At 64.5% G+C, this 55774-nt stretch carries 55 protein-coding genes and 1 pseudogene (1 of these 56 cut by a window edge); 32 read left to right on the top strand and 24 right to left on the bottom strand.

Translation table 11 applies throughout. The features are described 5' to 3' along the window. Positions 1-193: 193 nt before the first annotated feature. The 3 genes from XI09_RS40540 to XI09_RS40550 all read right to left on the bottom strand — a co-directional run bounded on the left by XI09_RS40540 (position 194) and on the right by XI09_RS40550 (position 2684). A complete protein-coding gene (locus XI09_RS40540; protein WP_271571916.1) occupies positions 194-637 on the bottom strand; it encodes an SRPBCC family protein in 444 nt (147 codons plus the stop codon). A 113-nt stretch (positions 638-750) separates the two neighbouring features. Further along, positions 751-1755, bottom strand: a complete 1005-nt coding sequence (locus XI09_RS40545) for an NADP-dependent oxidoreductase (RefSeq protein WP_271571917.1) — start codon at positions 1753-1755, stop codon at positions 751-753. Between the two features lie 74 nt (positions 1756-1829). Continuing rightward, positions 1830-2684 (bottom strand): oxidoreductase, encoded by an 855-nt coding sequence (locus tag XI09_RS40550; protein ID WP_271572161.1) that lies wholly within the window; start codon positions 2682-2684, stop codon positions 1830-1832. 174 nt (positions 2685-2858) lie between these two features. Between XI09_RS40550 and XI09_RS40555 the strand changes: the two genes are divergently transcribed. Continuing rightward, on the top strand, positions 2859-3410 hold the full coding sequence (locus tag XI09_RS40555) for a TetR/AcrR family transcriptional regulator (protein ID WP_271571918.1): 552 nt from the start codon (positions 2859-2861) through the stop codon (positions 3408-3410). Positions 3411-3423: 13 nt separating this feature from the next. Here the strand turns inward: XI09_RS40555 and XI09_RS40560 are convergent, their stop codons facing one another. After that, positions 3424-4113, bottom strand: a complete 690-nt coding sequence (locus XI09_RS40560) for a hypothetical protein (RefSeq protein WP_271571919.1) — start codon at positions 4111-4113, stop codon at positions 3424-3426. Positions 4114-4401: 288 nt separating this feature from the next. On the opposite strand from XI09_RS40560, the gene XI09_RS40565 reads away from it, so the two are divergent. Next, positions 4402-5373, top strand: coding sequence for a hypothetical protein (locus XI09_RS40565; RefSeq protein ID WP_271571920.1), 972 nt, complete (start codon positions 4402-4404; stop codon positions 5371-5373). Between the two features lie 84 nt (positions 5374-5457). Here XI09_RS40565 and XI09_RS40570 read toward each other — a convergent pair whose 3' ends face one another. Further along, a complete protein-coding gene (locus tag XI09_RS40570) occupies positions 5458-5655 on the bottom strand; it encodes a hypothetical protein (RefSeq protein ID WP_271571921.1) in 198 nt (65 codons plus the stop codon). A gap of 364 nt (positions 5656-6019) precedes the next feature. On the opposite strand from XI09_RS40570, the gene XI09_RS40575 reads away from it, so the two are divergent. The 3 genes from XI09_RS40575 to XI09_RS40585 all read left to right on the top strand — a co-directional run bounded on the left by XI09_RS40575 (position 6020) and on the right by XI09_RS40585 (position 6850). Next, positions 6020-6229, top strand: a complete 210-nt coding sequence (locus XI09_RS40575; RefSeq protein ID WP_011085938.1) for a cold-shock protein — start codon at positions 6020-6022, stop codon at positions 6227-6229. A gap of 99 nt (positions 6230-6328) precedes the next feature. Continuing rightward, positions 6329-6571, top strand: coding sequence for a transcriptional regulator (locus XI09_RS40580; protein WP_271571922.1), 243 nt, complete (start codon positions 6329-6331; stop codon positions 6569-6571). A 54-nt stretch (positions 6572-6625) separates the two neighbouring features. Next, the gene (locus tag XI09_RS40585; RefSeq protein WP_092188893.1) at positions 6626-6850 is read left to right on the top strand and encodes a hypothetical protein; all 225 of its coding nucleotides are present in this window, start codon (positions 6626-6628) and stop codon (positions 6848-6850) included. Positions 6851-6908: 58 nt separating this feature from the next. On the opposite strand, the gene XI09_RS40590 is transcribed toward XI09_RS40585, so the two are convergent. The 4 genes from XI09_RS40590 to XI09_RS40605 all read right to left on the bottom strand — a co-directional run bounded on the left by XI09_RS40590 (position 6909) and on the right by XI09_RS40605 (position 11299). Then, on the bottom strand, positions 6909-7100 hold the full coding sequence (locus XI09_RS40590) for a hypothetical protein (RefSeq protein WP_271571923.1): 192 nt from the start codon (positions 7098-7100) through the stop codon (positions 6909-6911). 365 nt (positions 7101-7465) lie between these two features. Further along, positions 7466-8743 (bottom strand): formyl-CoA transferase, encoded by a 1278-nt coding sequence (gene frc, locus XI09_RS40595; protein ID WP_271571924.1) that lies wholly within the window; start codon positions 8741-8743, stop codon positions 7466-7468. 66 nt (positions 8744-8809) lie between these two features. After that, positions 8810-10543 (bottom strand): oxalyl-CoA decarboxylase, encoded by a 1734-nt coding sequence (oxc, locus tag XI09_RS40600; protein WP_271571925.1) that lies wholly within the window; start codon positions 10541-10543, stop codon positions 8810-8812. Between the two features lie 60 nt (positions 10544-10603). Then, on the bottom strand, positions 10604-11299 hold the full coding sequence (locus tag XI09_RS40605; RefSeq protein WP_166819518.1) for a GntR family transcriptional regulator: 696 nt from the start codon (positions 11297-11299) through the stop codon (positions 10604-10606). A 349-nt stretch (positions 11300-11648) separates the two neighbouring features. Here XI09_RS40605 and XI09_RS40610 point away from each other — a divergent pair, with 349 nt between their 5' ends. The 11 genes from XI09_RS40610 (at position 11649) to XI09_RS40660 (ending at position 24720) form a co-directional block, all read left to right on the top strand. Then, a complete protein-coding gene (locus XI09_RS40610; RefSeq protein ID WP_271571926.1) occupies positions 11649-13778 on the top strand; it encodes an acetate--CoA ligase family protein in 2130 nt (709 codons plus the stop codon). A gap of 167 nt (positions 13779-13945) precedes the next feature. Continuing rightward, positions 13946-14788, top strand: coding sequence for an IclR family transcriptional regulator (locus XI09_RS40615; protein ID WP_271572162.1), 843 nt, complete (start codon positions 13946-13948; stop codon positions 14786-14788). Positions 14789-14897: 109 nt separating this feature from the next. Beyond that, the gene (locus XI09_RS40620; protein WP_271571927.1) at positions 14898-15866 is read left to right on the top strand and encodes a Bug family tripartite tricarboxylate transporter substrate binding protein; all 969 of its coding nucleotides are present in this window, start codon (positions 14898-14900) and stop codon (positions 15864-15866) included. Beyond that, positions 15863-16348 (top strand): tripartite tricarboxylate transporter TctB family protein, encoded by a 486-nt coding sequence (locus tag XI09_RS40625; protein ID WP_271571928.1) that lies wholly within the window; start codon positions 15863-15865, stop codon positions 16346-16348. Before XI09_RS40620 ends, XI09_RS40625 begins: the two co-directional genes overlap by 4 nt. Further along, positions 16348-17847: a tripartite tricarboxylate transporter permease gene (locus XI09_RS40630; RefSeq protein ID WP_271571929.1), complete on the top strand. Its 1500-nt coding sequence runs from the start codon at positions 16348-16350 to the stop codon at positions 17845-17847. Before XI09_RS40625 ends, XI09_RS40630 begins: the two co-directional genes overlap by 1 nt. Before the next feature lie 54 nt (positions 17848-17901). Further along, the gene (locus tag XI09_RS40635; RefSeq protein ID WP_271571930.1) at positions 17902-18702 is read left to right on the top strand and encodes an NYN domain-containing protein; all 801 of its coding nucleotides are present in this window, start codon (positions 17902-17904) and stop codon (positions 18700-18702) included. An 85-nt stretch (positions 18703-18787) separates the two neighbouring features. After that, the gene (locus XI09_RS40640; RefSeq protein ID WP_271571931.1) at positions 18788-20590 is read left to right on the top strand and encodes an adenine deaminase C-terminal domain-containing protein; all 1803 of its coding nucleotides are present in this window, start codon (positions 18788-18790) and stop codon (positions 20588-20590) included. A gap of 151 nt (positions 20591-20741) precedes the next feature. Further along, the gene (gene gcl, locus XI09_RS40645; RefSeq protein WP_271571932.1) at positions 20742-22526 is read left to right on the top strand and encodes a glyoxylate carboligase; all 1785 of its coding nucleotides are present in this window, start codon (positions 20742-20744) and stop codon (positions 22524-22526) included. Between the two features lie 12 nt (positions 22527-22538). Continuing rightward, a complete protein-coding gene (gene hyi, locus XI09_RS40650) occupies positions 22539-23324 on the top strand; it encodes a hydroxypyruvate isomerase (RefSeq protein ID WP_271571933.1) in 786 nt (261 codons plus the stop codon). A gap of 12 nt (positions 23325-23336) precedes the next feature. Beyond that, on the top strand, positions 23337-24224 hold the full coding sequence (locus XI09_RS40655; RefSeq protein WP_271571934.1) for a 2-hydroxy-3-oxopropionate reductase: 888 nt from the start codon (positions 23337-23339) through the stop codon (positions 24222-24224). Between the two features lie 112 nt (positions 24225-24336). Then, entirely contained in the window at positions 24337-24720 is a 384-nt protein-coding gene (locus tag XI09_RS40660) for a DUF1236 domain-containing protein (protein WP_271571935.1), read from the top strand. Positions 24721-24756: 36 nt separating this feature from the next. Here XI09_RS40660 and XI09_RS40665 read toward each other — a convergent pair whose 3' ends face one another. From XI09_RS40665 to XI09_RS40675, 3 genes are all read right to left on the bottom strand, one after another. Further along, entirely contained in the window at positions 24757-25134 is a 378-nt protein-coding gene (locus tag XI09_RS40665) for a VanZ family protein (RefSeq protein WP_271571936.1), read from the bottom strand. A 76-nt stretch (positions 25135-25210) separates the two neighbouring features. Next, positions 25211-25819 carry a thiamine pyrophosphate-dependent enzyme gene (locus XI09_RS40670; protein WP_271571937.1) on the bottom strand — a complete coding sequence of 203 codons (609 nt, stop codon included), beginning with the start codon at positions 25817-25819 and terminating at the stop codon, positions 25211-25213. 10 nt (positions 25820-25829) lie between these two features. After that, the gene (locus tag XI09_RS40675; protein WP_271571938.1) at positions 25830-26381 is read right to left on the bottom strand and encodes a thiamine pyrophosphate-binding protein; all 552 of its coding nucleotides are present in this window, start codon (positions 26379-26381) and stop codon (positions 25830-25832) included. 251 nt (positions 26382-26632) lie between these two features. Here XI09_RS40675 and XI09_RS40680 point away from each other — a divergent pair, with 251 nt between their 5' ends. The 3 genes from XI09_RS40680 to XI09_RS40690 all read left to right on the top strand — a co-directional run bounded on the left by XI09_RS40680 (position 26633) and on the right by XI09_RS40690 (position 28643). Then, the gene (locus XI09_RS40680) at positions 26633-27682 is read left to right on the top strand and encodes a hydroxyacid dehydrogenase (RefSeq protein WP_271571939.1); all 1050 of its coding nucleotides are present in this window, start codon (positions 26633-26635) and stop codon (positions 27680-27682) included. A gap of 115 nt (positions 27683-27797) precedes the next feature. After that, positions 27798-28238, top strand: a complete 441-nt coding sequence (locus XI09_RS40685; protein ID WP_271572163.1) for a flagellar basal body rod protein FlgC — start codon at positions 27798-27800, stop codon at positions 28236-28238. 192 nt (positions 28239-28430) lie between these two features. After that, a complete protein-coding gene (locus tag XI09_RS40690) occupies positions 28431-28643 on the top strand; it encodes a hypothetical protein (protein WP_271571940.1) in 213 nt (70 codons plus the stop codon). A gap of 3 nt (positions 28644-28646) precedes the next feature. Here the strand turns inward: XI09_RS40690 and XI09_RS40695 are convergent, their stop codons facing one another. From XI09_RS40695 to XI09_RS40710, 4 genes are all read right to left on the bottom strand, one after another. Further along, a complete protein-coding gene (locus XI09_RS40695) occupies positions 28647-29225 on the bottom strand; it encodes a GNAT family N-acetyltransferase (RefSeq protein WP_271571941.1) in 579 nt (192 codons plus the stop codon). Between the two features lie 6 nt (positions 29226-29231). Next, a complete protein-coding gene (locus tag XI09_RS40700; protein ID WP_271571942.1) occupies positions 29232-31589 on the bottom strand; it encodes an Orn/Lys/Arg decarboxylase N-terminal domain-containing protein in 2358 nt (785 codons plus the stop codon). A 101-nt stretch (positions 31590-31690) separates the two neighbouring features. After that, complete coding sequence (locus XI09_RS40705; RefSeq protein WP_271571943.1) at positions 31691-33007, bottom strand: hypothetical protein; 1317 nt, start codon at positions 33005-33007, stop codon at positions 31691-31693. Between the two features lie 341 nt (positions 33008-33348). After that, positions 33349-33828: an Lrp/AsnC family transcriptional regulator gene (locus XI09_RS40710; protein WP_028172194.1), complete on the bottom strand. Its 480-nt coding sequence runs from the start codon at positions 33826-33828 to the stop codon at positions 33349-33351. Positions 33829-33969: 141 nt separating this feature from the next. Between XI09_RS40710 and ald the strand changes: the two are divergent. Next, positions 33970-35084 (top strand): annotated as a pseudogene (ald, locus tag XI09_RS40715) (alanine dehydrogenase). A gap of 145 nt (positions 35085-35229) precedes the next feature. Here the strand turns inward: ald and XI09_RS40720 are convergent. From XI09_RS40720 to XI09_RS40730, 3 genes are read right to left on the bottom strand one after another with little or no spacing between them, the layout of a single operon-like run. Next, positions 35230-37140 carry a flavin-containing monooxygenase gene (locus XI09_RS40720; RefSeq protein WP_271571944.1) on the bottom strand — a complete coding sequence of 637 codons (1911 nt, stop codon included), beginning with the start codon at positions 37138-37140 and terminating at the stop codon, positions 35230-35232. Then, positions 37137-37784 (bottom strand): TetR/AcrR family transcriptional regulator, encoded by a 648-nt coding sequence (locus tag XI09_RS40725; protein ID WP_271571945.1) that lies wholly within the window; start codon positions 37782-37784, stop codon positions 37137-37139. Before XI09_RS40725 ends, XI09_RS40720 begins: the two co-directional genes overlap by 4 nt. After that, positions 37781-39274: an AMP-binding protein gene (locus tag XI09_RS40730; RefSeq protein ID WP_271571946.1), complete on the bottom strand. Its 1494-nt coding sequence runs from the start codon at positions 39272-39274 to the stop codon at positions 37781-37783. Before XI09_RS40730 ends, XI09_RS40725 begins: the two co-directional genes overlap by 4 nt. A gap of 171 nt (positions 39275-39445) precedes the next feature. On the opposite strand from XI09_RS40730, the gene XI09_RS40735 reads away from it, so the two are divergent. The 7 genes from XI09_RS40735 to XI09_RS40765 all read left to right on the top strand — a co-directional run bounded on the left by XI09_RS40735 (position 39446) and on the right by XI09_RS40765 (position 45737). Further along, positions 39446-40705, top strand: a complete 1260-nt coding sequence (locus XI09_RS40735; protein WP_271571947.1) for an ABC transporter substrate-binding protein — start codon at positions 39446-39448, stop codon at positions 40703-40705. A 90-nt stretch (positions 40706-40795) separates the two neighbouring features. Further along, entirely contained in the window at positions 40796-41698 is a 903-nt protein-coding gene (locus XI09_RS40740) for a branched-chain amino acid ABC transporter permease (protein ID WP_271571948.1), read from the top strand. Then, the gene (locus XI09_RS40745; protein ID WP_271571949.1) at positions 41695-42714 is read left to right on the top strand and encodes a branched-chain amino acid ABC transporter permease; all 1020 of its coding nucleotides are present in this window, start codon (positions 41695-41697) and stop codon (positions 42712-42714) included. Before XI09_RS40740 ends, XI09_RS40745 begins: the two co-directional genes overlap by 4 nt. 2 nt (positions 42715-42716) lie before the next feature. Further along, positions 42717-43472: an ABC transporter ATP-binding protein gene (locus tag XI09_RS40750; protein ID WP_271571950.1), complete on the top strand. Its 756-nt coding sequence runs from the start codon at positions 42717-42719 to the stop codon at positions 43470-43472. Next, a complete protein-coding gene (locus XI09_RS40755; RefSeq protein ID WP_271571951.1) occupies positions 43469-44182 on the top strand; it encodes an ABC transporter ATP-binding protein in 714 nt (237 codons plus the stop codon). The genes XI09_RS40750 and XI09_RS40755 overlap by 4 nt, the downstream gene beginning before the upstream one ends. Before the next feature lie 166 nt (positions 44183-44348). Further along, positions 44349-44567, top strand: a complete 219-nt coding sequence (locus tag XI09_RS40760) for a hypothetical protein (RefSeq protein WP_027546306.1) — start codon at positions 44349-44351, stop codon at positions 44565-44567. A 111-nt stretch (positions 44568-44678) separates the two neighbouring features. Beyond that, positions 44679-45737: a YeiH family protein gene (locus tag XI09_RS40765; protein ID WP_271571952.1), complete on the top strand. Its 1059-nt coding sequence runs from the start codon at positions 44679-44681 to the stop codon at positions 45735-45737. A 143-nt stretch (positions 45738-45880) separates the two neighbouring features. On the opposite strand, the gene XI09_RS40770 is transcribed toward XI09_RS40765, so the two are convergent. The 5 genes from XI09_RS40770 to XI09_RS40790 all read right to left on the bottom strand — a co-directional run bounded on the left by XI09_RS40770 (position 45881) and on the right by XI09_RS40790 (position 50686). Continuing rightward, positions 45881-46753 carry an ABC transporter ATP-binding protein gene (locus XI09_RS40770; protein WP_271571953.1) on the bottom strand — a complete coding sequence of 291 codons (873 nt, stop codon included), beginning with the start codon at positions 46751-46753 and terminating at the stop codon, positions 45881-45883. Continuing rightward, positions 46750-47655: an ABC transporter permease gene (locus XI09_RS40775; protein WP_442869657.1), complete on the bottom strand. Its 906-nt coding sequence runs from the start codon at positions 47653-47655 to the stop codon at positions 46750-46752. Before XI09_RS40775 ends, XI09_RS40770 begins: the two co-directional genes overlap by 4 nt. Continuing rightward, on the bottom strand, positions 47652-49073 hold the full coding sequence (locus tag XI09_RS40780) for an ABC transporter substrate-binding protein (RefSeq protein ID WP_271571955.1): 1422 nt from the start codon (positions 49071-49073) through the stop codon (positions 47652-47654). The genes XI09_RS40775 and XI09_RS40780 overlap by 4 nt, the downstream gene beginning before the upstream one ends. 181 nt (positions 49074-49254) lie before the next feature. Then, positions 49255-50028 (bottom strand): Crp/Fnr family transcriptional regulator, encoded by a 774-nt coding sequence (locus XI09_RS40785; protein WP_271571956.1) that lies wholly within the window; start codon positions 50026-50028, stop codon positions 49255-49257. 361 nt (positions 50029-50389) lie between these two features. Beyond that, entirely contained in the window at positions 50390-50686 is a 297-nt protein-coding gene (locus XI09_RS40790; protein WP_271572164.1) for a gamma-butyrobetaine hydroxylase-like domain-containing protein, read from the bottom strand. Positions 50687-50902: 216 nt separating this feature from the next. Here XI09_RS40790 and XI09_RS40795 point away from each other — a divergent pair, with 216 nt between their 5' ends. The 5 genes from XI09_RS40795 to XI09_RS40815 all read left to right on the top strand — a co-directional run. Further along, positions 50903-51676: a ferredoxin--NADP reductase gene (locus tag XI09_RS40795; RefSeq protein WP_271571957.1), complete on the top strand. Its 774-nt coding sequence runs from the start codon at positions 50903-50905 to the stop codon at positions 51674-51676. 102 nt (positions 51677-51778) lie between these two features. After that, positions 51779-53521, top strand: coding sequence for a fumarate reductase/succinate dehydrogenase flavoprotein subunit (locus tag XI09_RS40800; RefSeq protein WP_271571958.1), 1743 nt, complete (start codon positions 51779-51781; stop codon positions 53519-53521). A gap of 31 nt (positions 53522-53552) precedes the next feature. Further along, the gene (locus XI09_RS40805) at positions 53553-53786 is read left to right on the top strand and encodes a 4Fe-4S dicluster domain-containing protein (RefSeq protein WP_011085981.1); all 234 of its coding nucleotides are present in this window, start codon (positions 53553-53555) and stop codon (positions 53784-53786) included. Between the two features lie 2 nt (positions 53787-53788). After that, positions 53789-54766, top strand: a complete 978-nt coding sequence (locus XI09_RS40810) for a HEAT repeat domain-containing protein (protein WP_271571959.1) — start codon at positions 53789-53791, stop codon at positions 54764-54766. A 112-nt stretch (positions 54767-54878) separates the two neighbouring features. Then, a protein-coding gene (locus tag XI09_RS40815) for a fumarylacetoacetate hydrolase family protein (protein ID WP_271571960.1) crosses the window boundary here: on the top strand, positions 54879-55774 show its 5' portion. 277 nt of this gene lie beyond the right edge of the window; only the first 896 of its 1173 coding nucleotides appear in the window; it begins with the start codon at positions 54879-54881; its stop codon lies beyond the right edge, outside the window.

Genomic DNA, 55774 nt, shown 5'->3' on the forward strand with positions numbered 1-55774 from the left:
GGGCCGTCACCCGGGCTGGGCCATTCCTCACGGAACGGCACCATCATAAGCGCTCGCGCTAATACAAGGGTGGGCAAAGGCGCGCTCTTCGCGCGCCGTGCCCACCATCTTTGCGCGGTTGTGAGGGCGTTGGTCGGCACGCTGCGCTTTGCCCACCCTCCGATACTTTGCCCCTTCGCTAGCGCCTTCGTCGCTACTGGTTGATCTCCGGCTCGACCAGCCGCGCCAGATTGCGCAGCGATTCCTGCCAGCCGAGATAGCAGGCCTCGACGGGGATGACGTCGGGCAGGCCGGACTGCGTGATCTCGACCTCGGTGCCGACCGAGACCTTCTTCAGGCTCACGGTCACCTCGATCAGGCCCGGCAGGTTGGGGTCGTCGAACTTGTCGGTGTAGCGGAGGCGCTCGCCGGGAACGAGCTCGACGAACTCGCCGCCGAACGAATGGCCGTTGCCCGTCGTGAAATTCCGGAACGACATCTTGAACGTGCCCCCGACCTTGGGCTCGAAATGATGCACCGTGCAGGTGAAGCCGTTGGGCGGAAGCCATTTCGCCAGCGCGTCGGCCTCGAGGAAGGCGCGATAGACCTTCTCCGGGCTGGTGGCGAGAACGCGGTGCAGGCGGACAGTGCTGGGCATGTTCATTCATCCTCTTGCATTGACGGACCCGACATTAGCGTCTACGGCCCATTCATGTCCCGAGGACGACCGAGACGTTGCCGACCCGACACGACGTCCCGGATTTTCTTGCCTCACCTCATTTGTACGACCACCTTCCCCTTGGCCCGACCCTGTTCGAGATAAGCGAGCGCCTCCTTGGCCCGATCGAACGGGAATACCTTGTCGATGACCGGCCGGATGCGCTCTGCCTCGAGGAGCTTGCCGATCTCCGCGAGCTGGCTGCCGTCCGGACGCACGAAGAGGAACGAATAGGCCGCACCGCGCGTCCTGGCGCCGCGGATGATCTTGCGGCTCAGCAATCCGAACAGGAACTTCATGACAAAGTTCATGCCGCGGGCGCGCGCGAACGCGGCGTCCGGTGGGCCGACGAGCGAGACGATCGTGCTTCCGGGTTTCAGGATTCGCAGCGATTTTTCGATGGCATCGCCTCTGACCGTGCCCAGCACGGCATCGTAGTCCTTCAGCACGTCCTCAAATTGCTGCTTCTTGTAATCGACCACTTCGTCGGCGCCGAGGCTGCGCACCAGGTCGACATTGCCCGTGCTCGTGGTCGTGCCGACCTTCGCGCCGAGATATTTTGCGAATTGGATCGCGAAAGTGCCGATGCCGCCCGATCCTGCCGGGATGAATGCCTTCTGGCCGGGTCTGAGCTGCGCACGCTCCTTGAGCGCTTGCCAGGACGTCAGTCCGACCATCGGGATCGAGGCCGCCTGCACGTAGTCCAGATTGGCGGGCTTGAGCGCAGCAGCGCGCTCGGGCACGCGCGCGAACTCGGCGAGCGCACCGACGCCGCCGAGGTCGAAGATGCTGGCGAAGACGGCGTCGCCCGGTTTGAAGCGGGTCACTTGGCTTCCCACCTCCACCACGACGCCCGCGAGATCGCTGCCTAGCGTGGCCGGCAGCTCGAGCTTGAGGATGGGCTTGAACGTTCCTTTCGGAATCATGGTGTCGATCGGATTGAGGCCAGCCGCGTGGACCTCAACCAGGATTTCGTCGGGCCTGGGCATCGGCCGCGGCGTGTCGGCGAATGTGACCTGATCCGGCCGGCCGTATTTTTTCAGGATGAGTGCTTTCATGTGTCCCTGCGGTTGAGGTGCTCGGGGGCCTGGCCGTGATGACGGCAGTCCGCGCTTGCGGCGGCCGCCGCTTGTCAGAATGCCCGCGCGCGGCTGGCAGATGCCACCGTACCGGCATCAAGCCGCAGGTCCTTTCGAATTCCGGCATCCACCAGGCCGGCAGGGGCGAACCGGCGGAGCAATCGCAGGCGGCCCGCAAGGCGGCCGGCCGTGTACCGGATCTTCGGGCGCGCCGCATCGGCGGCTGCGAGGACGGTATCGGCGACGACGCCGGGCGGCTCGGCCGTCGCCATCACTTCGTTCACCCGCTTGCTGACGCCGTCACGGACGGCCCGATATTCATCGAGCTTGGCGTCGGGTTCGATGAAATTCGCATCGAACGGCGTCTTGGTGTAGGCAGGCTCGATGACCGAAACGCGGATGCCCCACATGCGCAGCTCGTGATCGAGCGATTCCGAATAGCCTTCCACGGCGTGTTTCGTGGCGGCATAGAGCGCGCCATACGGCATCGGCAGGAAGCCGAGCACGGAGCCGATGTTGATGATGCGGCCGCGTCCCTGGCGGCGCATGTGGGGCACGACGGCGCGCGTCATTCGGACGAGCCCGAAGAAATTCGTTTCGAAGATCGACCGGGCCTGATCGAGCGAGCTCTCCTCCGCTCCGGCAGGGGCGACACCGAAGCCCGCATTATTCACGAGCAGATCGATGCGGCCGGAGCGCCGGATCACCTCGTTGACGGCGGCGTCCACGGATTCGTCGCTGGTCACGTCCAGGGACAGCATCTCGAACGATCGTTTGCCGGCCTCGGCCCCGCGACGGCTGGTGCCGTAAACCTTGTAGCCGGCTTTCGCGAGCCGCTCTGCGGTTGCCTCGCCGATGCCTGACGAGGCGCCGGTCACGAGGGTGATCTTCCCATGGGGCTCAGCCATCTCTTCTCCTGATGATGCCGGGCGGCGGAGGGCGATCACATCGCGCACGCGGGCCGGCATCGGTTCGTTCCGGTTCGGTCTCTTTTTGATTACGATCGTAATCATTGCATAAGATGACGATCGTAATTATAATTGTCAAGGCTCCCCGGTCTTCCACGGCCAAAGGTCTGCGACATGCGCATCTCGAAGGAAAAAGCGGCCGAGAACCGCGATCGCATTCTCAAGGCCGCATCCCGCCTGATGCGGGAACGCGGCATCTCCGGGGTCGGCGTGGACGCGCTGACTGAAGCCGCCGGCATGACTCACGGCAGCCTCTACAGCCAGTTCGGTTCCAAGGAACGGCTCATTGAGGAGGCGATCGCCGCAGCGATCGTTGCGAAAGGGCGGGAGCTGCGTGACGAGGCCACGCTCGACGGCTATGTTTCGGAATACCTCTCGGCAGAACATCGCGACGAGCCGGGAAGCGGCTGTCCCTTTGCAGCGTTGTGTTGCGAGATGCGGCACCAGAGTAAGGGCGCGCGCGAGCGTTTCACGGCCGGGGTGAAGGGCATGGTCGGATGGCTGAGCAGCCGGATGGATAAAGGGACGAAGCTGAAGCGGCGCGATGACCAGGCACTCGCGACCTTATCCTCCCTGGTCGGGGCGCTCGTGCTCGCCCGGGCCGTGAACGATCCCAAGCTGTCGGACGATATTCTTCGCGCGGCCAGGAACGGGTTGGGCGGCTGACGGGGGCGTTCGCCTATGTCGCGGCGACATCCTGCGGTGTCATCGTGAACGCCAGTCGGTAGCGGCCGATTGCCGGATTGTCCTGGGCGCCCGCGGCGTGAAGCACTGAAGGTGAGAGCTGGTTGGCGACAACGCCTTCGACCGCATCGGGATCGTAACCGGACAGCAGCGCGATCCAGTCGGCGGCGCCGTCCTTGCCGCGGATCTGCTGTTCGGTCGTGGGCGAGCTCGTCCTGGGCGTGTCGGTCAGGAGGAGGTGGGCCCCTGTCAGTCCCGGCCTATGCGCCAATGCGCCGAGCGTCTCCGAGAGGTGCGCCTGCAACTCCGCCTCCCGTCCGACGGCTGGCGACAGCCTGATGGTCGCGAGCGAGGTCGCAACGCCGCCGCCGAAGCTCGCGACGATCCGGCACTGGCTGCGGACCATGCCGAGGTGATGCGGCATCATCCTGGTCGACCACGGTGTCGGCGCGTTGAGGCGGTCGAGATATCCGCGCGATGAGAGGACTTCGTACTGCTCCAGTTCGTAGAGCACGAAGAAGCCTTCCGCATCCGTCGTGCTGGTCCAGCGCGAGCCGCGCCGGAAGCCGGCAATGCTCATCCGCTCCGGGAAGTGTTCGTGCGAATGCCAGTCGCCGAATTCCGTGCGCTGCTCGGGGCGGACGTTCCACCACATCGCGACGGCTGCCTTTCCCAACAGTGACATCCTGACCTCGATCCTTTTCAACTCGTTGCTTGCATGCGCGCCGCGGAGAACCAAAGGACGCCTGCGATCGTGCTCAACACGTCCGGCGTCGCTCTCCACATGGCGTTCGCGCCTGGACCTTGCGCCATCTGCGTCTCTTGCTTGCAGTCACGTTCGATGCGCTCCGTTCACACTTCGAAACGATCGAGCCGAACTTTAGCTCTACTCGGAGAGTAGCCACCTGCCGACCGCGTACGGCGCCGGCGGCGATCTCGATGTGCATCCATCGTAACCGAGGAGACTTGCGACATGAAGCAGACAACGCTGCGTTACCGGGCCTTGCGCCGGGTCCGCGGCCTGCCGGCGGAGATGGCATCGAGACTGCTTGGAATGCCGGCCATCAGCCGGAAATTGGACAAGGCTTACGAAAAGGCACGCGCATCGCACAGGCCGTACCTCCCCAAACTCTCGCCGCTTGACACGGAAATCGTCGCCGGGCTGGAAAGGAACGGCGTCTATATCACCTCGCTCGAAGCGCTGGATCTGCCTGGCACGGACGCGCTTTTGACATCGGCGACCGGAATTGCGGACGCCTATTCCCGCCGCGCCGGAAGGGGCGAGTTCGGTGGCGAACATACGGTGCAGGTCGGCGCCGAAGACATGATGCGCCATCCGCATATCGTCCGCTGGCCTCTCCACGATCGCATCCTCGACATCGTCGAGACCTATCTCGGCCTGCCTGCTGCATGTGACACGCTGAACTTCTTCTATACCGTCGCCGACGGCAGGCAGGTGGCGGCACGCAGATGGCATCGCGATCTCGAGGACCGGCGGATGGTCAAGATGATCGTCTACCTGCACGATGTCGACATCGATACCGGCCCGCTCGAAATCCTGCACCGTCGCTTTCCGGGAAGCGACACGCTCGACGGTGCCAACTTTCCTGTCCTGACGCAGGAAATGCTGGAGGAAAGGCTCGGCGCGACGCTGCAAAGCGGCGACGTGACGACCTGCATCGGCAAGGCCGGCACGGTGATCTTCACGGATGTCGCCAGCCACTACCATCGTGGGCGCCCGGCGATCGCGCGTGACCGCTGCGCGCTGTTCTACAACTTCTTCTCGCGCACGCCGCTGCGGCCGTTCTTCTGCGAGCGGCACGTGTTCTCACGGCAGCAGCTTTCCGAACTTGCTGCCGGCCAGCCCGCTCGGGCGCGCGACTGCATGCTGTGGCACTCCAACGTGCCTCTGCTCGCCAGGATCGTACCCCCGGCGCGGCTCTAGAGATCAGCGGTCAATCCGATGGGCGCGGAGCGCGCCCCGTGAAACACGCCGTTCTCTCCCACCACTAAGCCCGATCGTGTTGTGTTACGTCGGCGCCCTCAGGCCCGGAGAGCTGAGCCACGCTTCGATCTGGATGGTGGTCTCGTCCTGCCGCACCCTTCGCAGCAGCATCTCGCGGCGCCGGCCGGGAGGGAGTGAGCGGGCCTCGTCGCGCAGACGGCTGATCTCATTGACGAGCCGCTGTTTGAGAGTTTGACTCTGTTTGAAGCGACGCCGTTCCATGGCAATGCTCCCCTTGTTCGGATAGGGCGGGAGCGCAACTGGCGTTCTCATCACCGATGAAAGCCACGGGCCGGGCGGTGATGAGGAACCATACCACAAACCCATGGCGTGTATGTCTACTAAGACACGTTGTTCGCCCGGAAGTGTCGCGAGCCTCAAACGTTCCGCCGGAGCCGGCGCGCAATTAAATCCGGCCCGAGCCTTGTAACTGACCGTGATGGGGTATAGCTTGTGGCCATTCGTTCAGCCGCTGTGCCTTGTTGAATGCGCCCGCGGGCTCCTTTTTCCAGAGACATCGACGAATTGAATCGATTCTGCGTGAGCGTCACGCGGGTTACGCGCATGCGCGCTTTGGAGAAGAAGAATGCCGACAGGAACAGTGAAGTGGTTTAACGGCCAGAAGGGCTTTGGATTCATTCAGCCCGACGACGGCGGCAATGACGTGTTCGTTCACGTCAGCGCGGTCGAACGGGCCGGTCTTTCGGGTCTCGCCGAGGGCCAAAAGGTCAACTTCGAGGCCAAGACCGACAAGATGCGGGGCAAGGTCAGCGCTGAGAATCTCTCGCTGGCTTAAGCTCTCCAGTGCCGTTTCACGGATGTACTGAAACGGCCATGCGACCCGCTCGATCCCTGGATTGAGCGGGTTTTGTCCGTTTGCCAAGCAGGGTGGAAGATGAGCGCCAGGAAGTCGGCAGAACCTTCGCCCGCAGGTATCGCGCGTTCCAACCGCCAACGCCTGGCGGCTGAAGAAGGCGCGCGGGCGATGGCAGATGCCGAACGGCAGTCTGCCGAACTCCGCAAGAACATGGCGCGGCTACGCGAGTTGCGGGAGGCCAAGGAAGCGGCCGACGCAGATATTCGCGCGTCGTTGCCGCCGCCCGTGCCGAAGAAGCGCGCGCGGAAATCGCCGCGATAGTCGGGTTCGATAGCGCCGACGATCATTCCAGGAGGGCCGGTCACATGCCAAAGAGTGCGGGTCGTGCCTAGGATCAAGCCGGACAACGGTGGGACTATCACCTTTTTTCTCGCGCTTGGCGCGGGTCGACAGATGTGCCGGCTTGCCACCACGTTTCAGACGCAGAAGCAGGCCTTCAGCTATCTCCAGAAGTACCGGACGGAGTTCGAGCGTATCGCGCGGATACGGCTGGCTTCCGGCGAACTCGAAGACGGGATCGTCGTGCTCTCGATGCTATAGGCCGATGCTATAGGCCAGGCGCGGGCGCCGATCGTGAGGCGCCCCTTCATGCCGCCCTCTAGTCGGAGCGACCACTCGGCTTGGCCGGCTTGGCCTCGCGGGCCAACCGCTCCGCTTTCAACCGCTCACGGTTCTCGTTGAAGGAGTGCTGGTCCTTCGCATAGTCGTTCATCGGCTTGTGCGTGTTGGCAGGCTTGAACGCCTTGTCGGCTTCACGCTTGGCGCGATCAGAGGATTGTTGTCTCAACATATCGACCTCGTTTGATCAACGGGCGTGGTCCTGGCAAGTGCCGGACGCGACGCCTCCCGCTCGCAAGCTGAGATGGATCGACTTGTCACCCTCGGGACGAGGAGGCGGACAATTCTGCAGCGTTGGGCAGGTATTCTGCGAGGCGCTCGGTCACTCGCTGTGGAGGCGGCTCGCTCGCATTTCCGAGAGCGCGCCGGCGAAAGAGAATAACGGCCGGCGCCAGCCTTGGTTCCTCGGGGCTAGTTCTTAATTCGGCGTCGGCTGGTTCATCGCGGCAAGCGTGCCGATTGCGGGATGCAGTCCCTCTCGCCGCCAACAAAAAGGCCGCCGAAACCGGCGGCCTTTCGTGTCTCTGATCGAACCGCTTACTCCGCGGCCTGCTTCTGCGGCGGGTCGAGCGCGCCGGAGTTGTGGATATCGGCGACCTGGTGATCCGAGAAGCCGAGCACGGAGCGCAGAATCTCGTCGGTGTGCTCGCCGAGCAGCGGGGAGCGCTCGACGTCGCTCGGGGAGTCCGACAGCTTGATCGGGTTGCCGACCGAGATGTACTTGCCGCGGGTGGGGTGATCGACCTCGACCACGGTGCCGGTCGCGCGCAGCGACTGGTCCTCGATGATCTCCTTCATCGACAGGATCGGGCCGCAGGGGATGTCGTCCTTGTTGAGGATCTCCATCGCCTCGAACTTCGTCTTCGTCATCGTCCACTGCTCGATGCGCGCGAAGATCTCGTTGAGGCGCGACAGCCGGGCCGGCGGCTTGGCGTAGTCGGGATGGGTCTTCCACCCGGGTTCGCCGATCACGTCGCAGATCTTCTCCCAGACCGGGGCCTGGGTGATGAAATAGAGGTAGGCGTTGGGATCGGTCTCCCAGCCCTTGCACTTCAGGATGCGGCCGGGCTGGCCGCCGCCGGAATCGTTGCCGGCGCGCGGCACGGCATCGCCGAACGGAATGCCTTCGCCGAACTGGCTGTATTCCTTGAGCGGACCGTGGGCGAGGCGCTGCTGGTCGCGCAGCTTGACGCGGGCGAGGTTGAGCACGCCGTCCTGCATCGCGGCAGTGACGCGCTGGCCCTTGCCCGAATGCGTGCGCTGGTAGAGCGCGGTGACGATGCCGAGCGCCAGATGCAGGCCGGTGCCGCTGTCGCCGATCTGCGCGCCGGTGACGAGCGGCAGGCCGTCGCGGAAGCCGGTGGTCGAGGCGGCGCCGCCGGTGCACTGCGCGACGTTCTCATAGACCTTGCAGTCCTCGTACGGCCCGGGACCAAAGCCCTTGATCGAGGCGACGATCATCTTCGGGTTGATCGCCTGGATCTTCTCCCAGGGGAAGCCCATGCGGTCGAGCACGCCGGGGCCGAAGTTTTCGACCAGCACGTCGCACTTCTTGATCAGCTCGGTGAGGACTTCCTTGCCCTTGGGGTTCTTGGTGTCGAGCGTGATCGAGCGCTTGTTGTGGTTCAGCATGGTGAAATACAGGCTGTCCACGTTCGGGATGTCCTGCAACTGGCCGCGGGTGATGTCACCCACGCCCGGGCGTTCAACCTTGATCACGTCGGCGCCGAACCAGGCGAGCAACTGCGTGCAGGTCGGTCCGGACTGGACGTGGGTGAAGTCGAGAATGCGAACGCCCGTGAGCGCTTTGGTCATCGTATTGCTCCGTCTACTCTGTCTGCCCCTGCACCCGCAGGGAATAAAGGGTTGAAGGGGGAGGACTTACTTTTTCTTCTGAAGGACGCTCTGCGGATTGAGGTTGCCGATGCGGCCGCTCTCCGAGCCCGCGGCCGGATCGATCACCGCGTTGATGAGCGTCGGCTTGCGTGAAGCCATCGCCTCGTTGACGGCGCGCTTGAGCTCGTCGGGCGAGGTGGCATTCACGCCGACGCCGCCGAAGGCTTCCATCATCTTGTCGTAGCGCGCGCCCTTCACGAACACGGTCGTCGCGGGATCCGCGTTGACGCTGTTGACGTCGGTGCCGCGATAGATGCCGTCATTGTTGAAGATGACGACGCAGATCGGGAGGTTGTAGCGGCAGATGGTCTCGACCTCCATGCCGGAGAAGCCAAAGGCCGAGTCGCCTTCCACCGCGAGCACGGGATGGCCGGTCTCGAGCGCGGCCGCGATCGCCTGGCCCATGCCGATGCCCATCACGCCCCAGGTGCCGACGTCGAGACGCTTGCGCGGCTTGTACATGTCGATGACGCCGCGGGCGAGGTCGAGCGTGTTGGCGCCTTCGTTGACGAGGATCGCCTCGGGATGGTCCTTGATCACGTTCTTCAGCACGCCGAGCGCGCCGTGATAGTCCATCGGCGACTTGTTGTTCATGAGCTTCGGCGCCATCTTGGCGACGTTCTCTTCGCGCTTGGACGAAATCGCCTTGGTCCAGTCGGCCGGCGGAGCGGTCCAGCCCGCACCCATCGCCTGGTTGAACGCCGAGACGACCGAGCCGATGTCGCCGACGACGGGCGCGACGATCTCGACGTTGGAGTCCATTTCCCTCGGCTCGATGTCGACCTGGATGAATTTCTTGGGCGCTTCGCCCCAGCTCTTGCCCTTGCCGTGCGAGAGCAGCCAGTTCAGCCGCGCGCCGATCAGCATGACGACGTCGGAGTCCTTCAGCACCGTCGAGCGGGCCGCGCCGGCGCATTGCGGATGCGTGTCGGGCAGGAGGCCCTTGGCCATGCTCATCGGCAGGAACGGCACGCCGCTCTTCTCGACGAAGCTCTTGATCTCCTCATCGGCCTGCGCGTAGGCCGCGCCCTTGCCGAGGATGATGAGCGGCCGCTTTGCGCTCTTGAGCACGTCGAGTGCGCGCTTCACCGACGCAGGCGAGGGGATCTGCGCGGGTGCCGCGTCGATCACCTTGACCAGCGACTTCTGGCCGGCCTCGGCGTTCATCACCTGGCCGAACAGCTTGGCCGGCAGGTCGAGATAGACGCCGCCCGGACGGCCCGAGACGGCGGCGCGGATGGCGCGGGCGAAACCGATGCCGATGTCCTGGGCGTGCAGCACGCGATAGGCCGCCTTGCACAGCGGCTTGGCGATCGCGAGCTGGTCCATTTCCTCGTAGTCGCCCTGCTGGAGGTCGACGATCTCGCGCTCCGAGGAGCCCGAGACCAGGATCATCGGGTAGCAGTTGGTGGTGGCGTGCGCGAGCGCGGTGAGACCGTTGAGGAAGCCGGGCGCGGAGACGGTGAGGCAGACGCCGGGCTTCTTGGTGAGGTAACCGGCAATGCCTGCGGCATAGCCGGCGTTCTGCTCGTGGCGGAAGGAGATCACGCGAATGCCGGCGGCCTGCGCCATGCGGCCCAAGTCCGTGATCGGGATGCCCGGCACATTATAGATGGTGTTGATGCCGTTCAGCTTGAGCGCGTCGATGACGAGATGGAAGCCATCCGTCAATTCCTGCTCGGTGCCCGGTGCTTCGGACTTGGTCGCGGTGTTCAGCATGGGCCTTGTCTCCCTGGTCTCAATACTGGGGCGAATGTTTCGCCCTTCTGGTGAACGTTGCTAGGTAAAGAGTTCCTGACCGTGCGCTTCGACGTAAGCGGCAAGGCCAAGGGTGTGGTCGCGAGCGCGCTTCTCGGCGAGCTCGGTGTCGCGCGCTTCCAGTGCTTCGATCATGCCGAGATGCTCGGGCAGCGAGGTCGCGGTGCGGTCCTTGCGTCCGATGGTCAGTTGCCGGTAGCCGCGCACGTGCAGCAGGAGGTCGTTGGTGAGATCGACCAGCACGGGGGATTCCGACAGCGAGATCAGCGCCTGGTGGAAGGCGATGTTGGCGCGCGAATATTCCTCGACGTGATCTTCGGGCAGGCGGTCCTTGCCGAAGTCCTTGAAGTAGTCGCGCAGCGCCGTGATGTCCTTCTTGCGCGCGGTGGTGGTGATGAGGCGGGCCGCCATGCTCTCCAGTGCCGCCCAGGCGCGGATCATGTCGACGATCTCGCTCTTGGTCCGGCGCACCACCATGATGCCCCGGCGCGGAACGGTTTTCACGAAACCGTCCTGCTCGAGCATCGCGATCGCTTCGCGGATCGGCGTGCGACTGACACCCAGGCGCTCGGACAGTGCGCGCTCGTCGAGCATCACCGGCTCGGGCGTCGAGTAGATGTCCATCTTGAGGATGGCTTCCTTCAAGGCGTCATACGCCTTGTTCTTGAAGCTGCTCTCCGGGGCAATACGAACGATTGCGATATCTGCCTCGGCCATGTTCGGCAACGCCTTGGTTGGTTTCCGTAGGGACACGACGAATCTCCTCCAGTGGGAGTCGTCTTTTACAGGATTATTAACGGGAAAGTTTTTGGCATACCACATGCCAGAATGTCAAGCTGCCTATTTTTTGCGGCATTCTAGGCGGTGCCGCAGCTTGACAAATTGGCTTCTGGCATACCAAATGCCATCGCCAGCCATTTTTGATCCAAGCCGGCGGAGTAATCTCAGGGCTTTATGCCACTCCGTTCCGCCGGATGGAACAGAGCGCGGCGAATGGCAAGCATCACGGGCAGCCGCAACACGCGCGCGCTTTGCAAAGAACGAACTAGGTCAAGGGAGAAGCCACATGTCCAATTCCAAAGATGCCGTCCGCAAGGTGCTCGACCAGGTCAAGGCGGACAACCGCACCAGCCTGACGGCGCCGGAAGGCAAGCTGGTCTGCGACGCCTACGGCATTCCGGTGCCGAAGGAGGGCGTGGCGAAGTCGGCGGGCGAGGCCGGCAAGATGGCGTCCTCGATGGGCTTCCCGGTGGTGATGAAGATCGTCTCGCCGGACATTCTCCACAAGACCGAAGCCGGCGGCGTCATCGTCGGCCTCAAGACGGCCGAGGATGCCGAGAAGGCCTATGAGACCATTCTCGGCAACGCCAGGAAGTACAAGGCCGACGCCAAGATCGAGGGCGTCCAGGTGCAGCAGATGCTGGCCGGCGGCACCGAGGTCATCGTCGGCTCGATCACCGACGGCTCGTTCGGCAAGCTGGTCGCCTTCGGCCTCGGCGGCGTGCTGGTCGAAGTGCTGAAGGACATCACCTTCCGCCTCGCGCCCGCGACCAGGGAAGACGCGCTGTCGATGCTCGACGGCATCCAGGCCCATGAGATCCTGAAGGGCGTGCGCGGCGGCGAGCCGGTCAACCGCACGGCGCTGGCCGACGTCATCGTCAAGGTCTCGCAGCTCGTCACCGATTTCCCCGAAATCGTCGAGCTCGACCTCAATCCGGTGTTCGCGACAGCGAAGAGCGCGATCGCGGCCGACGTCCGCATCGTCGTCGACTTCGCCTACAAGCCCAAGCCGAAGCCGCGCCCGACCGAGGAGATCGTCGCGGCGATGAGCCGCATCATGCAGCCGAAGGCGGTCGCCGTGGTCGGCGCCTCCGCCGAGGACGGGAAGATCGGCAACTCCGTGATGAAGAACCTCATCAACGGCGGCTACAAGGGCGACATCTATCCGATCCATCCCAAGGCCGCCGAGATCCTCGGCTACAAGGCCTACAAGAGCGTCAAGGACGTGCCGGGTGTGATCGACACCGCAGTGTTCGCGATTCCCGCGAAGTTCGTGGCAGCTGCCCTCACCGAATGCGGCGAGAAGAAGATCCCGGGCGCGGTGCTGATCCCGTCGGGCTTTGCGGAGGCCGGCGCGCCGGAGCTCCAGGCCGAGATCGTCGAGGTCGGCAAGAAGTACGACATCCGCCTGATGGGGCCGAACATCTACGGCTTCTACTATACGCCCGCCAACCTCTGCGCGACGTTCTGCACCGCCTATGACGTCAAGGGCCACGCGGCGCTGTCGTCGCAGTCGGGCGGCATCGGCATGGCCATCATCGGCTTCTCGCGCTCGGCCAAGATGGGCGTCTCGGCGATCGTCGGCCTCGGCAACAAGTCCGACATCGACGAGGACGATCTGCTCGCCTTCTTCGAGCAGGATCCCAACACCAATCTGATCGCGCAGCACTGCGAGGACCTCAAGGACGGCCGCGCCTTCGCGGAAGCCGCCAAGCGCGTCTCCAAGAAGAAGCCGGTCGTCGTGCTCAAGGCCGGCCGCACCTCGGCCGGCGCCAAGGCGGCGTCCTCGCACACCGGCGCGCTCGCCGGCAACGACAAGATCTACGAGGACGTCCTGGCGCAGTCCGGCGTGATCCGCGCCCGCAGCTTGCGGCAGCTGCTCGAATTCGCCCGCGGCGTGCCGGTGCTGCCGACGCCGAAGGGCGAGAACGTGCTGATCATCACCGGTGCGGGCGGCTCGGGCGTGCTGCTGTCGGACTCCTGCGTCGACAACGGCCTGTCGCTGATGTCGATGCCGCCGGATCTGGACGCGGCCTTCCGCAAGTTCATCCCGCCGTTTGGCGCTGCCGGAAATCCTGTGGATATCACCGGTGGCGAGCCGCCGATCACCTACGTCAACACGGTGAAGCTCGGCCTGTCGGACGAGCGCATCCATTCGCTGATCCTCGGCTACTGGCACACCATCGTCACGCCGCCGATGGTGTTCGCCCGCAACATGGTCGAGGTGAAGAAGGAGATGGAGGCCAAGGGCTTCGTGAAGCCGATCGTGGCCTCGCTCGCCGGCGACGTCGAGGTCGAGGAAGCCGCCGAATATCTCTACCAGAACGGCATCCCGGCCTACGCCTATTCGACCGAGCTTCCGGTCGAGGTGTTGGGTGCCAAGTACAAGTGGGCGCGCGGGGCAGGGCTGCTCTGAGCGTTATCTCTCACGTCATCCCGGGGCGATGCGACGGGACCGCGCAAGCGCGGCCCGAAGCATCGAACCCGGGATCTCGAGATTCCGGGTCTGGTACGCCAGGCCCGCGCTGCGCGCAGTCCCGGCGCACCATCCCGGAATGACGGATGCACAAGCGGCAGGTCGCGATGAGCAAGAACGTGATCCGGCGCAAATCGCTCGAGCCTCGACCTCCTTCGGAGGCCGACCATGACGCACGCGACGGCGGCGTGCAGTCCGTCGACCGCGCGCTGTCGATCCTCGAAACGCTGGCCGAAGACGACGAAGGCTATCGCCTCAGCGACCTCGCCGTGCGCACCGGCCTGTCGGCCTCTACCGTGCACCGCCTGCTGGCAACGCTCGAAAGCCGCCGCTTCGTTCAGTTCGACCGCGCCGAATCCAAATGGCATGTCGGCGTGCGCAGCTTCACGGTGGGCGCCAGCTTTGCCCGGCGGCGCAATTTCTCCACACAGGCCATTCCCTATTTGCGCAAGCTGCGCGATCTCACCCGCGAGACCGCCAATCTCGCCGTCGTCGACGACGAGTTCATCATCGTGCTGACCCGCATGGAGAGCCGCGAGATCATGCGCTCGCTGACCCAGGTCGGCGGCCGCGTCGCCATGGTGACATCGGGCGTCGGCAAGGCGGTGCTCGCGACCTATTCGGACGAGGACGTCGGTGCCGTCATCCGCCATCACGGCATGCCCCGCCTGACCGAGAAATCGATCGTGCGGCCGAGCGACCTGTTCAAGGAGCTCGAAAAGATCCGTAAACAGGGCTTTGCGATCGATGACGAAGAGGCCTGCATGGGCCTGCGCTGTATTGCCGCAGTCGTCTACAACGACTGCGCCGAGCCGCTGGCGGCGATCTCCGTCTCCGGCATGACCAGCCGTCTGACCGACGACAGGTTGCCGGAAATCGGGCAAATTGTGCGCGATGTCGCCGGTGAGCTGACGGTCGCGCTCGGCGGGGTGATGCCGAATTCCCGCTGAATACGGGTGCCGTCGCTGGACAGCATCGGCCGTTTTGGCTGATATGCGACCAAACGACACAATGCGGCAGCTGATCAGCAACGTCCGCACGAGCCTGGAGAATGCCCTCATGTTTCGATATCCCGCGCGCCTTGTCGGCGCAGCCGTCGCGCTGACCCTTGCGGCAGCCACGCCTGCCTTCGCCCAGCAGCTCGAGCTCAAGCTGATGGCGCCGGCGGCACCGGGCGGGGGCTGGGACCAGACCGCACGCTCGATGCAGCAGGCGCTGGTCGCCGCGGGCGTCGCGCGCAGCGTGCAGGTCACCAACGTCCCCGGCGCCGGCGGCAGCGTCGGCATCGCGCAGTTCGTCAACGGCGCCAAGGGCGACGGCAACCAGCTGATGGTCAACGGCTTCGTCATGGTCGGCGCGCTCGCCATGAACAAGTCGCCGGTGACGCTCGAGCAGGTGACGCCGATCGCGCGCCTCACCGAGGAAATCCAGGTGATCGTGGTGCCGGCGAACTCGCCGATCAAGACGGCGCAGGATCTGGCCGCCGCGGTGAAGGCCGATATCGCCAAGGTGACCTTCGCCGGCGGCTCGGCCGGCGGCGTCGACCATGTGATGGCGGCATTGTTCGCCGGCGCCGTCGGCGCCGATGCGAAGAAGATCAACTACATCCCGTTCTCCGGCGGCGGCGAGTCTCTGGCGGCGATCCTCGGCGGCAAGGTCACCGCGGGCATTTCGGGGATGAGCGAATATGAAGGGCAGATCAAGTCCGGCAAGCTGCGCGCGATCGGCGTGACCTCGGAGAAGCGCATCGCAGGCAGCGACATCCCGACCTTCAGGGAGCAGGGCATCGACCTCGTGATCGCCAATTGGCGTTCGGTGGTCGCGCCTCCCGGCATTACCCCGGAGCAGCGCAAGACGCTGAGCGATGCGATCGAGAAGATGGTGAAGTCCGACGCCTGGAAGGAGATCCTCAAGCAGAAGGGCTGGGAGGACGCCTATCTCGGCGGCGATGCCTTCGCCGACTTCCTGAAGAAGGAAACGGTCCGCGTCACCGACGTGCTGAAATCGGTCGGCCTGGTCAAGTCATGACCTCAGGCGATCCGGCCCAGCCGCCGCGGCGCGTCGATCGCGCCGGCATCGTCATCGCTGCATTGCTCGCAGTGCTCGCTGCGGTGCTGGTCTGGGATGCGCGCGGCCTGCAATCCACCGCGATGTACGGGATGGGGCCGGAGGCGATGCCGGTTGTGATCGCCACCGGCCTCGCGCTGCTCGCGATCGGCAATCTCATCGACGCGCTGCGCGGCAATCTGCCGGCGCGTGAGAGCGCCGATCCCGTGCCTGTGGTCTTATTCCTCGTCGGCCTTGCGCTCCTGATCGCCATCATCGGCTTCGGCGGCGGCTTCATCCTGGCGACGTCGGCGCTGTTCGTCACGACGTCGGCGGCATTCGGACGCCGAGCCGTCCTTGTCGATTCCGTCATCGCTCTCGTGATGTCGACCCTCATTTATCTCGCGTTCGACCGGCTGTTGACGCTGAGCCTTCCTGCCGGCCCCCTGGAGCGACTGCTGTGATGGACACCTTCGCCGCGCTGGCGCATGGCATGGCGGTCGCCGTCCAGCCGATGAACCTGCTCTATGCTTTGATCGGCGTGTTCCTCGGCACGGCCGTGGGCGTGCTGCCCGGCATCGGCCCTGCGCTGACGGTCGCGCTGCTGCTGCCTGTCACCTACAAGCTCGATCCCGGCGGCTCGCTGATCATGTTTGCCGGCATCTATTATGGCGGCATGTATGGCGGGTCGACCACCGCGATCCTGATCAACACGCCCGGCGAGAGCGCGTCGATGGCGACCGCGCTCGAAGGCAACAAGATGGCCAAGGCCGGCCGCGGCGGGCCGGCGCTCGCGACCTCCGCGATCGGCTCCTTCGTCGCCGGAACCATCGCCACGATCGGGCTCGCCTTTCTCGCACCGTGGCTGGTCGATTTCGCCGTGCGCTTCGGCCCCGAGGATTATTTCGCGCTGATGTGCGTCGCCTTCATCACGGTGTCGGCGACCTTCGGCGATTCCCCGATCCGCGGCCTGACCAGCCTGTTCATCGGCCTGACGCTGGGCCTCGTCGGCATCGACAAGCTGACCGGTCAGGCGCGGCTTGCGTTCGGCGTCCCCGAGCTGCTCGACGGTGTCGAGGTGACGACGCTTGCGGTCGGTCTGTTCGCACTCGGTGAAGCGCTCTATGTCGCATCGCGCCGCCACCACACCGAGGAGAAGCTCGAGCCGGTGCGCGGCTCGCTGTGGATGACAAAGGAAGACTGGAAGCGGTCGTGGAAGCCGTGGCTGCGCGGCACCATGTTCGGCTTCCCGATCGGCGCGCTGCCCGCGGGCGGCGCGGAGATCCCGACCTTCCTGTCCTATTCGACCGAGAAACGGCTGACAAAGTACCCGGAAGAATTCGGCAAGGGTGCGATCGAAGGCGTCGCGGGACCGGAGGCCGCCAACAATGCTTCGGCCGCCGGAACGCTGGTACCGCTCTTGACGCTGGGATTGCCGACCTCGGCGACGGCCGCGATGATGCTGGCGGGCTTCCAGCAATACGGCCTCAACCCGGGGCCGCTGCTGTTCGCCGAGCGGCCTGACCTCGTGTGGGGCCTGATCGCGAGTCTCTTCATCGCCAATTGCATGCTGCTGGTGCTAAATTTGCCGCTGGTCGGCCTGTGGGTGCGGCTGCTCGCGATCCCGCAGCCCTGGCTCTATGCCGGCATCCTCGTCTTCGCGACCATGGGCACCATCGCCGCAAAGCCGTCGGTGGTTGAATTGTCGATGCTGGCCGGCTTCGGCGTGCTCGGCTTCCTGATGCGCCGGTTTGATTTTCCGATCGCGCCTGTCGTCGTCGGCCTGATCCTCGGCCCGATCGCCGAGAGCCAGTTGCGCAGGGCGCTCGCGATCAGCCTCGGCGATCCCATGACGCTGCTCCAGAGCCCGATCTCGGCCACGCTGCTCGGCATCGCGCTGGTTGCGCTGCTGGCCCCATTCGTGCTGAAGGGGATGGGGCGCTTCAAGGCGAACGAGGACTAGCCGTCCCGGCGCGCGCGTCCTTGAATGCTGCGTCCATCCCGTTGAGGAAACGCCATGCCGTCGGAACTTCGCTCGCCCCGTCTCGCCGTCCTGATCGATGCCGATAATGCCTCCGCAAAGATCGCGGATGGCCTGTTCGAGGAGATTGCCAAGATCGGCGAGGCCAGCGTTCGCCGCATCTATGGCGATTTCTCCAATGCGCGATCGAGGGGCTGGGCCGACATCCTGTCGAAGCACGCCATCATCCCGCAGCAGCAATTCGCCTATACGACGGGAAAGAACGCGTCCGACATAACCCTGGTCATCGACGCCATGGACCTGCTTCACAGCGGCCGGTTCGACGGTTTCTGCCTGGTGTCTTCAGACAGCGACTTTACCCGTCTGGCCGCCCGCATCCGGGAGCAGGGCGTCGATGTGTTCGGGTTCGGCGAGCAGAAGACGCCGGAAAGCTTCAGGCAGGCCTGCCGGAGGTTCGTCTACACCGAGAACCTGCTTGCCGCCCCGGCGACCACCCAGGACGCCGCCTCAAGATCGACATCGCTTCAGCCGCCTGATGCCGCGACCCCCATCATCAAGAAGGTCATCACCCAGATGGAGAGCGAGGACGGCTGGGTCGCGCTCGGGGAAGTCGGGCGGCAGCTCGCCAATCTGGCATCCGATTTCGATCCGAGAACGTTCGGGTTCCGCAAGCTGAGCGATCTCGTGCGAAAGACGAACTCGTTCGAGATCGACGAGTCAAAGGGCCGGTCGATGCGGATTCGGGTCAAGCCCGCTGCCGCAGCACCGCCGAGAAGGCGGAACCCGCGCAGACCTGCAAGGGCGGGGGCGGCAAGCGGCTCGGCGCCTAAGGCGTAAGCAGGGCCTGCCGTTATATTTGCGCTTGCCCGCTATGGCGCGGGGCGTAACCATCGCTGGGCCGTAACGCCACGCGAGGGTCCCGATGACCAGACTTACCCGCTTTACCGTCTCGCCCCTGCACGCGATGACCCGGCGTCTGGCCGATGTCGCCTCCGCGCGCGTCGCCCCGGATCTCGTCGTCACGGGGGCCCGGGTGCTGTCGACCTATTCGGAGCGCATCCACGCGAACCGCGAGGTCTGGATTACGGGCGGCCGTGTCGCCGCGGTCAAGCCGGTCGGAACAGCCAAGAAGGCGTGGAGCGGCGTCGCGACCTACGACGCGGCCGGCGGCATCATCGCGCCTGGGCTGGTCGATCCGCATATCCACATCGAATCCTCGATGGTGACAGCCTGCGCCTATGCCGAGGCCGCACTCCTCAACGGCACCACCACGATCTTCTGCGACAGCCACGAGATCGGCAACGTCATGGATGTCGCCGGCGTCGAGGCGATGCTGGAGGACGCGCGCGAGGCGCCGCTCTCGATCTTCCTGACGGTGCCGTCGACCGTCCCGGCCACGTCGGCGGAGCTTGAGACCGCGGGCGGCGACCTCACGCCCGACAAGATCGCCGGCCTGTTCGACCGTTGGCCCGAGGCGGTGGCGCTCGGCGAGAAGATGGACTTTGTACCAGTGACGATGGGCGACGAGCGCAGCCACGCGATCCTAGCCGCCGCCTTGAAGCGCGGGCGCCCGGTGTCCGGCCACGTCTACGGCCGCGAATTCGTCGCGGCCTATGCGGCGTCCGGCGTCACCGACACCCATGAGGCCATCGACCGCGACATCGCCGACGATCTGCTCGACGCCGGCGTCTGGGTGTTCCTGCGCGGCGGCCCGCCGACGACGCCCTGGCACTCGCTGCCGCAGGCGATCCGGACGATCACCGAGCTCGGCGCCTCGCATAAGCGCACCGCCGTGTGCACCGACGATCGCGACGCCGACGATCTCCTGTTGTTCGGCCTCGACTGGGTGGTGCGCGAAGCGGTGAAGGCCGGGATGTCGCCGGAGCAGGCCTGGTCAATGGGCTCGCTGCACGGCGCGACGCGCTTCGGCATGGAGGGCGATATCGGCGGGCTCGGCGGCGGCCGCCGCGCCGATCTCGTGCTGATGGACGATCAGCTCAAGCCGCAATGCACCTGGTATGGCGGCGAGCTCGTGGTGGAGGATCGCAAGATCACGCCGCGTCTCGATCAGGCGCTGTCGCAGCGCTACCAATATCCGAAGGCGGCCTATGCGACCGTGAAGCTGCCCGAGAAGATGAAGCTGACGCCGGAGCTGCCGGCCAAGGCCTGCACCGTCAACGCCATCAAGACCGCGCTGCCCGGCATCACGCTGATCCATGAGAAGGTCGGAATCGAACCGGCCAAGGACTGGCCGTCGCTGTTCGCGCGCTACGGCCTGTGCTTCGTCACGGTGGTCGAGCGCCACGGCAAATCGGCCGGCAATGTCGCCTATGGCCTGCTGAAGGATTTTGGCCTGAAGCGCGGCGCGGTCGCCTCCAGCGTCGGGCACGACAGCCACAACATCATCGTTGCCGGAACCAACGAGGGCGATATGCAGGTCGCGATCGCGGCGATCAAGGAGCACCAGGGCGCCGTCTGCGTCGTCGCCGACGGCAAGGTGAGGGCGCTGGTGCCGTTGCCGATCGCGGGACTCCTGTCCGACAAGCGCGTCACGGAGGTGGCCGAAGAGGTCAAGGTGCTGAAGAAGGAATGGGCGGAAGCCGGCTGCACCATCCCCTACATGGGCTTCAATCTGATTCCGCTATCGGTCATTCCGGAAATTCGCATCACCGACAAGGGCCTCGTGCTGGTGCCGCAGATGGAGCTGGCGCCGCTGTTCGAGTGATCGCTTTCACCGATATCTCGATCTAACTGCTTGAGACGCCCACGATTTTTCCACGGCTGCCGCATCGTGGAAAATAAAACCGATCTCGTTGAGATCGGCTTCTGAGCACCCGATGATCTCGCTCGCTGACGCAACCTAGGCGAGGTCCGATATGGCGAAGATGCGAGCTATCGATGCGGCCGTGCGAATTCTGGAGAAGGAAGGCATCTCGACCGCCTTCGGTGTTCCCGGGGCGGCGATCAATCCGCTTTATTCGGCGCTGAAGAAGCGCGGCTCGATCCGTCATATCCTGGCGCGGCATGTCGAGGGCGCCTCGCACATGGCCGAGGGCTATACGCGGGCGAAGGCCGGCAATATCGGGGTCTGCATCGGCACGTCGGGGCCGGCCGGCACCGACATGATCACCGGGCTCTATTCGGCGATCGCCGATTCCATTCCGATCCTCTGCATCACCGGGCAGGCGCCGCGCGCGCGGCTCTACAAGGAGGACTTTCAGGCCGTCGACATCGAGTCGATTGCAAAGCCCGTGACCAAATGGGCGGTGACCGTGCGCGAGCCGGCGCTGGTGCCGCGGGTGTTCAGCCAGGCGTTTCACGTGATGCGCTCAGGGCGGCCGGGGCCGGTTCTGATCGACATGCCGCTCGACGTGCAACTCGCCGAGATCGAGTTCGACGACGAGACCTATGAGCCGCTGCCGGTCTACAAGCCGGCCGCGACGCGCAAGCAGGTCGAGAAGGCGCTGGAGATGCTCAATGCGGCCGAGCGGCCGCTGATCGTGGCGGGTGGCGGCGTCATCAACGCCGACGCCTCCGATCTGCTCGTCGAATTCGCCGAGATTGCCAATGTGCCCGTCGTGCCGACACTGATGGGCTGGGGTGCGATCCCCGATGATCACGTGCTGATGGCCGGCATGGTCGGCCTTCAGACCAGCCACCGCTACGGCAACGCCACGATGCTCGAATCCGATTTCGTGCTCGGCATCGGAAACCGCTGGGCCAACCGGCACACCGGCTCGGTCGAGACCTATACCAAGGGCCGCACCTTCGTGCATGTCGACATCGAGCCGACGCAGATCGGGCGCGTGTTCAATCCCGATCTCGGCATCGTCTCGGACGCCAAGGCCGCGCTCGAGCTCTTCGTCACTGTTGCCAGGGAGTGGCGCCGGTCGGGTAGGCTCCGCGAGCGCCAGGCGTGGCCTGCGGCCTGCCGCGATCGCAAGCGCTCGATGCTGCGCAAGAGCCATTTCGACAACGTCCCGATCAAGCCGCAGCGCGTCTATGAGGAGATGAACAAGGCCTTTGGCCGTGACACCACCTATGTCACCGTGATCGGCCTGTCGCAGATCGCGGGCGCGCAGTTCCTCGGCGTCTACAAGCCGCGCAACTGGATCAATGCGGGGCAGGCCGGGCCGCTGGGCTGGACACTGCCCGCGGCGCTCGGCGTGCGCGCGGCGTGCCCTGATCGCGACATCGTCGCGCTGTCGGGCGACTACGACTTCCAGTTCCTGATCGAGGAGCTCGCGGTCGGCGCGCAGTTCAACCTGCCCTACATCCACGTCGTCGTGAACAATTCCTATCTCGGCCTGATCCGTCAGGCCCAGCGCGGCTTCGACATGGATTACCACGTCCAACTCTCCTTCGAGAACATCAACGCGCCCGAGCTCGGCGGCTACGGTGTCGACCATGTTGCTGTCGCCGAAGGCCTCGGTTGCAAGGCGATCCGCGTCACCGATCCCAAGGACTCGCAGGCCGCGTTCGCGACGGCGCGCGAGCTGATGGCGAAGCACCGCGTGCCCGTGGTGGTCGAGTTCATCCTCGAACGCGTCACCAACATCGCGATGGGCACGGAGATCGACAACATCGTCGAGTTCGAGGAGGTTCTGGATCTGCCGCTCGACGAGGTCGGAAGCACGCGCGTGTTGCAGCCGGCGGAATAGGGGGACAGCATCATGCCGAAGTTTGCCGCCAACCTCACCATGCTCTTCAACGAGATGCCGTTCCTCGACCGCTTCGCCGCGGCGAAGGCGGCGGGCTTTGCCGGGGTCGAGTATCTGTTTCCCTATGATTTCGACAAGGCGCAGCTCCGCGAGCAGCTGGAGGCCCACGGGTTGACGCAGGTGCTGCATAATCTCCCCGCCGGCAATTGGGCAGCGGGCGAGCGCGGCATTGCGATCCTGCCCGATCGCGTCAGCGAATTCCGCGACGGCGTGTTCCGCGCCATCGACTATGCCAAGGCGCTCGATTGCGAGCAGCTCAACTGTCTCGTCGGCATCGCACCCGATAATGCCGATCCGCGCGAGCTCAACGAGACGCTGGTCGGCAATTTGCGCTTTGCCGCCTCGACGCTGGCGCGGGAGAACATCAAGCTGCTGGTCGAGCCGATCAACACGCTCGACATTCCCGGCTTCCATCTCAACGGCACCGAGCAGGCGGTGCAGCTCATCTCGGAAGTGCGGTCGAACAATTTGTTCATCCAGTACGACATCTACCACATGCAGATCATGGAAGGCGATCTCGCCCGCACCATGCAGGAATATCTCCCCCAGATCGCCCACATCCAGCTTGCCGACAATCCCGGCCGTCACGAGCCGGGCACCGGCGAGATCAACTATCCCTTCCTGTTCCGCCATCTCGACGCGATCGGCTATCGCGGCTGGATCGGCTGCGAATACAAGCCGCGCACGACGACGCTGGAAGGCCTGTCCTGGCACGCGGCGCAAACCTTCGAGACCTGAGGAAATTTGGACATGATCGACATCGGCTTTATCGGACTTGGCACCATGGGACGGCCGATGGCCGGCCATCTTCTGGCCGCGGGCCATCGCGTGCTCCTGCATGACGTTGCGCCGGTGTCGCCCGAGCTGATCGCGGCGGGCGGCGTTGCCTGCAAGTCGGGCAAGGAGGTCGCGGAGGCGGCGGATGCCGTCATCATCATGGTGCCGGATACGCCGCATGTGGAGGCCGTGCTGTTCGGCAAGGACGGCGTCGCGAGCGGCATCTCCAAGGGCAAGATCGTCGTCGACATGAGCTCGATCTCGCCGCTGGCGACGAAGGAGTTTGCCAGGAAGATCGAGGCGCTGGGCGCGGAATATCTCGACGCGCCGGTGTCGGGCGGGGAGGTCGGCGCCAAGGCGGCGAGCCTCACCATCATGGTCGGCGGCCCCGAGCGCGCCTTTGGCACCATGAAGCCGATCTTCGACAGGATGGGCAAAAACGTCACGCATGTCGGCGCCAATGGCGACGGCCAGACCACGAAGGTCGCCAACCAGATCATCGTCGCGCTGACGATCGAGGCGGTGAGCGAAGCGCTGCTGTTCGCATCCAAGGCCGGCGCGAACCCCGCGCTGGTGCGCAAGGCGCTGATGGGCGGCTTTGCGTCGTCGCGGATTCTCGAAGTGCATGGCGAGCGCATGGTGAAGCGCAATTTCGATCCCGGCTTCCGCATCGAGCTGCACCAGAAGGATCTCAATCTCGCGCTCGAAGGCGCGCGCGCGCTCGGCCTGTCGCTGCCGAGCACGGCGGTGGCGCAGCAATTGTTCTCGTCCTGCACCGCGCATGGCGGCAAGGGCTGGGATCATTCGGCGATGGTGCGCGCGCTGGAACTGATGGCGGGGCACGAGATCGTCGCGGCGTAAGTGTTACGCAGTAACACTCTCCAGATTTGGCGTGTCTTTCGTCGCGCGGGAACCGGAACAATGCTCCGTTCCCGCGGTTGAAGGCGCACGACAAACACTGGAGGGTGTGAACATGAAGACTCGTCTTGCGATTTCGTTGGCTGCCGCGTCGCTGCTGGCGTCAAGTGCAGCCTTTGCCCAGTCGACGACCGAGGAAGGCGCCAGGAGCGGCGCACGCGCGGGCGGCGATATCGGTGGCCCGGTCGGAGCGATGGTCGGCGGCACCGTCGGTGCGGCCGTCGGCGCCGGCCTGGAGATCCCGAATGCGATCCTGGGCGGAATTCCGCGCGATGACTCCGTCGTGATCCACGAGCGCGTCGTGGTCGGCGAGCCGCTGCCCCCGACCGTGGTGCTGCGTCCCGTGCCGAACTACACCGAGTACCGCTATGCGGTCGTGAACGACCGCCGCGTGATCGTCGAGCCGCGCACGCGTCGCGTCGTCAAGATCATCGACTGATCATAGGCGTCGAGTGAAAACGGGCCCTGCGGAGCGTCACTCCGCGGGGCCTTCGCTTGCGACGGATACGCTCGCGCGTAGGCGTGTCATGACCCAATCGGCTGCGGCTGCGAGCGCAAAGCCGGCGCAGGCCGTGGCGGCATCGACCAGAAAATCCTCCAGCCGTGCATGGCGCCCCGGCGCCCAGAACTGCATCAGCTCGAGCAGGCCGATCAGGATGACCGAGACGGCCGCCGCTGCCAGGCGTCGCTTCCGATAGGCGAGGCCGAACGCCAGCCCGACCAGGATGAAGGCGAGCGCATGCTCGCCGTCCTGGCCGAGGTCGGAATGGGGACGCAGGCCGGGCGGACCGAGGGTTGCGAAGGTAACGGCGGCGGCGAGCAGCCAGGCAAAGGCACGAACCAAAATGGACATCCGCACCGCTTAGCACGGATTTTGCGGGCCTGCCGCGGGCTGCGGATCAGATCGTCGTGTAGTTAATGACGAAACGTTAAAGTGGCTCGCGCACGCCGAGGCCGTGCATGAAACGCTCCCGGATCTGCACGGGATCGCGCCTTGTGGTGCCGACGCCGGGCTTGTCGTCGATGCGGACCGCGATCAGGCTCGGCTCGGAGGCCAACATGGCCTCCTCGACCAGGCGCTCGAAATCCTCCTCGTCGGCAGCCCAGGCGCTGTTGGCGAGCCCCGAGCCGATGGCGATGGCGACGATGTCAGCCACACCGGCGGCCGGCGTCGGCTGCGCGCCGGTGATCTGGTAGATGCCGTTGTCCATCACGATCATGATCAGGTTCTTCGGCCTCAACATCGCAATCGTGGAGAGCGCGCCGAGCTGCATCAGCAGCGAGCCGTCGCCTTCGAGCGCGAAGACACGGCGCTCGGGCTGCGCCAGCGCGACGCCGAGCGCGATCGGGAAGGCGAGCCCCATGCTGCCGAGCATGTAAAAGTTCTGCGGGCGGTGGCCGGCGGCCCAGAGGTCGAAATTGGTGTTGCCGATGCCGCCGATCACGGCCTCCTCGTGCTTCAGCTTTCCGATCAGGCGCGAGGTCACGTCGAAGCGGTTCATCACCTTGGTGTTGCGCGTGTTCATGTTTGAACTCATTTGGCCGGCCTCACTTGTCGAAGACCTTGCCGCCGGTGAGCAGCGGGTTGAGGATCAGCGCCACCGGCGCCTGCGTGGTGACGGCCTGCTTGATCGAGCGGTCGGCGATGAATTCGAGCTCGTCGAGCCGGGTGATGGTGTGGTGCTCCAGCGCCAGCGAATCCAGCACCGGGCGCATGGTGCGGCAGACCAGCGACTGGCCGTAGTTGAACTCGCCGAGCGTGCCGCGTTCGGAGACGAACATGATCAGCGGAATCTGGTAGGGCACCGCGAGCGAGGCCAGCACGTTGGCGAGCGTCGCAAAGCCCGAGGTCTGCATCAGGACCGCGCCGCGCCGTCCGCCCATCCAGGCGCCCGAGACGATGCCGACGGCTTCCTCCTCGCGGGCGGTGGCAAAGGTGGTGAAGAAGGGATCGGCATGCAGGTTCTTGATCAGCGGCGTCAGCACGCGGTCGGGCACGTAAGGGATCAGGCTGATCTCGTTCCGCTTCAGGGTTTGCAGGACGATGCCGTGCCAGCTTTTGTCGCCGGACCCCTGTGTCGCCTGTTCCGCAATCGCCATTGCGTTCTCCCTTCAGCCGCGCATGCTTCTTGATCCTTGCCATTGTCCTGGCCGTCGCGGCGATCTGCCGAACTTGACGCAGGCCGCGGGATTGTCAACATGTCCGGGCCGGCACCGTGATCTGCGCCAGACGGCCTGCCGAGGCCGGCACCGCCATGTCATATGTGGGCAAAGAAAGTGTGGGAGGAAGCACGGAGGGGGCGCGCGCCGCGCTGGCCTTGGCCGATCCCTGGAGAGCCGGAAGGGTCGTGATGTCGGTCAATAGCAAGCGTGTCGTCTACTCCAATTATTTGGCCAATCCGATCTATATCGACATCCTGAAGGCGCGGTCCGACGTCCGGCTCGATCGCATCGAGAACGCAAGCCCCGAGGACTTTTTCGCGCCGATCCTGAGCGCGGCCCATGTCTACCAGATCGGCGCCGCCCGCGACGAGCTCGCTCCGCATTTCCATGTCGATGCCGCCTTCCTGAAGCGGACGCCGAACCTGCTGCTCGTCTCCAGCAATGGCGCGGGCTTCGATCCCGTCGATGTCGAGGCCTGCACGGATGCGGGCGTCGTGGTCGTCAACCAGTCCGGCGGCAACGCCCATTCGGTCGCCGAGCATGCGCTGGCGATGATGCTGACGCTGTCCAAGCGCATCATCCAGTCCGACCGCCGGTTGCGCCGCGAGCGCAACGTCAACCGCAACGAGCTCGTCGGCAACGAGGTCGAGCACAAGACCGTCGGCATCATCGGCCTCGGCAATGTCGGCCGCCGCATCGCCGCGCTGTGCAAGGGCCTGCTCGGCATGAAAGTGCTGGCCTATGACCCGTATTTGTCGGCTGAGGTGATGGCCGAGCGGGGCGGTGAGAAGGTCGAGCTCGACGAGCTCTTGCGCCGCGCCGATTTCGTCTCGATCTCCTGCCCGCTCAACAAGGGCAGCCGCAACATGATCAGCGTGCGCGAATTCGCGCTGATGCAGCCGCATGCCTATTTCATCACCACGGCGCGCGGCTTCATCCACGACGAGGACGCGCTGCTCCAGGCTCTCCGCGACAAGCGCATTGCGGGGGCCGGTCTCGACGTCTGGTCCAAGGAGCCGCCGCCGCCCGAGCATCCGCTGCTCCAGTTCGACAACGTGCTGGCGAGCCCGCACACCGCAGGTGTGACGACCGAGGCGCGCCAGAACATGGGCCGCATCGCCGCCGAGCAGGTGCTGGAGACGCTCGACGGCAAGCGCCCGCCGCGCATCATCAATCCCGAGGTCTGGCCGCGCTACGCTGAGCGCTTCAAGCAGGCGTTCGGCGTGACGCCGGGGTAGGAGCGCGAAGTCTGATCGCGCTCCGATCGTTGGTTACGAGGCTGAAAACAGAAAGCGGCGGATTTTACCGATGCGGTGAATGAACGCGTATGACTTGTCCTGTAGATCAGGGGGCATGAGCATACTTTCGATTGCGACATCCGGACTTTCTGCGGCGAGCCTGCGCGTGAACGTGGCCGCGAGCAATATCGCCAACGTCAACACGACCGGCCCGCTGCCAGCATCAGGCGGATCGAGCACATCGGCCGGTGCGGGCATTGCTCCGACGTTTCCCGCCGCCTATGTGCCGCTGCGAGTCGATCAAGTCTCTCAATCGAGCGGCTCGACGCCGGGCGGTACGGTCGCGACCGTGTCGGCAGTTTCGCCGAGCTTTACCGTACAATCCGATCCAAGCGCTCCCTTCGCAAACCAGGACGGCCTGGTCGCTGCGCCGAATGTCGATCTCGCCAGCGAATTCGTTGAACTGGCGACCGCGAAGTACAGCTTCATTGCCAATGCGAAGGTCATTCAAGCCTACGCCGAGACGACAGAGTCGCTGCTCGATATCACGACGTAATGGTTGATGTCGGCCCGTGCGCCCCGTATCGCGCGCCTTTCGCAGGCTCTGGGCAGGGCGGGGCGGCTGACGGATCGAACCGACGCCTGGATCGGCAGCGGGAACCGTTGCCGGCTTTGATCCCGGTCAAAATCTCACTCCCGTATCCGGGCTAAATGGGATTAGAGTGCTGCCGGGGCAGCAGGAGGTGCCATGTCCACTTATGTCGTCAGGTTCATGAAGGACGTGCTCGGGGAGTACGGCCGGCAGATCGAGGTCTGCCAGGGCACGCTCGAGATCGATGCCGCCGACGAGGACGAGGCCAGGGAACGGGCGAAGGCGCGGTTTTGCAAGGACCAGGCGTTGTGTCACTGGTCGCTGCATGCCGATCGCATCCACGTCAGACCGGCTGACTTTCCCTCGTAGGGCTTACCGGCCGGGTGCCGTTGCGGGCGGCGGCGCGGTTGCGCCCGCGCCGAGCGAGCGTTGCACCATGACGGTGTCGGACCAGCGGCCGTGCCGGTAGGCGACGCCGCAGAGCAGGCCGGCGCGCGCGAAGCCGAACTTCTCGTGCAGCGCCAGCGAGGGCGCATTGTCGGCATCGATATAGCCGATCATCTGGCGGAAGCCGGCCGCCGCACAAACATCGACCAGTTCCTGAAGCAATAGCCGTCCGACCCCGCGGCCGAGATGCGCGTGGTGGACGTAGATCGAGTGCTTGGCGGTGTAGCGATAGGCCGGGCGCTTGCGGAACAGCACCGCATAGGCGTAGCCGACCACCTCGCCGCGATAGGTCGCGACCAGATGCGGCAGGCGGGTCTGCTTCAGGTTCTTGCGCCGGTCGCGCAGATCGTCCGGCTCCGGCGCACCGGTTCCCTCGACGTCGCGCGGCACGCCATTGCGGACGTGATGGCGGTAGATCGCCAGCATCGCCTCGACATCGCTCTCGCGCGAGGGGCGGACCAGGACAGGCTCGTCATCCGCGCGGATTGCGGCTGTTTCGTTCATCGGCACCTACTCGGCAACGACGTAAGTATAGAGCCCGATACGGCCCTGGGCATCGATCTCCTTGTAGACGCCCTGGATTTCGACGTCGAAGCCCGGGAACGTGTTGAAGCAGATCTCGAACATCTTGAGATAGTCGACCATGGGCTTGGCCCGTTCCGTCAACCGCTCGCCGGGCACGATGGTGGCGATGCCGGGCGGATAGACCACGAAGGGCGTGGTGGCGATGCGGCCCGCGATCGCCTCGATCGGCAGATAGTCGACGTCGTTGCGGAACAAATAGCGCGCGGCATCGCGGGGCGACATCGCGATCTCAGGCATGTGCTCGGGCATGAACTGCCGCGCCTGGAGCGCGCTGACATCGGCGGCGCGGAAGAAGCGGTGCATCTCGCCGCAGAGGTCGCGCAGCCGCACGCTGGCATAGCGTGCCTGCCGCCGCTGATGGAATTCCGGGATCGCGTCAGCCAGCAACGCATTGTCGTCGTGCAGCCTCTTGAAGGCGACGAGGCCGGAGATCAGCGTGCCGGCCTTGCTCGCCTCGACGCCGGGAGTGAGCAGGAAGAGCAGCGAGTTGAGGTCGTTCTTCTCGGGCACGATGCGGTTTTCGCGCAGATATTGCGCGACCACAGGGGCGGGGATGCCGTGCTCGGCATAGGCGCCGGTGGTGCGGTCGAAGCCAGGCGTGAGCAGCGTCAGCTTGTTCGGATCCGTCATGGCAAAGCCTTCCGCGAGATCGGGAAAGCCGTGCCAGTTGGTATCCGGGGAGAGCTGCCACAAGGCGGGATTGGTCGCGAGCTCGTCGGTCGAGAGCGTCTCCCAGGCGACATTGTGGGCGGCGCCGGGACGGCTGACGTCGGGAATGGTGACGCGATCCGGGACGAAGGGCTCGAAGAACCAGCGGCGGTCCGGGTTCTGCTCCTTCTCCTCGAACTCCCGGCGCATTGCGCGGATCTTCTTGCGCAGCTCGATGCCGAGCCGGATCGTGTCGTCCCACAGCACTTCGCCGGAACGCCCCTTCATCATCTGCGCGCCGACGTCGAGCGAGGCGAACAGCGGGTAGAACGGCGAGGTCGAGGCGTGCTGCATGAAGCTCTCGTTGAAGCGGCGGTGTTCGACCCGCCGCTTCTGGCCGCGGATGTGACGGTCCTTGATGTGGATCTGGGAGGCCTGCGAAAAACTCGCGAGCTGCTTGTGGGTCGACTGCGTCGCGATGATGCCCGGCGCTTCGGGGGGAAGATTGGCGAGGCCCATGGCGAAGCGGCCGGCATAGAGCGGGTGGAACTTCATGAAGCCGGCCCAGGCCTCGTCGAACAGGATGTACTCGCAGAGATGGCCGATGCGCTTCAGGATCATCTCGGCGCTGTGGATCGAGCCGTCATAGGTGCACTGTTCGACCACGGCGATGCGGAACGGCCGTTCCTTGCGCCAGGCGTCGCGATCCTTCACCAGCGGATGGTTGCGGATCGCCTCGCGCAGGGCCTTCTCATCGAGCACGTCCCAGCGCATCGGGCCGATCAGGCCCCAGGCGTTGCGAATGGTCGGAACGTAGACCGGGATGCCGCCATTGATCATCAGCGCGCCGTGATGGGCGGCCTTGTGGTTGTTGCGGTCGAACAGCACGAGATCGCCGTCGGTGACGAGCGCGCCGAGCGCGACCTTGTTCGAGGTCGAGGTGCCGTTGAGCACGAAATAGGTCTTCTCCGCGCCGAAGATTTGCGCGGCCTCCTTCTGCGCCTTCAGCGCCGGGCCCTCATGGGTGAGGAGGTCGCCGAGATCGAGCACGGAATTGTCGAGGTCGTCGCGGAACACGGATTCGCCGAGATGCTCGACGAAGACCCGGCCGATCGGGCTTCGATTGTAGAACACGCCGCCATTGTGGCCCGGACAGGTCCAGAGCTGGTTGCCTTCCTCGGCATAGTCGACCAGCGCGCCGAAGAACGGCGTCTTCAGCGTCTCGGCATATTGCTTGAGCCGGCTGATCAGGTTCTTGGCGATGAAGGTCGGCGTCTCCTCGGACAGGAAGACATAGCCGTCGATGAAGTCGAGCACCTCGACCGGCAAATCCTCGAAGCGCTTGCGCCGGATCAGGAGGATGATCGGGAAGTCGAGGCCGCGGCGCCGCATCAAATTGATCAGCGCCGAGGTCTTGCCCTCCAGGCCCTTCTTGCCCCAGTCCACCACCATGCAGCCGATCGCAGCGTCGGTCTGCACCGCCATCTCCGCGTCCTCCAGCTTGCGGGCCCGGACCACCTCGAAGCCGGAGCGCTGGATCTCCTCGATGATCTGGTTGAAGCGGACGCCTTCGAGGTCGTCGGCGTCGAACACGGGTGCGGCGAACAGGAAGTTGAAGCGCTTGAAATAGTCCATTGTCTGTCCCGAATGTACTGGAGACACAGCTCTCGGCACATTCGATGACAGTTGGATGACAGCGGTCGCGGTCGGCGTTTTCGCCTCTCCCCGCGGTCTCTTCAAGCGGCAAGTAAATAGATGGCCCAGAAAGCGATCGCGCCGACGGCGAATGTCGTCGGAGAGAATGCAACTGAATCGGGCTGCTCCGGGTCTTTCGCTTTGCGGTGCGTGTAAAGAGCGAGCTGCAGCAGAATCCAGCCATTCCCAATGACCGCCGGACCCATCAACGGCGCTGCAATGCCGTAATAGCTCAGATAGGCAATCACGCCATTGATCTGCGCGGCGATGGCGACCACGGAGAAGCGCGGCTTAAGGCAGGCCAGTATGATCGCCATGACTTCAAACGCGTAGAAATATCGGTCGTGCATTTTCGGCAGCACGAATGGCATCAAGAGCAGAGACAGGGCTGCGGCTGCGACCAGATTATCGAGCTTGCGCAGGTCTTTCGCCCGCGCGGCAACGATTGAGAATACGAGCCCTGCCGCGGCTGAAATGGCCATTCCGGCAGCTACACCGGGTCCATAGAACCGGTTTGGCACGAGCAACCACATGTTTGCTGCGTTCATTGACAGCCGGGCGTAGGTTTCAGCCTGATTGAAATAGACCGTCAGGATGTCGGAGAGAGATTGGCCAAGCAGCCAGGCGGGAGCCGCGACGGCGAGATAAACAATCGGAATCGTTGCAAGCCAAAGCCAATGGATCGTTCGCCTCAGCACGAGCGCGAAGATCAAGGGCGAAAGGAATATTGCCTGGGCCTTGACAGAAAATCCGGCGGCGAATGAAACGAGACCGGCCCGAGGTCTGTCTCGGGAAATGAAATATACCGATAGCAAAATGAAGAACGTCCAGATCGCGTCGGACTGACCCCAGACCGCACCGTTGAACAGAACGGTCGGTGCTAGCCAGACGGCCGCAAAGGCAACGGATGGACTGTAGATACGTTCTTTGTCGGACGCGACCAGGCGTGCTGCCATCAGCGCGCAGCCGAATTCGAAGATGAAAGAAATTCCTTTGATCAGGTGCCATGGTTCGAACAGCCCATGGAACGCGGTCGCCGCAACCAAAAGGTAGCTGTAAAACGGGGTGTAATCCGTGAATGTGTGCCCGAGACTGGCAAGACCGTGGCTGTGCGCGAATTCATACCAGGGCAGCAGGAACTCGGTCGTATCGTCGGTCACCTGATCGAGGGCTGCATATCGGCAGGCGAGGCCTGCAATAAAGCTAGCTGTGACGATCGTCCGGGCTAGCCATGCCACAGCCATGTGGATACGTGCCTGTGAGCCATAGGCGCCAAGGAGGAACCACCGATCCATCAGGCATGAGAACGTGGTCGGCGTTTCGTTTGGAGAAAGCTGCGTCTTGGAATGAAGTGCCACAATTCGTGCCCCTGCGCGCCGGTGGGAGCCCCTCCAGCAAAACGATCTTAAGTTGCAATGATAAGCGAATAGCTCTGAGCTACCCCTAAGCTCATTGGGTAAAAGACAGCTTAGGGTAAAGTGCAACTTAACGTGTACACCGGATCGGGCGCCAGCCAGCTTGGCGCCATTTCACGATCCCGCGCCAGCCCAAGCGGGACATGACGTGCCCGAAGAGAGTTCGAGCTCCTGATTTCTGGATTCGTCGAGTCGCGCGGGTAAGCTGGCTGATTTGGATGGAGCCGATGCCACCCGACTGCGGCGCGGGACGGCCTTTGCGGCGTTCGCAGGAGAGGGAACCGCTACCGCTTGGCCTCGCTGAACACCACGGTCGGCACGGCGCGGTTGACGACTTCGCGCAGCGCGAAGCTCGATTGCACCCGCGCGACGCGCGGCAGGCGGGACAGTTCGGTACGGTGGATGCGCTCGAAATCCTGGATGTCGCGGGCGAGCACGATCAGGATGTAGTCGTCGGTGCCCGACATCAGGAAGCAGCGCACGACGGAGGGGCATTTCACCACCTCCGCCTCGAACGCCTTCAGCGCCTCGTCGCTCTGGCTCTCCAGCGCAATGCGCACCAGCACCGTTGTGGTGAGGCCGAACTGCGCCAGGTCGAGCGCGGCCTGATAGGCCTGGATGTAGCCGTCGTCCTCCAGCGCCTTCTGGCGCCGCGCCAGCGCCGTGCTCGACAGGCCGACCTTGTTGGCAAGCTCGGTGTGACTGGCCCGTGCATTGGTCGTGAGTTCCGCGAGGATGGCGAGATCTTTCCGGTCGAGGGCCAATGTTTTGTTTCCAGCGTGAAAGGACGTTTCCGCGCCGGAAACCGGCGGGGAAAGGGCGAAACTAGCTGATATTTGCACGAAACCAAACTGGACCCGTCGCTACGATGACGCGGTGAATCAAGACGTTGGAAGGAGCCCAAGATGCGTGTCGGCGTGCCCAAGGAGATCAAGGTGCAGGAATATCGCGTCGGGCTCACCCCGGGCGCGGTTCGTGAATATGTCGCGGCCGGGCACCAGGTGACCGTCGAGACTGGCGCCGGCAGCGGCATCGGCGCTTCGGACGATGTGTATCGGCGGGCAGGGGCCGCGATTGCCGGGAGCGCCCGCGACGTCTTCGCCAACTCCGACATGATCGTGAAGGTGAAGGAGCCGCAGAAAAGCGAATGGGCCCAGCTCCGCGAAGGCCAGGTCCTGTTCACTTATCTCCATCTTGCGCCGGATCCCGAGCAGGCCAAGGGTTTGCTCGCCTCCGGCTGTACGGCGATCGCCTATGAAACCGTCACCGACGCGGCCGGCACCTCCCCCTGCTTGCGCCGATGAGCGAAGTCGCCGGCCGCCTCGCCATCGAGGCCGCCGGCGCCGCGCTCAGGCGATCGGCCGGCGGTCGCGGCTTGCTGCTCGGCGGCGTGCCCGGCGTGCAGCCGGCGCGGGTCGTCGTGCTCGGCGGCGGCGTGGTGGGAACGCAGGCTGCGCGCATGGCCGCGGGCCTTGGCGCTGAGGTCACCGTGATCGACCGCTCCATACCCCGGCTGCGCCAACTGGATGATCTCTTTATCGGACGCGTGCGCACGCGCTTTTCCACCATCGAGTCGGTCGAGGAGGAGGTGTTTTCCGCGGACGTCGTGATCGGCGCGGTCCTGGTGCCGGGCGCCAGCGCGCCAAAACTCGTCACGCGCGCGATGCTTAAATCGATGCGGCCGGGCGCGGTGCTGGTCGATGTCGCAATCGACCAGGGCGGCTGTTTCGAGACCTCGCATGCGACCACGCACACGGACCCGACCTACGAGGTCGACGGCATCGTGCACTATTGCGTCGCCAACATGCCGGGCGCGGTGCCGGTGACGTCGAGCCAGGCGCTGAACAACGCGACGCTGCCGTTCGGCCTGATGCTCGCGAACAAGGGCTTTGCGGCGGTGCTGGAAAATCCGCATCTGCGCAACGGCCTCAACGTCCACCGCGGCCGCATCACCAACAAGGCGGTGGCGGAAAGCCTCGGGCTGGAATTCGCGCCGGTGGAAAGCGGGCTGGCGGCCTGACAGGTCGCCAGTTCCGTCATTGCGAGCGCAGCGAAGCAATCCAGAGTGTCTCCGCGGAAAGATTCTGGATTGCTTCGCTGCGCTCGCAATGACGACGTGGGGAGAGATTGCGGTAACGCTATAGCCAACCTGCGTTAGCAGCAGGTCATCTCCTCGTCAGCCTGTACTGCCCCAGATCCGGGTCATGCGTCATGCGCCAGTAATCCACGAACCGCCACGGCATCGCCGAGAACACGCGGCCGCTCGAGTTGCGATAGTAGGTCGTCATGCCGGGATGGGTCCAGATCATGGTCTCGTGCTCGGCATCGACCTTGCCGACATAGTCGGCGAGCACGTCCGGGCGAACGTCGATGGCGGCGACGTCGCGTTCGATCATGTCGGCGAGACACGCCGAGATGTAGCGGCTCTGGCACTCCGACTGGAAGATGACGCTGCCGCCATGTGCCGGGCCCGAGTTCGGGCCGAGCATGCAGAAGAAGTTGGGGAAATCAGGCACGGTGAGGCCGAGGAACGCGGTCGGATTGTCGTTGCCCCAGGCTTCGCGCAAATTCCTGCCGTTGCGGCCGCTGATGTTGAGGCGCGCCGCCATCTCCGTGACCTTGAAGCCGGTCGCGACCACGATGATATCGGCAGGGCGGTGCTTGCCGTCTGCGGTGACGATGCCGGCCTGGTCGAAACGGTCGATTGCGTCGGTGACGAGCTCGACATTGTCCCGCCTCAAGGTCCTGAACCAGTTGTTGTCGAGCAGGATGCGCTTGCCGTAAGGAGGGTAGGTCGGCACGCATTTTTCGATCAAGTCCGGCCGGTCCTTCAGCTCGGTGAGGATGAAGTCGGTCAGCTCCTGCCGGTGCCGGTCGTTGCCCTTGTTGACGGCGCGCTCCGGATGCGGCCAGGCCGGGTCCTTGCGCAGGAACGGCAGGAGGCCGTCGCCGTAGCGCCAGAACATGTTGAAGCGATACCACTGCACATAGAACGGCAGATGCGCGAGCAGCCAGCGCGCGCCCTCGCTGATCGGGTCGGAATAGCCCTTCACCGGCCGCGCCCATTGCGCGCTGCGCTGATAGACGGTGACCGAGGCGACACGGCCGGCAATCGCCGGCACCAGCTGCATCGACGTCGCGCCGGTGCCGATCACGGCGACGTGCTTGCCGTCGAGATCGATATCGCCGGACCATAGCGCCGAATGCAGGATCGTGCCCTTGAAGTCCTCTTCGCCCTTGAAGTGCGCGCGGGAGGGATCGTTGAGCTGGCCGATGGCCGAGACCAGCGCGGTGGATTCGAAGGTCTCTTCGCCGTTCCCAGTCTTCAGCGTCGAGATCCAGCGCTTCTTGCCTTCGTCCCAGCGCGATGAGGTCAGCTCGGTGTTGACGCGCAGATGCTTGCGGATGCCGTATTCATCGGCGACCTTCAGGAGATAGCCGAGCAGCTCCTCGCGCTGGCAGAAGTACCGCGTCCACGCGTTGCGCAAGCCGAACGAATACGAATAGGAGTGGTTCGGCGTATCGACGCCGCAGCCGGGATAGCGGTTGATCCACCAGGTGCCGCCGAGCTCGTCATTCTTCTCGACGATGGTGTAGGGGATGCCGAGATGGCCGAGCGCCACGCCGAGCGCGATGGCGCAGACGCCGGCACCGACGATCAGAACGTGTTGTTCCGCGAGCTTGTCGTCGGAAGGACGCGCAGTCCACCGCGTCTCGCGCGGCACAAAGCCCATTTCCTCGCGCATCAGGGGCGCATATTCGGGCGCGACATGCTCGCCGAGGCAGGCGCGCATCATCTTCAGGAGCAGCTCTTCGCCGGGGTCGCTGACGACCGGCTGCGGCGTGCCATTGGCGAAGAGGTTGACCACCGCGGCGCGGATTTCGTCCCGGATCTCCTTCGGCACGCCGGCTTCGGGATCGGGAATGAGGCGGATGTCGCGCTTGGGCAGGTACGGCGGCTCGAGCCAGCGCGCATCGCCGGTCATGTGCACCAGCACCATCAGGAGGCAGCGAATGTCGCCTTCGGCGATCGCGGAGGCGATATCGAGCGGCTGGTGGGGAGATGCGATGTTCATGGCGTTCCCTGATCTCCGGATGAACTGAACAGGCCGCGCGTCATCAGCTTGCGATAGGCGGAGATGACGTGGTCGGGCACGGCGGTGACGCCGCCTCCCGAATAGGAGTAGCGGCGGCTGAGATAACCGCGCGCGCCCATCAGCATGTGGACGATCGCCTCGAACTCCTCGTCGCTGTAATCCTCGATCGCGCCGGCAAGGCGGGCGCGGCGCAGGATGCGCACATAGGCGACCGAGATGTTGTCGAGATGCTTCTGGTAGCCGATGGGCGCGAAGAACTCGGCCTCGTTGAGGATGCGCAGGAACTCCGGCACCTCGCGGATGAAGTCGAAGAAGGCGGAGAAGCGCTCGATCTCCTGCCGCGCCGCATCCGCCGTGCCGGTGCGGGCGCGGATGAACTCGACCATGTCGAGACCGATCTTGGGCAGCAGCTGGTCAAGCAGCTCCTGGCGGTTCTCGAAATGATTGTAGAAGGTGCCTTGCGCGACGCCGGCCTGCTCGGTGATGCGGGCGACGGAGGCTTCGGCATAGCCGTGCTTGCCGACGACCTTTGTCGCTGCGTCAAATATCTTCTGCTTGGTCCAGGCGTTACGCTCGACGCGGTTGAGCTTCGTCACTTTCGCCGCGGTGTCTGCTTGCGTCATTCAGAGGTCTCCAGCTCGGCGCGCAGCACGCGCTTGAGGATCTTTCCGCTCGGGTTGCGGGGCAGGCAGTCGCGGATGACGAGCTGCTTCGGCACCTTGAAGCTCGCAAGGCGCGCGCGGCAATGTTCGGTGAGGGCAGGGAGTTCGAGATTCGCACCTTCCGCCAGCACGACGATGGCGACCGGCCGCTCGCCCCAGCGCGTATCGCGCAGGCCAATCACCGCGACCTCGCGCACCTCGGATAGCTCGTAGATGACGCGTTCGACCTCGGAGGAGGCGATGTTCTCGCCGCCGGAGATGATCATGTCCTTCTTGCGATCCGTCAGATACAGAAAGCCCTCGTCGTCGAGATAGCCGACGTCGCCGCTGCGGAACCAGTCGCCGAAGAAAGCCGCGGCCGTCTTCTCCGGATCCTTCCAGTAGCCGCGCGTGATCTTCGGCCCGCGCAGGCAGATCTCGCCGTTGACGTTCGGCGGCAGCGTCCTGCCGTCCTCGTCGCGGATCTCGATCTCGACATGGGCGATGGCGCGCCCGGTCGAACCGATCTTCTCGATTTCGCGGCCGGCCTCCATGAAGGTGTCGCCGCCGACGGTCTCGGTGAGGCCATAGGCGTCGATGTAACGCGCATTACGAAAATATTCGGAGAAGGCGCGGATGCGTAGCTCCGGCGTCTTCTCGCCGCCGCCGATCGCCCATGTCAGGCTCGACACATCGTAGCGATCGCGGGTCGGGCAGGTCAGCATCGCGGTGGTCATCACAGGCGCGAACCAGGCGGCGTTGAGCCTGTCCTCGGCGATCGCCGCGAGCGCGGTCTCCGGCTCGAAATTGCGCTCGATGCGGATGAAGCCGCCATGCCAGAGCACGGCAATGCCGGGCAGGTCGAGCGCGCCGACGTGATAGAGCGGGCCGACGACGAGAAGGCGCGTCCCGGCACTCAAGGCCAGCGCGATCGTCTGGTCCGCCGACTTCCAGTAGAAATTATCGTAGGACAGCATCACGCCCTTGGGGCGGTCGGTCGTGCCCGAGGTGTACATCAGCCGCATCAGGTCGGACGGCGCGCGGACATGCATTGGCGCAGCCGTAGCGCCACCTGCGAGATGCGTGACACTCTGCTGCGCGGCCTCGTCGAGCGCGACGATCTTCGTGCCGGCGGCATTCGCGGCGAGCTCTTCATCGACGATCAACAGGCGCGCACCGGCATTGCCGGCGATGTAGCCGACCTCGTCGCGGGAGAGGCGGAAGTTGATCGGCAGGAACACTGCGCCGAGATGGCTGGTGGCGAACACCAGTTCCAGGAACGCCGCGCTGTTCTTCATCAGCACGGCCACGACATCGCCGGCGCCAATGCCTTGTGCCGCGAGCCAGCCCGCCACCTTGCGGATGCGCGCATCGAACACGGCATAGGAGATCTCCTCGCCGCGATATTTCAGCGCAGGCCGGTCCGGCGTGCGCCGGGCATGAAAGGTGATGAAGCTCGACAGGTTGATCATTGTGCGGGTTTGGGCCGGTTGCCGGCCTCATTTCCTCCCTTGATGAATTCTGACTCGTAATTCATCTTTGGCTTGACGTCACCCCCCTACCTCTGAAATCCTTGGGAACACGGAGACGAGACGATCTCCGACAGGGATTTGGACACGCCGACCCGACAGAGGGAGGAAAAAATGACGAGAACCCGCGGACCGGGCATCAGCCGCCGTTCAACACTGGCGCTGATGGGCGCCGGTGCGATGAGTGTTGCCGCGCCGTGGGTGGCGCGCGCCCAGGCCAAGACCATCAAGGTCGGCATGCCGACGATTCTGTCGGGCCGCGTGGCGCAGCTCGGCACGTCCTCGCGCAATGCGGTGATGCTCGAGGTCGACAAGGTCAATGCCGCCGGCGGCCTTGCCGGCCGCCCAATCGAGATGGTGATCCGCGACTCCAAGGGCCAGCCGCAGGAAGCCGCGCGCGTCTCGCGAGAACTCGTCAACACCGACGGCTGCGAGCTGCTGATCGATGCCGAAGCCTCGTCCGGCGCCTTCGCGGTGCACGAGGTCGCGCGTGATCTCGGCGTGTTCTGCATCCACACCAATTCGGAGACCTCGGCGCTGACCGCGGACCCCAAGCAGCATATTCCCAATGCCTTCCGCACCGCGCGGCAGGGCGTGCACGACTCCATCGTCGGCGGCAGCTATGCCGCAGCGATCGCCAAGGCCAAGGGCCTGAAGAAATGGGCGACCTGCTCGCCCGATTATGCCTACGGCCGCGACACCACGGCCGAGTTCACGCTGTACCTGAAACGCTTTGCACCTGATGTCGAGATCATCAGCGAGTCCTGGCCAAAGCTGTTCCAGCCCGACTACACCGAGGTGGTGACGAAGATCCTGCAGGCGAAGCCGCAGGCGCTGTACTCCTGCCTGTGGGGCGGCGATCTCACCTCCTATATCGACCAGGCCAACATCTACGCGATGTTCGGCCAGATGGAGGTGTTCGCGGTCAACATGGCTGACTACACCGCGCTCACCGTGGTGAAGAACCTGCCCAAGGGCATCCACTCCGGCAACCGCTACATCAAGACGTTCCCGACGACGCCGGAGAACGCCGCGTGGGGCGATGCCTACAAGGCGAAGTACAACGAATATCCGACCAACTGGTCGTGGGAGAACGCGACCGCGGTCATGCTGATGGCAGAAGCCGCGAAGAAGGCGAACTCCGCTGACGGCAAGAAGCTCGCTGAAGCACTGGCGGGTCTTACGATCAAGTGCCCGTTCGGCGCCGACGGCACCGTGACGATGCGCGCCGAGGACCACACACTCGTCGGCTACGCCATCGGCTGGGGCACCACGATCCCGCAGGAGCCCTATGTCCCCGAGGTCAAGGCCGGCGACTGGAAGACCATCTTCGAGCTCGAGGCCGAGTGGAAGAAGAGCAAGGGCTACACCTGATCGCGCGCGCGGCGGAGACGGGCGACCGTCCCCGCCGTTTTCGTTTGATTCTCCGCGCCGTATCAGGCGCGCCGCAATGAAAGTGCTCCCGTGGATCTCGACGCGCTTGCCGGCTGCCTCTCCAGCTCCGCCTGCCTGGTGACGCAAACCACCAGCGGCATCATCATCGGCATGCTGCTGTTTCTGGTGGCGGTCGGGCTGACCCTGATCTTTGGCGTGCTCAAGGTCGTCAATTTCAGCCACGGCGCCTTCTATATGTTCGGCGCCTACTTTGCGATGACGGCCTATCACCTCACCGAAAGCTTCGCGCTGGCGATGCTGGCGGGCGCGGCCGGCACCGCCATTCTCGGCCTGATCTTCGAGCGCGTGTTCATGAGCCGCGTCTATGGCGCCGACGTCTTGATGCAGCTTCTGGTCTGCTACGCCTTCGTGCTGATCTTCGATGACGTCGTGCGCATCATCTGGGGACCCGAATTCAAGTCGATGGGCATGCCCGCCGCGTTCCAGGTGATGCCGCTGTTCATCGCCGGCGGCGTGGTGCCGCCTTATTACCTGCTGTTGATCGGCATCGCGCTCGTCGCGGCGATCGTGCTCGGCATCGGGCTGTCGCGCAGCCGTATCGGCAAGGTGATCCGCGCCGCCGCGCACAATCCCAGCATGGTCTCCGCGCTCGGCATCAACACCGGCCTGATCTACGGCGGCGTGTTCGCGCTCGGCGGCATGCTGGCGGGGCTCGCCGGTGCGCTCGCAGCGCCGGTGCGGTCGCTGACCCCAGGCATGGGATTCTCGGTGCTGATCGAATCCTTCATTGTCACCGTGATCGGCGGCATGGGCTCGATTTTGGGCGCGCTGATCGGCGCGCTGCTGCTCGGCCTGATCCGCTCGTTCGGCTCGCTCGGCTTTCCCCTGTTCACGGAAGGCCTGATGTACCTGTTCATGGTGATCGTGCTGGTCTCCAAGCCCACCGGCCTGTTCGGCAAGGAGGCGGCATGACCGAGCTGGAGGCCGGACGCGCCGAGACGTTGGCGCCGGTGCGCAGCGGCGCGGCGCTTCATCGCTATCGCGACGTCCTGATCGCGCTGGTCGCCTTCGCCGTGCTGGCGAGCCTGCCGCTCTTGTCAGGCAGTAAGGCGCTGCTCGATTTCGTCATCCGCTGCTCGGCCTATGGCCTGTTCGCGACCTCGCTCAACCTCCTGGTCGGCTACACCGGGCTGACCTCGTTCGGCCATGGCATGTTCTTCGGCCTCGGCGCCTACAGCTTCGGCCTGATCATGCAGAAGATCGGCGTGCCGATTCCGGTCGCCTTCGTCGCGACGCTGGCCATCACGGCGCTCATCGCCGCGGTGATCGGCGCGATCTGCGTGCGGCTGAAGGAGATCTATTTCGCCTTCGTCACGCTGGCGTTCCAGATGCTGATCCACTCGACGATCCTGTCCTGGGCGTCCTTCACCGGCGGCGACCAGGGCCTGCGCGGCGGCATTCCGCGCCCCGCGTTCCTCGGCATCGATCTGTCCAACCACGTCCATCTCTATGTCGCGAGCTGCGCGCTTCTCGTCCTCGGCCTGCTCGCGATGCGCCAGATCGCGCAGTCGCCGTTCGGCTATACGCTGCGCATGATCCGCGACAACGCCGCGCGCGCGAGCTTCCTCGGCATCGACGTCTGGCGCGCAAAACTCACCGTCTTCGTGCTGGCGGCCCTGTTCGCGGCGATGGGCGGCATGGTGATGGCGCTGTTCGTCTCCGGCGCCTATCCGGAATTCGCCTATTGGACCATCTCGGGCGAGGGCATCTTCATCAACATGCTCGGCGGCGTCTCGACCTTTCTCGGGCCGATGGTCGGCACCGTATTGCTGCTGCTGCTCAACGACACCGTGACGCGGTTCACCGAGTACCACGGCATCGTGCTCGGCGTCGTCATCCTGTTCTTCGCGCTGGGCCTGCGCAAAGGCCTGCTCGATTTCGTCGCCGACTGGTTTAAGCAGCGGCGCGAGACAGGCGAGGAGCGCTAGCCATGCTTGAGATCCGCAACCTCGCAAAGTCCTTTGGCGGCGTGAAGGCGACCAACGACGTCACGCTCGACTTCCCTGACGGCTCGCTCACCGCCGTGATCGGCCCGAACGGCGCCGGCAAGAGCACCTTCTTCAACCTGATCACCGGCGCCTTGAGGCCGGATGGCGGCGAGGTGCTGCTCGACGGCGTCGATCTCGCCGGGCGTTCGCCGCCGGAGATCGTGCGCCACGGCATCGGCCGTGCCTTCCAGGTCGCCAGCATCTTCAAATCGCTGACCGTGCAGGAGACCATGCTGGCCGCGGTCAGCGCAGATCAGCGCTCGTCCGCCGTGCTGCACAAGCGGTTTCCGCTGCCCGAGACGCGCGACCGCGCCGAGCATGTGATGGAATTGTTGGGACTGTCCGGCAAGCGCAACCGCACCGCCGCGACGCTGTCGCACGGCGATCAGAAGCTGCTCGACATCGCGCTGGCCTTGGTGCTCGAACCAAAGGTGCTGCTGCTGGACGAGCCGACCGCCGGCATGGGCCCGGAGGAGCGCTGGCGCATGATCGACAAGGTGCGCGAGCTCTGGGAGCGCGAGAAGATCACCGTCGTCTTCATCGAGCACGACATGGACATCGTGTTCAAGATCGCACCGAAGATCGTCGTGCTCTGCTACGGTCGCATCCTCGCCATCGGCACGCCCGACGAGATCCGCAACAACAGCGCCGTGATCGAGGCCTACCTCGGCACCGAACATGCGGGAGCCGCCGCATGAGCACCGCCATCATCGAAGTCGCCGATCTCGACGTCTATTACGGCACCAGCCAGATCCTGTTCGGCGTCGGCCTGTCCGTGCGGCAGGGCGAGACCATGGCGCTGCTCGGCCGTAATGGCGCCGGCAAGTCGACGACCATGAAGGCGATCATGGGGCTGGCGCCGCCGCGGCGGGGCAAAGTCAGCCTGCGCGGCGCGGTGATATCAGGCTGGAAGCCGCATCACATCGCGCGCGCCGGGCTCGGCTTCGTGCCGGAGGACCGCCAGATCTTCCCGGAGCACACGGTCGAGGACAATCTCGTCATCGGTCGCAAGAAGGGACCGGAGGGCCAGGACGAATGGCCGATCAAGCGCATCTATGAAGTCTTCCCGCTGCTGGAGCCGCTGCGCCATCGCATCGCCGGGCGCCTGTCGGGCGGCGAGCAGCAGATGCTGGCGATCGCGCGCACGCTGATGGGCAACCCCGCGCTGTTGCTGCTCGATGAGCCGAGCGAGGGCCTCGCGCCGATCATCGTGCAGCGGATCGGTGAGCTTTTGCGCCAGCTCCGCCAGCTCGGTTCGACCGTGCTGATCGCCGAGCAGAACATGCATTTCTGCCTCGGCCTGGCGAGCCACGCCACGGTCATCGACAAGGGCCAGATCGTCTATGCCGCCGGAATCGACGAGCTGAAGGCCAACGAGGCGATCCGGCGGCGTTATCTGGCCCTGTAGCCTGGGCGCCGGTGTCCAAATAGGCCGGAAGAAGAAAACTATTGTCACGGGGGTGTCCGACGGAAGGAGTTTCCCCGTCGAGGCGCAAAAACGCCAATCGCTTCCATTGCCGTTTGGGGCCGAAACGACGACATTCCGTTCAGAATTTGATGGATTGGCGCAAGCTATGGAACGCACTGGATTTGAACCCTTCGGCGAGCAGCTGGTGTCCGCGACGGATACCCAGCCCAAGTCGCGCGCCTCGAAGCTCCTGTTGCGGGCCGGAACCACGCTGTTCTGGTCGCTGGTCGCGGGCATCGTGCTCGCGCGCGCGGCCTTCTTCGAGCCGGGCATCTATGACGGCTTCAGCCGCGTCGCCTCGCTGGCCAAGAACCTGATCTTCTGAGCCGGTTTATTCCGGGTCGAGGACAGAACTTCCCTCGGCCCTGATATGTCGAAAACTTATTTCCCAATTGGATCGTGCTGCGTATAAATCTTTCTCCTCTGGGAGAGATTTGTGTCGCAGAATCGAGCATCCAGCCCGGCCGGTGCCAAGCCGGCCACCGCCATAAGCCGCATTGCGGCGCTGATTCCGGGCATCCTCCTCTGCATTGCCGTTGCCGGCGTCTCCGCCCTGCTGGAGCGGGCGGAACTGGGCGTGTTCGAGCATCCCTATGTCGAGGCGCTGGTGATGGCGATCCTGCTCGGCATGGCCCTGCGGAGCTTCTGGAAGCCCGCGCCGCGCTGGCAGGCCGGCATCGCCTTCAGCGCAAAACAGCTGCTTGAAGTCGCCGTCATGCTGCTGGGAGCCTCGATCAGCTTCGCGGCCATCGCCGCCTCGGGCATCGCGCTGCTCGCCTCCATCGCCGCGGTCGTCGTGATCGCACTCTGCGTCTCCTTCGGTCTCAGCCGGCTGCTTGGCCTGTCGACGCGGCTGTCGATCCTGATCGCCTGCGGCAACTCGATCTGCGGCAATTCGGCGATCGCGGCCGTCGCGCCGATCATCGGCGCCAACAACGACGAGATCGCATCCTCGATCTCCTTCACCGCGATCCTCGGCGTGATGATGGTGCTGGGATTGCCGCTGCTGATTCCGCTGCTGCAACTCTCCGCCACGCAATACGGCATCCTCGCGGGCCTCACCGTCTACGCGGTGCCGCAGGTGCTCGCGGCGACGGTGCCGGCCGGCCTCGTCTCGACGCAGATCGGCACGCTGGTGAAATTGATGCGCGTGCTGATGCTCGGCCCCGTCGTCGTCGGCCTGTCCCTCGTCGCCTCGCGCTGGCAGAGCGACGCCAAGAAGACCAATGTCGGCTTCTTCCGCCTGGTCCCCTGGTTCATCCTCGGCTTCCTCGCGCTGGCGACGCTGCGCTCGCTGGAGATCGTGCCGGGCACGGTGGTCGGTCCGGTGACGAAGATCACCAGCTTCCTCACCGTTGTCTCGATGGCCGCACTTGGCCTCGGCGTCGACGTCCGCGTGCTGGCCAATGTCGGGGGCAGGGTGACGGCTGCGGTGACGCTGTCGCTGATGCTGCTGCTCGGCATCAGCATCGCGCTGGTGCAGTGGTTCAAGTGATTAGAGCGAAACTGCCGTAGGGTGGGCAAAGGCGCGAAAGCGCCGTGCCCACCATGTATCCACATTCATGATGAAGGTGGTGGGCACGCTTCGCTTTGCCCACCCTACTAGACCGTGATCCCCGCAAACGGGGCGAGGTTAAGTCAAATCACATCCGCCAGCGAATGCCCGTGCAGCTCGATGTTCAGGCCCTGCATGCCCATGTCGGTGATCTCGCCGCCCATCGCCTTCAGGCTCTCCTCGCGGATCAGCGACATCAGCCCGCGCCGCAGCGTCAGAAATTCCGACGACATCATCATCGATTGCTGGCGCGGCCGCTCCAGCGGGATCGGAATCTCCGCCTTGATCGAGCCGGGGCGCGCGGTCATGCAGTAGACGCGGTCGGAGAGGAAGATGGCCTCGTCGATGTCGTGGGTGACGAACAGCACCGAGATCTTCAGCCGCTGCCACATGTTGGTGAGGATCTGCTGCATGATGACGCGGGTCTGCGCGTCGAGCGCGCCGAACGGCTCGTCCAGCAGCAGCACCTTCGGCCCCGTCGCGAGTGCGCGGACGATGCCGACGCGCTGCTTCATGCCGCCGGAGAGCTTTTCCGGATAATGCTTCTCGAAGGCCTCTAACCCGGCAAGCCCGAGCAGTGTGCGCGCGGCGCGCTCGCGCTGGGAGCGCGGCATGCCGCGCATCTTCAGGCCGAACTCGACATTTTCCCGCACCGTCTTCCAGGGAAACAGCGAATATTGCTGGAACACCATGCCGCGCTCGGCGCTGGGGCCGTTGACGCGTTCGCCGTCGACGGTGACGATTCCGGTGGTGGGCTTGAGGAATCCCGCGACCGCGTTGAGCAGCGTGGACTTTCCGCAGCCGGAGGGGCCGACGATCGAGACGAACTCGCCGGGCTTCACATGGATCTGCGTATCGGTGACGGCCTGAACCGGTCCCTCGATGCTGTCATAGCTGAGGGAAAAATTCCTGACCTCGATATGGCCCTTCGACGGGTTCGCGAACATCTCGCTCATGTCGACCTCCACGGCATCACCAATTGTCCCGCGCCGCGGATCAACAGGCTCGATCCAAGGCCAAGCACGCCGATCGCGATCATGCCGAGCGCGATGTCGGCATACTGGACCAGCGAATAGGCCTCCCAGGTGAAGTAGCCGATGCCGTACTGCCCCGAGATCATCTCGGCCGCGATCAGCGACACCCAGGCGACGCCCATGCCGACGGTGAGGCCGGTGAAGATGTGCGGCAGCGAGGCCGGGAAATACACCTCGCGGAAGATCGACCGCTCGCGCGCGCCGAGACACTGCGCGGCGCGCACCAGCACCGGATCGACCAGCGACATGCCGTGCAGCGTGTTGACCAGGATCGGAAAGAACGAGCCGAGGAAGGTGATGAAGACGATGCTCTGCTCGTTGGTCGGCCACAGCATGATCGCCATCGGCACCCAGGCGATCGCCGGGATCGGCCGCAGCACCTCCGCGACCGGGAAGATGATCTCATGCACCAGCTTGAAGCGGCCCATGATCAGGCCGAGCGGCACGCCGACGATCGCCGCAAGCGAGAAGCCGATGAAGATGCGCCGGCAGCTCAAGAGGATATGCATCAGGAATTTCGGATCGTGGATCGCCTTGGTGAAGCTGGCATAGACCGCTAGCGGCGAGGGCACGTTGGTGAAGCGCACGAAGAACACGACCCGGTAGGTCGTCAGCAGGTGCCAGACCAGCAGGAACGCGATCAGCGAGGCGATGCCGATCGCGGTGGCGCGCAGCCGGCCCTGGTTCAGCCGGTACCAGCGCAGCGCGAGCGTGCCGAAGGAGGGCGGTGTCTTGGGCAGAGCGGCGGGCGCTGAGCCCGCCTCTGCGATTGCTGTTGCCTGCATGCTGTCCTCGGGATGTCTGAGGAGGGCGGGACTGCTCACGTCTTGCCTCCGCTGACCGCCGCCTTCACCGCGTCGTCGAAGCCGAGCACCTTGCCGCTGATCTTGGCGGCATGGGCTTCGGCATCCTTCTTCAGCAGGAACGGCGCGACCTCGTCATTGCCGACCGCGAAGAAGGCCTGGTCGGCGAACAGCTTGATGCCGCGGGTGGTGTCGAAGACATAGGCGACGTTGATCTTCTTGCCCTTGGCCTTGAAGTCGGCATAGGCGCCTAACGTGCAGGCGGCGGAGGCAAACGGCAGGATACCGGCGTCATCCACCCAGATCTCACCGGCCTTGCGCGGATCGGTGATCGGCTTCTTGCAGAAAGCGTCCTCGCCTGCAATTTCGTAATTCTTCGTGCTTCCAAGCTGCGCGTCATAGTCGAGCTTCATCTCGGCATAGGCCTTGCGGATGTAGCTGTCGTCGACCCACTTCTTCGGATCGAACTCCTTCATGCGGCCGAGATTCTGGAGCACCTTGACGTCGGTCGCGGCCGCATCGATCAGCGCCGGCTTCACCGTGGGATCGGTGGTCATGTTGCCGCTGGGGCCGAGGAAGATATAGACGACCTCCTTGTTGATGCCGGTCCATTCCTGGATCTTTTCGGCGGCGAGCTTGGGATCGTCGCGCAGCCACTGGTTGGCGGCGATCAGCGCCTTGAAGTAGGCGACGACGACCTCAGGATATTTCTCGGCGAAGTCGGTGCGAACCACGATGCCGTGGAAGGTCGGCAGATTGGTCTCGACGCCGTCGAAGATCTTTCGCGCGAAGCCGCGGAACGGCAGGAGCTCGGCGAAGGGGACGAAGTCGGCATGCGCGTCGATCTTCTTCTCCTGGAGATTGGTCGAGCCGACCTCCGGGCTCTGGCTGACGAGCTGGAAGAAGTCCGATGCGTAGCCGCGGTCCTGCATCGCCTTGAGCACCATGCCGTGCGCGGCGGAGCCGAAGGGCACGCTGACCAGCTTGCCCTTGAGATCGGCGAGGTCGTAGTAGGACGAGTCCTTGTGGACGACGAGGCCGTTGCCGGAGCCGGACAGGCTGTAGGCGGCAACACCGATCAGGCGGCTCTTGCTCTCGGGATTGCTCTCGAAGGTGAAGCCGTTCACGATCAGCGGATAGTCACCCATCATGCCGATCTGGAGCTTGTTCGCCATCATCGCATTGGTGACGGGCGGGCCGGACGTGAAGTTCTGCCACTCCAGCTCGAACTTGATGTTGGCGTATTTGCCGTCCTTCGGCAGGTACTTCTCGAGGAGATGGAGCTGGCGGATGACGACGCCGGCGGTCACGGTGTTGGTCGTGGTGTCCTGAGTTCCGATGCCCAGCGTGACGGTTTCCGCCGCGGCCGGCTGCGCGAGCATGAGCGCCAGCGACGTCACCGACATCGCGATCGAGAGCGTGGGAAGATGGCGGACCATTCTCATCCTCATTCGGTTGGATGTGCTGTGGTTGCCATGATTGGGTGAGGGCACGGGCAGGGCAAATCCGGAATGACCGCCGCAGTCGATTAGTTGCCGGGAAAAGCTGATTGCATACTCCTTGGGCAGTCCTGCACTATAAAGCCGCTTGCCTGTGCAGCGGCCCTGGCCGCGGGCTCCCTTAATCGGACGCCTGGCCGCGCATCTCTTCCAGGACGTCGGTGCGGCACACCACGATCTGCGAGCGTTTGGTCACGACGATTCCCTTCTCCTGCATGCGCTTGAGGCTGATCGTGACCCATTGCCGGGTGGCGCCGACCATGTGGGCGATGTCGGCATGGGTGAAGGCGGCCGCAATCACGGTGCCGTCGGCGTCCGCGACGCCGTAGAGCTCGACGAGATGCAGCAGGAGATGCGCAAGGCGCTGCGTGATCGAGCGCGTTCCCAGCATCTGCGCCAGCGCGGAATAGCATTTGCCCTTGAAGGTGAGGCCTTCGATCAGGCCGATCGCGAGGTTCGGGATCTCTGCGGCAAGGGACCGCAGTTCCTTTCCGGGCAGGTGCACCACGCTGCAATTGCTGGATGCGACGCCGGACCATTGATGCACGGTGCCTTCGAAGACTTCGGGCCCACCGACGAAATTGCCGACATGCCAATAGGCCAGCGTGATCTCGCGTCCGAGCGGGGACGTGTAGAACACGCGAATGCGGCCGCTTTCGATCAGCCAGATGCCGTCATGCTTGCCGCCCTGGCTGAACAGCGTCTGGCCGCGGTTGAGCACTTTTCGCCGGCCCTGCTTCAGCACAAGCTCCCGCTCGCGCGGTGAGAGCTTGTCCATCAGCGGCGGCGGTCCGCCGATCCATTGCTGGTTCTCGGTGAGCAGCAGCGAGGAGCTTCCGGCGGGCCGGACTGCCGGGGGAACAGCCCCGCGAACCACATTGGCCGCCTGCAACATCACCTGCCTCCGGAACGTTCGAGTCGTTCTAAAGAGGAGCAATGTCCGTGCCAGATTCGCTCCGCTGTCATCGCCCGGCTTGACCGGGCGATCCAGTATTCCAGAGACGTCAACGAGTTATCGAGAGGCCGCGGCGTACTGGATTCCCCGCCTTCGCGGGGAATGACAGCGGCGTTTGTGGCTTGGCTAGTGTGCTTCACCAACACCGTCGTCCTGGACAAGCGAGCGGAGCGAGCGCTGATCCAGGACCCATTACCACACGCCTCCGTGGTGGCACGCAGCTATGGCCAGAGCCGACTTTTGCAACCAGCTCTTCGGGTAATGGGTCCTGGCTTTCGCCAGGACGACACCGAGGATGTTTCTACCGCCCCGCCAAGCTCAGCAGATACGGCTTCGGGTAAATCCCCCGGTTATGTCCATCCGAAAACGAGATGTTCAGGCCATAGCCGAGATCGCCGATCTCGGTGATTGCGATGCCCGGAAACGCTTCGGGGAAGCGGCCGTCGAAGCGGGCGCGGGTGCAGTGGGCGCATTTGCAGGAGAGGCGAAGCTGCTCGGCCGGCAGGCTGAGCGCATCGTCCTGCGTGGTGCGGACGAGGAGCGCGGCAAGATCGGCGCTGGCTTCATAGTTGGCTACGGTCGGTGCCACCAAAGTCATGGTCATGACGAACCTCCGAATCCTCTCTACGTCGTTGTGACGCCACTGCGATAGCAACTAATTGCCAGCGCGAGCGCGCCCGCCTGACCTTCGCTGCCTCCTCTTCAGTCACCGCCCGCGAAATGTGAAACTAATCGACCGGGAATTTCACTTACGAATTGCCGGACTCTGCTCTCTCCGAAACCTTGTGCGCCGTCGATGGCCAAGGAGAAACGGATGAGCGCATTTCAGAAGGAAACGGTTCTGTCGGTCAGGCATTGGACCGACAGCCTGTTCAGCTTCACCGCGACGCGCGATCCCGGCTTCCGCTTCCAGAACGGCCAGTTCGCCATGATCGGGCTGGAGGTCGAAGGCAAGCCGTTGATGCGGGCCTACAGCATGGCCAGCGCCAATCACGAGGAGGCGCTCGAGTTCTTCTCGATCAAGGTGCAGGACGGGCCGCTGACCTCGCGTCTCCAGAAGATCCGGGAAGGCGATATCATCCTGGTCGGCCGCAAGGCGACCGGCACGCTGATCACCGGCAACCTCATTCCGGGAAAGCGACTGCTGCTGCTCTCGACCGGCACGGGACTCGCGCCCTTCGCCAGCCTGATCAAGGACCCCAACGTCTACGAGAATTACGAGACCATCGTGCTCGCCCATGGCTGCCGTCAGGTCTCCGAGCTCGCCTATGGCGAGCACCTCGTCGAAGGCCTGCGCAACCACGAATTCTTCGGTCCCTTGATCCGCGACAAGCTCGTCTACTACCCGACCGTGACCCGCGAGCCGTTCCGGAACCGCGGCCGCATCACCGATCTGATCGCCTCAAACCAGCTGTTCGACGATATCGGGCTGTCCGGCCTCGATATCGAGACGGACCGCATCATGCTGTGCGGCAGCCCGGCGATGCTGGAGGAACTCCACGAAATGTTCTCCGCGCGCGGCTTTGTCGAGGGCAATCACAGCCAACCCGGCCATTTCGTGATCGAAAAGGCCTTTGTCGAGCGCTGACGCGCAAATCGCATCCCGGCGACAACTAATTGCTATCGCCGGACAGCCCCCTGAACAAATCTGATGCAAAGGCGCCGGCTATCGGCGAACCAGGAGCAAGCGATGGCACTAGATCAGATCGTCGACGGACTTTCGGAGGTTTCCTGCGATGTCTTGGTCATCGGCGGCGGCACGGCCGGTCCGATGGCGGCGCTGAAGGCGAAGCTGAAGAACCCGAAGGCCAACGTCGTCCTGCTCGAGAAGGCCAACGTCAAGCGCTCCGGCGCGATCTCGATGGGCATGGACGGGCTCAACAACGCGGTCATCCCCGGTTACGCGACGCCCGAGCAGTACACCAAGGAAATCACCATCGCCAATGACGGCATCGTCGACCAGAAGGCGGTCTATAAATACGCGCAGAACTGCTACAAAATCATCGAAGAGCTCGACAGTTTCGGCATCCGCTTCCTGAAGAACGAGAACGGCGACTACGCCGTCAAGAAGGTGCATCACATCGGCACCTATGTTCTGCCGATGCCGAACGGCGAGACCGTCAAGAAGGCGCTGTACCGTCAGCTCCGCCGCGCCCGCATCCTGATCTCCAACCGATACATGGCGACGCGGCTCTTGAAATCCGCCGATGGCCGTATTGCCGGTGCGATCAGCGTCAATACCCGCACCGCCGAAATGCTGGTGATCAAGGCCAAGGCGGTGATCCTGTGCATGGGCGCCGCCGGCCGCCTCGGCCTGCCGACTTCCGGCTACATGTTCGGCACCTATGAGAATGCCGCCAATTCTGGCGACGGCTATTCCATGGCCTATCACGCCGGCGCGGCGCTCGCGAACCTCGAATGCTACCAGATCAATCCGCTGATCAAGGACTATAACGGCCCGGCCTGCGCCTATGTCGCCGGTCCCTTCGGCGCCTTCACCGCGAACAACGAGGGATCGCGCTTCATCGAATGCGACTACTGGTCCGGCCAGATGATGCTGGAGTTCTACAACGAACTTCTGTCCGGCAAGGGTCCGGTGTTCCTCCAGCTCAAGCATCTTCACCCCGACACCATCTCGGAGATCGAATCCACGCTGCACAAGGTCGAGCGTCCCACGCGCGGCCTGTTCCAGCAGGGACGCGGCGTCGACTACCGCAGCGAATCGATCGAGATGCACATCTCCGAGATCGGCTTCTGCTCCGGCCACAGCGCCTCCGGCGTGTTTGTCGACGACAATGCCCGCACCACCGTGCCCGGCCTCTATGCCGCAGGCGACATGGCGAGCGTGCCGCATAATTACATGCTCGGCGCCTTCACCAACGGCTCGGTCGCCGGCATCGATGCGATGGAGTTCGCCGACAGCCACGACTTTGCGGAATTCGATGCCGCCGATGTTGCGCTGGAACGGGATCGCGTGATGGCGCCGACCAAACGCGAGGACGGCATTCCGCCGAACCAGGTCGAGTACAAGACCCGCCGTCTCGTCAACGACTATCTCCAGCCGCCGAAAGTCACGCGCAAATACGAGCTCGGCATGCGCCGCCTCGCCGAGGCGCGGGAGGACATGCAGGAGCGCATGATCGCCCGCAACGCGCATGAACTGCTGCGCGCCCTCGAGGTGCAGTCGATCATGGACTGCGCCGACATGGCGGTGCATGCCTCGCTCTACCGCGAGGAGAGCCGCTGGGGCCTCTACCACTGGCGCACGGATTTCCCGGAGAAGGACAACGAGAACTGGTTCTGCCACACGCTGCTGAGCAAGCGGGATGGCAAGATGACCAGCGAGAAGCGCGCCGTGGAGCCTTACGTCGTGCCGATCGCCGACGACGAGAAGGACCTCTACGACAAGCAGCGCATCCGCGCCTCCGCCTGATCCACCAGAACATAGCAACAGGAGACATCCCATGCCTCTCGCTTCCTATCAGACATCGGTTCCGGTGGTCGTCGACGACGCCAAGTGCATTGCGGACAAGGGCTGCACCGTCTGCGTCGACGTCTGCCCGCTCGACGTGCTGCGCATCAGCGAGATGACCAACAAGGCCTACATGGCCTATGACGAGTGCTGGTACTGCATGCCCTGCGAGGCTGATTGCCCGACCGGCGCCGTCACCGTCAACATTCCCTATCTGTTGAGGTGATCATGTCGAGCCCGTTCGAGTCCTACGACGACCTCGAAGACGCCGACGAGCGGCTGCAAGCCGCCGATCCCGCCGAGCGCCGCGTCGCCATCATCGCGCTCGGTCATTCCGGCGATCCTGCGGCCGTTGCGCATCTCGCCAACATGGTCGCAGATCCCGATGCCGGCGTGCGCCAGCAGGTGGCGATGGCGCTCGGCGAGTTCGACGGGCCGGAAGCGGCGAGCGCGCTGGTCAAGCTGCTGGTCGATCCTGAGAGAATTGTCGCATCGGCTGCCGCCGACAGCATGGCCGAGTTCAAGGATCCGGCCTGTGCCGAGATCATCCTGCCGCTGGTCAAGCACGCCCACGCCTTCGTCCGCATGGGCGCGCTGCGCGCGCTGAAGGAGCTGCGCTGCAAGGACACGCTGAAGCCGGCGCTGGAAGCCCTCCAGGATGCGGATGCCGCCGTGCGCGTGCAGGCGATCGGCGTGATCGGCTTCCTCAAGCTGGAGGAATCCATCCCCGCGCTGACTGCGCTGATCAACGATCCCGATGCCCATGTGCGCCGCGCCGCGGTCAGCGCGCTGGCGTTCTCGCAGATGAAGCCGGCGGCGGAGACGATCACGCGTGCGCTGAAGGATGCGGACTGGATGGTGCGCGAGATGGCGGCGGAGACGCTGGGCCTCAACGTCAACGGTTCGCTCGCGGCCGACCAACTCATCGCCTGCCTTGCCGACGAATTCTGGCAGGTGCGGCTGAAGACGATCCGCAGCCTCGGCAGGATGAAGATCGAGCGCGCGGTGCGCCCGATCGGCAATTGCATCAATCACGACCAGGCCAATTTGCGGAAGGAAGCGGCCGCCGCGCTCGGCGAGATCGCCCATCCCGACGGCGAGGCGTTCCTGGCCGTCATCGCCGACGATGCCGATCCCGATGTGCGCAAGAACGCACGCTGGGCGCTCCAGCAGATCGCGGCCCGCAAGGCGCGGGCGGGAGCATAGCGGCCCTTCGCTGCCGGTCTGGACTTCCCCTGCCAGACGTTTATTGGTCTTCGCCAATGGGATCGGCCGCCGTGAACGCGGCTGGTCCTTAGAAACAGCGAGGACGCCGGCCATGACGACATTGACTGTCAAAGACCTTCTCCCCGAGGATGGCACGCGGGGAACGCTCGTCGGCCGCGTCTGGCTGCCGCAGGTCAATGGTCCGGCCGTCGTCGCCGTGCGCAGCGATGGCGTTTTTGATGTCACCGGGAAGTTTCCGACCGTCAGCGCACTCTGCGAGGAGGACAATCCGGCCAAGGCGCTTGCCGCGACCAGGGGCGAACGCATCGGCGATCTCGACGCCATCGTGGCCAATACGGCCCCCGATGGGCGCGACCCGAAAAAGCCGTGGCTGCTCGCGCCGGTCGATCTCCAGACCCTGAAGGCGGCCGGTGTGACCTTTGCCATCTCGATGCTGGAACGCGTGATCGAGGAGCGGGCCAAGGGCAATCCGGCCTCGGCCGATGCGATCCGGAAAGAGGTGACGCGGCTGATCGGTGACGATCTGTCAAAGCTCAAGCCGGGCTCGGACCAGGCGATGCATCTGAAGCAGGTGCTGATCGACCAGAACGCCTGGAGCCAGTATCTCGAGGTCGGCATTGGCCCCGATGCGGAGGTCTTCACCAAGGCGCCGACCCTGTCCTCGGTCGGCACCGGCATGGATGCGGGCCTGCATCCGAAGTCGACCTGGAACAACCCCGAGCCGGAGCTCGTGCTGTTCGTCTCGAGCCGCGGCAAGATCGTCGGCGGTTCGCTCGGCAACGACGTCAATTTGCGCGACTTCGAGGGCCGTTCGGCGCTCTTGCTCTCGAAGGCCAAGGACAACAACGCGTCCTGCGCGATCGGCCCGCTGCTGCGCCTGTTCGACGAGAGTTTTTCGCTCGACGACGCGCGCAAGCTCGACATCAGCCTGAACGTGAAGGGGACGGACGGTTTCGTCCTCGACGGCCATTCCTCGATCAGCAAGAT

The organism is Bradyrhizobium sp. CCBAU 11386 (assembly GCF_028128955.1).
In the GTDB taxonomy this organism is placed as follows: domain Bacteria; phylum Pseudomonadota; class Alphaproteobacteria; order Rhizobiales; family Xanthobacteraceae; genus Bradyrhizobium.

Excerpts from the sequence above, each read along its gene's own strand:
- XI09_RS40605 (WP_166819518.1), bottom strand. The coding sequence starts at position 11,299 with ATGGCCGAGGCAGATATCGCAATCGTTCGTATTGCCCCGGAGAGCAGC.
- XI09_RS40565 (WP_271571920.1), top strand. The coding sequence starts at position 4,402 with ATGAAGCAGACAACGCTGCGTTACCGGGCCTTGCGCCGGGTCCGCGGC.
- XI09_RS40780 (WP_271571955.1), bottom strand. The coding sequence starts at position 49,073 with ATGGTCCGCCATCTTCCCACGCTCTCGATCGCGATGTCGGTGACGTCG.
- XI09_RS40800 (WP_271571958.1), top strand. The coding sequence starts at position 51,779 with ATGGCACTAGATCAGATCGTCGACGGACTTTCGGAGGTTTCCTGCGAT.
- XI09_RS40675 (WP_271571938.1), bottom strand. The coding sequence starts at position 26,381 with ATGGCGATTGCGGAACAGGCGACACAGGGGTCCGGCGACAAAAGCTGG.
- XI09_RS40570 (WP_271571921.1), bottom strand. The coding sequence starts at position 5,655 with ATGGAACGGCGTCGCTTCAAACAGAGTCAAACTCTCAAACAGCGGCTC.
- XI09_RS40695 (WP_271571941.1), bottom strand. The coding sequence starts at position 29,225 with ATGAACGAAACAGCCGCAATCCGCGCGGATGACGAGCCTGTCCTGGTC.
- XI09_RS40685 (WP_271572163.1), top strand. The coding sequence starts at position 27,798 with ATGAGCATACTTTCGATTGCGACATCCGGACTTTCTGCGGCGAGCCTG.
- XI09_RS40620 (WP_271571927.1), top strand. The coding sequence starts at position 14,898 with ATGTTTCGATATCCCGCGCGCCTTGTCGGCGCAGCCGTCGCGCTGACC.
- XI09_RS40555 (WP_271571918.1), top strand. The coding sequence starts at position 2,859 with ATGCGCATCTCGAAGGAAAAAGCGGCCGAGAACCGCGATCGCATTCTC.
- frc (WP_271571924.1), bottom strand. The coding sequence starts at position 8,743 with ATGACCAAAGCGCTCACGGGCGTTCGCATTCTCGACTTCACCCACGTC.
- XI09_RS40625 (WP_271571928.1), top strand. The coding sequence starts at position 15,863 with ATGACCTCAGGCGATCCGGCCCAGCCGCCGCGGCGCGTCGATCGCGCC.
- XI09_RS40810 (WP_271571959.1), top strand. The coding sequence starts at position 53,789 with ATGTCGAGCCCGTTCGAGTCCTACGACGACCTCGAAGACGCCGACGAG.
- oxc (WP_271571925.1), bottom strand. The coding sequence starts at position 10,543 with ATGCTGAACACCGCGACCAAGTCCGAAGCACCGGGCACCGAGCAGGAA.
- XI09_RS40745 (WP_271571949.1), top strand. The coding sequence starts at position 41,695 with ATGACCGAGCTGGAGGCCGGACGCGCCGAGACGTTGGCGCCGGTGCGC.
- XI09_RS40795 (WP_271571957.1), top strand. The coding sequence starts at position 50,903 with ATGAGCGCATTTCAGAAGGAAACGGTTCTGTCGGTCAGGCATTGGACC.
- XI09_RS40610 (WP_271571926.1), top strand. The coding sequence starts at position 11,649 with ATGTCCAATTCCAAAGATGCCGTCCGCAAGGTGCTCGACCAGGTCAAG.
- XI09_RS40540 (WP_271571916.1), bottom strand. The coding sequence starts at position 637 with ATGCCCAGCACTGTCCGCCTGCACCGCGTTCTCGCCACCAGCCCGGAG.
- XI09_RS40575 (WP_011085938.1), top strand. The coding sequence starts at position 6,020 with ATGCCGACAGGAACAGTGAAGTGGTTTAACGGCCAGAAGGGCTTTGGA.
- XI09_RS40550 (WP_271572161.1), bottom strand. The coding sequence starts at position 2,684 with ATGGCTGAGCCCCATGGGAAGATCACCCTCGTGACCGGCGCCTCGTCA.
- XI09_RS40690 (WP_271571940.1), top strand. The coding sequence starts at position 28,431 with ATGTCCACTTATGTCGTCAGGTTCATGAAGGACGTGCTCGGGGAGTAC.
- XI09_RS40735 (WP_271571947.1), top strand. The coding sequence starts at position 39,446 with ATGACGAGAACCCGCGGACCGGGCATCAGCCGCCGTTCAACACTGGCG.
- gcl (WP_271571932.1), top strand. The coding sequence starts at position 20,742 with ATGGCGAAGATGCGAGCTATCGATGCGGCCGTGCGAATTCTGGAGAAG.
- XI09_RS40680 (WP_271571939.1), top strand. The coding sequence starts at position 26,633 with ATGTCGGTCAATAGCAAGCGTGTCGTCTACTCCAATTATTTGGCCAAT.
- XI09_RS40545 (WP_271571917.1), bottom strand. The coding sequence starts at position 1,755 with ATGAAAGCACTCATCCTGAAAAAATACGGCCGGCCGGATCAGGTCACA.
- XI09_RS40805 (WP_011085981.1), top strand. The coding sequence starts at position 53,553 with ATGCCTCTCGCTTCCTATCAGACATCGGTTCCGGTGGTCGTCGACGAC.
- XI09_RS40770 (WP_271571953.1), bottom strand. The coding sequence starts at position 46,753 with ATGAGCGAGATGTTCGCGAACCCGTCGAAGGGCCATATCGAGGTCAGG.
- XI09_RS40785 (WP_271571956.1), bottom strand. The coding sequence starts at position 50,028 with ATGTTGCAGGCGGCCAATGTGGTTCGCGGGGCTGTTCCCCCGGCAGTC.
- XI09_RS40670 (WP_271571937.1), bottom strand. The coding sequence starts at position 25,819 with ATGAGTTCAAACATGAACACGCGCAACACCAAGGTGATGAACCGCTTC.
- XI09_RS40665 (WP_271571936.1), bottom strand. The coding sequence starts at position 25,134 with ATGTCCATTTTGGTTCGTGCCTTTGCCTGGCTGCTCGCCGCCGCCGTT.
- XI09_RS40635 (WP_271571930.1), top strand. The coding sequence starts at position 17,902 with ATGCCGTCGGAACTTCGCTCGCCCCGTCTCGCCGTCCTGATCGATGCC.
- XI09_RS40755 (WP_271571951.1), top strand. The coding sequence starts at position 43,469 with ATGAGCACCGCCATCATCGAAGTCGCCGATCTCGACGTCTATTACGGC.
- XI09_RS40630 (WP_271571929.1), top strand. The coding sequence starts at position 16,348 with ATGGACACCTTCGCCGCGCTGGCGCATGGCATGGCGGTCGCCGTCCAG.
- XI09_RS40560 (WP_271571919.1), bottom strand. The coding sequence starts at position 4,113 with ATGTCACTGTTGGGAAAGGCAGCCGTCGCGATGTGGTGGAACGTCCGC.
- XI09_RS40590 (WP_271571923.1), bottom strand. The coding sequence starts at position 7,100 with ATGTTGAGACAACAATCCTCTGATCGCGCCAAGCGTGAAGCCGACAAG.
- XI09_RS40725 (WP_271571945.1), bottom strand. The coding sequence starts at position 37,784 with ATGACGCAAGCAGACACCGCGGCGAAAGTGACGAAGCTCAACCGCGTC.
- XI09_RS40750 (WP_271571950.1), top strand. The coding sequence starts at position 42,717 with ATGCTTGAGATCCGCAACCTCGCAAAGTCCTTTGGCGGCGTGAAGGCG.
- XI09_RS40580 (WP_271571922.1), top strand. The coding sequence starts at position 6,329 with ATGAGCGCCAGGAAGTCGGCAGAACCTTCGCCCGCAGGTATCGCGCGT.
- XI09_RS40660 (WP_271571935.1), top strand. The coding sequence starts at position 24,337 with ATGAAGACTCGTCTTGCGATTTCGTTGGCTGCCGCGTCGCTGCTGGCG.
- XI09_RS40790 (WP_271572164.1), bottom strand. The coding sequence starts at position 50,686 with ATGACTTTGGTGGCACCGACCGTAGCCAACTATGAAGCCAGCGCCGAT.
- XI09_RS40615 (WP_271572162.1), top strand. The coding sequence starts at position 13,946 with ATGAGCAAGAACGTGATCCGGCGCAAATCGCTCGAGCCTCGACCTCCT.
- XI09_RS40730 (WP_271571946.1), bottom strand. The coding sequence starts at position 39,274 with ATGATCAACCTGTCGAGCTTCATCACCTTTCATGCCCGGCGCACGCCG.
- XI09_RS40700 (WP_271571942.1), bottom strand. The coding sequence starts at position 31,589 with ATGGACTATTTCAAGCGCTTCAACTTCCTGTTCGCCGCACCCGTGTTC.
- XI09_RS40640 (WP_271571931.1), top strand. The coding sequence starts at position 18,788 with ATGACCAGACTTACCCGCTTTACCGTCTCGCCCCTGCACGCGATGACC.
- XI09_RS40655 (WP_271571934.1), top strand. The coding sequence starts at position 23,337 with ATGATCGACATCGGCTTTATCGGACTTGGCACCATGGGACGGCCGATG.
- XI09_RS40760 (WP_027546306.1), top strand. The coding sequence starts at position 44,349 with ATGGAACGCACTGGATTTGAACCCTTCGGCGAGCAGCTGGTGTCCGCG.
- XI09_RS40720 (WP_271571944.1), bottom strand. The coding sequence starts at position 37,140 with ATGAACATCGCATCTCCCCACCAGCCGCTCGATATCGCCTCCGCGATC.
- hyi (WP_271571933.1), top strand. The coding sequence starts at position 22,539 with ATGCCGAAGTTTGCCGCCAACCTCACCATGCTCTTCAACGAGATGCCG.